Below are 48,585 nucleotides of genomic sequence, written 5' to 3'. Positions count from 1 at the left end.
TTGAAAAAAATTTATTGACCTTTTATTTTTATAAAAAATAAAAGGTCAATAAATTTTTTTCAAAAAACATTGATAAAGCACTAACTATTAATGAAAAAATATTTTCATTGTGATTTGTTTGGAGTATATTCGATTTGTCTGGCGGCAAGTCAATACTCATTAGGATTTAAAGCTTGTACGTTCAATTATATTTACTAATCACAATTAATCCGGAGATAAGTATGAGTAAAGTTCAATATGGTATTAGCCCGTTAACTTGGACCAATGATGACATGCCAGAGCTAGGCGGGGATATCCCACTAGAAACGTGTCTGAGTGAAATGGCTGAAGCAGGTTTTACAGGCACTGAATTGGGCACTAAATATCCACGTGATCCTGAAGTCTTAGTACCTTTACTTAAAAGTCACGGGTTAGTGTTAGCGTCTGGTTGGTTCAGTGGCAACTTAATGACCAACACCGCTGATCAAGAAATTGCAGCGATGCAAACACATATTACATTACTGAAAGCTGCTGGTTGCAAAGCCATGGTCTATGGCGAAGTCAGTAATTCTGTACATGGTGATATTGCGATCCCTGTTTCTAAGCGTGTCATTTTAAACGCTGAACAATGGGCTGAATACGGTAGAAAAATAACTATTGTTGCCGACCATTTATTAAATGAATACGGTATTAAATTGTCGTTCCATCATCATGTTGGCACTATTTGCGAAACTGAAGCTGATATCGATACATTAATGGAAGTCACGGGACCTTCAGTATTTTTAACCTTGGATACTGGCCACATTACTTATGGTGGCGGTAACCCTGTCAACATCATTAATCGTTGGGGTGATCGTATTGGTCATATGCATTTTAAAGATCTCCGTTTAGAAGTAATGGAAGCATCGCGTGCTGCTGATAAATCATTCTTAAATGCAGTATTAGACGGTGTGTTTACTGTCCCTGGCACGGGTGATGTTAATTATGATGATGTGTTTACTGCGTTAAAAGCACGTGATTATGAAGGTTGGTTATTAGTTGAAGCTGAGCAAGATCCTGCCAAAGCAAACCCGTTACAGTTCGCTAAAACGGCTTATAAAAATATCTCCGGTTATGCTGAGAAATTTGCCCTGTAATGCGCTGATTAATTAACTGTATAAACGGTGTTTTTAATAGGAAATCAATTGGTTATTCAACGAATTAACCATTGCATGTTGAGCTTTAATTGGCCGCTTGGTTTCCTACTATTTAATTGAATGTGAGAACAATATGTTTAATGAAGAAAGTCATTTAAAGCAGCCTATTCGTTGGGCTATGGTCGGCGGTGGTCGTGGTAGTCAAATTGGTTATTCTCACAGGAATGCCGCACAACGTGATGGTTTATTTAAATTAGTTGCTGGCGCTTTTGATCTTGATGCACAGCGTGGGTGTGATTTTGCAGTCAACTTAGGTATTGATGAAAATCGCTCCTATGCAACCTATCAAGACATGTTTACACAAGAAAAATTGCGAGAAGATGGTATTCAAGCCGTCTCAATCGCCACCCCTAACAGTACACATTTTGAAATTTGTAAAGCAGCCTTAGAAGCTGAGTTGCATGTTATTTGTGAGAAACCGTTAACTTTTACCACTGAAGAAGCGTATCAGCTCAAAGCCTTAGCGGCTAAAAACAACCGTTTAATTGGTGTGATGTACGGTTATTCAGGATTCCCTATGATCCATCAAGCGCGTGAAATGGTGCGCCGTGGTGACCTTGGTGAATTACGTGTTGTTAATGCACAGTTTGCCCATGGTTTTCATAATGAAGAATATGAAAAAAATGACCCGAGTTTAAAATGGCGAGTTACCCCCGCTGCATCGGGCCCAACTTATGTGATTGGCGACATTGGTACACACGCTTATTACCTTTGCGAAATGATCACTGAGATGGAGGTTGAAAGCTTGTGTTGTATGCGTCAAAGCTTCATTAAGTCGCGTGCACCATTGGAAGATAACGCCCATGTCATGTTGAAATTTAAAGGTGGCGCGGTGGGGACATTATGGGCGTCAGCTGTTAATGCAGGTTCGATGCACCAGCAAAAAATTCGTGTTGTTGGCTCTAAAGCGTCGATTGAATGGTGGGATGAATTTCCTAATCAGCTTCGTTATGAAGTACAAGGTGAAGCGCCACGCATTTTAGAACGTGGCATGGGTTATTTATATCAAGATGATCAAGGTGTTGCTTGTAATCGTGTTGGCGGTGGACATGCCGAAGGGTACTTTGAATCATGGGCTAATTTATATGCGCGTTTTGCACATGCATTTGATGCGGTAGATCGTGATGACCAAGCAGCATTAGATGACATGTGGTTCCCCGGGGTCGAAGCAGGTATTGAAGGAACTCGATTGTGCGAGAAGTGTGTTGAATCCGCAGACAATGGCTCGCAATGGGTTAACTATAAAGATTAAGGAACAAATAATGGCACATGTGAATTTTTTACAAGACAGAGAATTAGACGCAATTGTATTAGGCCGTGCCGGTGTCGATTTATATGCGCGTGAAGCGAACACCGATATTGCAGAGGTCACTGGCTTTGATAAATACGTAGGTGGTTCTGCCGCTAATATCGCGGTTGCAATTAATAAACTGGGTGCAAAGGTCGGTTTTATTAGCTGTGTTGCAGATGATTCATTTGGTCGTTATGTACAAGGTTACCTAGAAAAACAAGGTATTAACTTGGATGGCATGATGGTTGATGCGAGTGGTTCACGTACTTCAGTCGCTTTTACTGAGATGAAACCTAGCGATTGTGATGTTCTAATCTATCGCAATAACGCCTCTGATTTAATGTTGAAAACAGAGCAAATTGACCCTGAATATATTAAAAAAAGTAAAACGCTGATTGTGACGGGAACTGCGTTATCTGCCAGTCCAAGCAGAGAAGCAACATTGCTTGCGATGCAGTATGCACGCAGTGTCGGTACGGTCGTTGTGCTCGACGTTGATTACCGACCAAAGACTTGGCGCACTGATGTTGATGCCTCTATTTATTATGGTATTGCGGCTAATTTGTCAGATATTGTGATTGGTAACCGTGAAGAGTTCGACATGATGGAAACCGTGGTTGCGCCGGGTAATAGCGATGACGATCAAACGGCTGCCCGTTTCTTACAAGCCAATTCACAAATCGTGATCATTAAAGCAGGGGAGCTCGGTTCTCGCGTTTACTGTAAAGATGGTCATCAATTTGAACAAGGCATCTACAGAGTTGAAGCTAAAAAACCATTTGGTTCTGGCGATTCTTTTGCAGGCGCTCTTATTTGGACACTCACCGCTGGTGGCACTTTAGAGCAAGGTGTTAGCAATGGGTCTGCGGCTGCCGCTATCAATGTCAGTGGCACCAGTTGTACTGAAGCTATGCCGACTAAAGAAGAGTTGAACTCTTTTATTACGACCTTTGAGCAAGCTGCGCGTTAAAAAAACAAGACAATTTAGACTTACTAATTCACTAACTAACACTAATTAGGATATTAATATGGGAAAGCACATCGCACCTTTTGACAATAAGAACCAACCAATTATTGATGTAAATGATGATACGACACCTTTATGTTTCTTTAATCCAGTGCAGTTGAAAAAGGGTGAAACATTTACACATCAAGTCAGTGGTTATGAAAGCGTTATCGTTTTAGGTGGAGGAACTTGTTCTATCGTTGTTGGCGATCAAGCTTTCCCTAATATCGGTAAACGCGCCAGTATTTGGGATGGTGACCCAGAATCTGTTTATGTCCCTGTTGGGGTGACGGCTGAGATCACTTGTGACAGTGAAGAAGCAACAATTATGATTGCTGGTGGTTTATATGATGAAGTACTTGAGCCGTTTGCCGTGACCACGGTTGATAAGATTCAATATGGTTCAGATGACACCAAAACACACCGTAAAATAAAGCATGTTTTAGGTCAAGCAAACGCAGACAAACGTGGTCGTTTATTAGTGAGTGAGTTATTTACTGTTGGCGCGGGTGGTTGGTCTGGTTTTCCTGCTCACAAACATGATTGTGACCGTGGCGCATTAGAAACAAATTACCAAGAAGTTTATCAATTCCAATTTAATCCTGGCCAAGGTTTTGGTGCGCAGTTCCTGTATGAGCATGAAGATGATTGTGGGCCGGTTTATCACGTTAAATCAGGCAGTGTTATTGCTATTGATAAAGGCTACCACCCAAGTGTTGCTGCACCGGGTTATGAGATGTATTACTTCACTATTATTGTGGGTAAAACATCGAAGTCATTAGTTCAGTATTTTGACCCTCACCACGAATATCAAGTGCATACTATTCCTGGTATTAAAGACATGATTAATAAATTCAAATAAAAGGGAATTTTTATGCTTGTTAATTTAAATGATGTTCTACCCGAGGCGGCCGATAGCGATTATGCCGTGCCTTGTTTTAATATCTTTGGCTATGAAGATGCCCGTGCAATTGTTGATGCTGCCGAAGAAGTGAAAAAGCCTGTCATTTTGGCCTGTAACAAGGACGTGATCGACTTCTATGGTCCGGTGATCGCTGCAACAATGTTTAATGAATTAGCAAAAAATAGCTCTCAAAAAGTCGTACTACATCTGGATCATACTTATGAGGAGCGTATTGTTTATCAAGCGATTAAAGCGGGCTTTAGTTCGGTGATGTTTGATGGGTCACAACTGTCGCTTGCAGATAATATTGTGCGCACTAAAAAAGTGGCGGAAGTGGCACACGCTTGTGGGGTAAGTGTTGAAGGTGAGATAGGTTCAGTGCCTTATCAAGAAGGCCGTGACCATATTAAAACGATTGATACTAGCCCTTATGAAGCGCAACAGTATGCACAACAAAGTGATCTCGATTGTATCGCGCTGTCTATTGGTAATGTTCATCGCTTAACGGAGCCAACCAGTATTATTGATTTTGAATTATTAAAGCAGGTTGAGGCATTAGTGTCTAAACCTCTGGTTATCCATGGTACTAGTGGTATTCGTGATGAAGATATTTTAAAGCTAAAAAAAACCAGAGTCTCAAAATTTAATATTGGTACTTCTTTACGACAAGCATTAGGCCATAATTTACGTGATTATATGAATGCGGAAACTGCAAAATTTGATCGCCTTTATTTTATGAAGAAAGCCATGCCTCATGTCAGAGAAGAAGCTATCCGATGCTTTAAGTTATTGTCTTAGACTGTTTAATTGGTTAATCTTTACTAACACTTAAGTAGTGACTTAGGTGTTTTTTTGAGAGTACAAACAATGCCGAATAAAATTGAAGTTGCAACAACATTAGATACATTCAAAGATATCCTCGCCGAACGCTACGACAGCCTAAGTAATCGCCTTAAACAAGTTGCGGATTTTATTAGTGAAGAGCCGATGGTCGTTGCTTTTGAAACAATGTCTGTCATCTCAGTTAAAGCCGGTGTACCTATTTCTACCTTAAGTCGGTTTGCTAATACTTTTGGCTTTGATGGCTTTAGTAAAATGCAATTATTGTTCAGTGATCAATACTTCCACAAACCGCGTGACTATAAAGAACGTATTAAAAGAGCGAAGCAAGATGGCTCGATGCAAGTTGATTCAGTTCAGGGCATATTTGAAAGCTTAGGTGGGTCAAATATTAGAGCCATGGAAGATGTGTTGGTGGGTATTTCACCTTCTAAGTTAGAAGATGCGATCAAGCTACTCGCAAAAGCTAGAACCATCTATGTACAAGGCGCACGACGTGCTTACCCTGTCGCGAGTTATCTTTCATACATGCTGATCAAAGAAGATTTAAATGTTGTGTTGTTAGATGGAGCAGGCGGCATGAGCTCTCCTATGCTAAAACAGATGAAAGAGAGTGATGTACTGTTGATCACCACCTTTAAACCACATGCTCAAGAGTCTATTTCAGCCATTGAACGTGCTGATAAAGTCGGTGCTAAAATTGTCGCGATTACGGATCATCAAATGAGTGAATATGGCCGAAAAGCAGATATTTGCTTTGAAATCATTGAAAACGATGTATTAGGATTCCGTTCTTTAACCAGTGCGATGTTTATTGCTCAAACATTAGCTGTAGGTTTAATGTTATAAGCGAGTAGCATTATTTAGGTCATGTTACTTCTGCCATGCTATTCATGTAGTGGCATTGTTTAAGCAAGGTCGCTTAAACAATACCACTTAAACAATGTCACTTAAATAGACCCTGTAAATAATGCCACTGTAGTTGAATTATCAATAGACTAGCTTCCTTATCCTCAGGGAGTTAATGATAAAGTTTATTTAGCGCTTCCTTTTTTGATCGTCTAGGCGATACTTTTTTCTTACTGTCTTTTCTTCTATCGCTTGTTTCTATCATCCTCTTCTTTGTGTATTTTTTTTAATAATTGTTAGAGTCATCATCTACTCACTTACATACCTACTTACTAACTGCTTATTTGCCTAGCTATGTTGGGTTGTGTTTTACGTTAGTTTTTAGTTTTCCTTTGTGCGCTACTTTTTAAGTTGCTTCTTTCTGTTTATTTTTTTGGAAAAATTTTTCTATTTTGTGTTTGTTCTCAACGGGACAATAAAAGCTACCTCTTTATTTAATTTATTTAAATTTTGTTTTTAATGTTTTTTTTGTTATGCAGGGTTAAATGACTAACAGTCTGAGGTTTTTTATTAAGTTTAATTAAAACAGTGGCTTATTTGCATTCTTGGTTGTAATTATTAATATAGTATGATGCGTTTAACACTTTTATATCAAATCACTATTAATCGTCCCATTTCATTAATATTATGCATTACGTTTTGAAATTTATTTTCTATTTTGCATTTTTTCTGTTTTTGTATGGTTTGTAAAGAACCTATTAATACCCTGGAGCAAATATATGAACACCTTTCGATTAACTACCGGACAAGCCTTAGTAAAGTTTTTAAATCAGCAATATGTTGAGGTTGATGGCCAGCAAGAAAAATTTGTACATGGTGTGTTTACTATTTTTGGACATGGCAATGTGCTTGGACTAGGGCAAGCATTAGAGCAAGATCCAGGTGATTTAATTGTGCACCAAGGTTGTAATGAACAAGGTATGGCTCAAATTGCTGTCGGTTATGCTAAACAACAAAAAAGAAAAAAAATCTACGCGGTCAGTGCTTCTGTAGGGCCAGGCTGTGCAAACATGATCACAGCAGCGGCGACGGCAACGGCTAACCGTATTCCGGTTTTATTGTTACCTAGTGATGTGTACGCTTCTCGTCAACCAGATCCCGTTATTCAGCAAATTGAACAGTTTCATGATTATTCAATTTCTACGAATGATGCATTCCGCCCTGTCTCAAAATATTTCGACCGCATTATACGCCCAGAGCAATTAATGACGGCCATGATTAATGCCATGCGTGTCTTAACAGATCCTGCTGATACTGGGGCGGTGACTATTTCTCTACCTCAAGATGTGCAGGGGGAAGCATATGACTTCCCTGAGCATTTCTTTAAAAAACGTGTTCATCGTATTGAACGACGTCCTGCCTCTGAAGCGATGATCGCCGATGCGGTTGAAGCGATTAAAGGCAAGAAAAAACCGTTATTAATTTGTGGTGGTGGGGTCCGTTACTCTGAAGCACACGATGCTTTTAAAGCGTTTGCTGAGAAATTTAATATTCCATTTGGTGAAACACAAGCGGGTAAAAGTGCGGTTCCTTTTGATCATCCATTAAACTGTGGTGGTATTGGTGCTACAGGCACTTATTCTGCAAATATTCTAGCTAAAGATGCTGATGTGATCATTGGTGTTGGTACAAGAATGACTGATTTCACGACGGCCTCTAAATCTCAATATCAAGATCCTGATGTGACCTTTGTTAATATCAATGTAGCAAGTTTTGATGCTTATAAATTAGATGGTATTCGAGTGGTCGCTGATGCAAAAGCGGCATTAGATGCATTATCTGAAGCATTAGAAAAAGAAGGTTATCGTTCAGAATACACTGATGAAATTGCGACTGCACGTAAAGCATGGGCGGAAGAACTGCATCGCCTTGATAACGTGCGTTATGAGGATGATAAATTTGTGCCTGAAGTAGAAGGACATTTAGCTAATACCGTCCTAGATGAATACGCGGAAGTATTACAATCTACACTATTACAAACGCGTGTATTAGGTATTTTAAATCAACAATTATCTGACGATGCTATCGTAGTAGGGGCTGCGGGTTCACTGCCTGCTGACTTACAGCGAGTATGGCGTCCTAAGCAAAAAGATACTTACCATATGGAGTTTGGTTACTCATGTATGGGTTATGAAATTGCCGCGGCTATTGGCGCTAAGATAGCTTGCCCTGAGCAACCTGTATATGCGTTATTAGGTGACGGCTCTTACATGATGCTGCATTCTGAGCTGCAAACGGCTATCCAAGAAGGGATTAAAATCGATATCATCTTATTAGATAACATGAGTTTCGGTTGTATTAATAACTTACAAATGGATAACGGCATGGGTAGCTTTGGCACAGAGAATCGCTTCAGGGACTCTAAAACAGGTAAGTTAACGGGTAAATCTGTGCCTGTCGACTTTGCTAAAAATGCTGAAAGCTATGGTTGTGTCACTTACACGGTACGTAATGACGAAGAGTTAATTGCGGCGATTGCTGATGCTAAAAAACAAACCGTATCCACACTGATTGATGTGAAAGTACTGCCTAAAAGTATGACACATGGTTATGAATCTTGGTGGCGTTGTGGCATTGCCGCTGTTGCTGATAAACCGGAAATTAATAAAGCGGCCGATAAGATGAATGCGATGGTTAAAAAAATCCGTCAATACTAGCCTTATTATTGACGAGTAGTGTTTACCCATTACTCGTCATTTAGCTTGCCGGTTTAACTAATTTGTTTAACTTTATTCAATTTCTTTTTCTAACTTGCCCTTTGATGTTTAAAATCTCGTTTACACATTGATTTACTTACCTATTTTCTTATCTATTCAGTTATCTATTTACTTATTTATTCAGTTACCTATTCTGTTAATTATTCATTTGCTGAGCCAGTTAATTGATAGAGGTTAACAGTACTTAAATAACGAGAATTAACTAATACGATAACTCACATAAATTCTGTTCAAACCTAGATTTAAAGATATATAACCTGAATACTGTTAGCTATTGAAGTGTTTAACGAAAGGAGTTGTTGTGTTGTCATCTAAGCCTTTTTTATCTCATGAACAAACTAAACCATTTTTATTTCATGGACAAACTAAACCATTTTTATTTCATGGACAAACTAAACAATGGATCACCCAACAGGGCGAATCATTAATTATTCGCTTCTTATGCCATGATCCAGCACATTTAATCACGGCTCATTTTGTGCGCTGTGAGCCTGACAATGAAGGCCGTCTTGTTACTGCTAATCTTATTCCATTTGATGCGAAATCAGGCTATTTTCCTGCAACATGTAAGCTCTATCAAGCTGTTATTCCTATTAGTACACATATCGATAATACGTATTATGTCATTAAGTGTTTAACTGAAAAAAGTCAGCTCTGGTTGAGTGCCGCAGGGCAATTCAATCGTATTCCAGGTCGTGAAACTCACTTTAAATATAATACCCAACATCAACCTCCAACATGGATACAAGAACAGGTTTTTTATCAAATTTTTCCTGATCGTTTCTGCCAAGGGGATCCGAGTATTTCGGTACAAACAGATGAATATTTATATCAAGGTGGCGAACACACCATCATTGCTAAGAAGTGGGGAGAGCCAGTTGCGGTTGCTGGACATGAGTCTACCGGTGCCAGCGAGTTTTATGGGGGAGACTTAAAAGGTATTCAAAATAAATTAGATTATCTACAAGCATTAGGCATTAGTGCACTGTATTTAAACCCTATTTTTACCGCGCCCAGCAATCATAAATATGACACTACCGACTACCTTAATATTGATCCTCACTTTGGCAGTAATGCTGGTTTTGCAGAGTTAACCAGTTATATTCATCAGCGCGGTATGAAAATAATGCTTGATGCAGTGTTTAACCATACTTCCTGCGAACACCCTTGGTTTGGACGTTATCAACATTTCAAAGATAGTGCCTACCAACACTCCACGTCGCCCTATCGAGATTTTTATACTTTTTTAGGTGAAGGCACTAATGAACAAGATTATTATTTCGCTTGGAAGAGCATCGAAAACTTACCAAAACTTAATTTTCTAAATAAAAATGTACAAAATTATTTCTACAAAGCAGAATCATCGGTTTTAAAATATTGGTTAAAGCCACCTTATAATATTGACGGTTGGCGTTTTGATGTGATCCATATGCTAGGTGAAGGTACCAATGCTTATAATAATGCGCACTATGTGAAGGCATTTAGGGAGTCTGCCAAAGCAGTAAATTCCGACGCGTATATCGTGGGTGAGCATTTTTATGAGGCCACACAATGGTTGCAAGGCGATCAAGAAGATGGGGCGATGAATTATTATGGTTTTGCTCATCCCGTCCGCGCCTTTTTTGCAGGTTTAGATATCGCCTATCATAGCATCGAGATAGATGCTCAAACCTTTGATAACTGGTTAACAGAAAGTCGCGCTAAGATACCTTGGTTAAATCAATTAGCACAACTTAATCAATTGGATAGTCATGATACATCTCGGTTTATTAATCAACTAGGCGGGGATTTAAATAGGTTAAAAGCAGCCAGTATGATGTTATTTAGTTATCCTGGGACACCTTGCTTGTATTATGGCACTGAAGTCGCTTTGCAAGGCGGAAATGACCCCGATAATCGCCGCTGTTTCCCATGGCTAACGCTTGATAAAAATAGTGATGTTTTTATTTTTTACCAGCGTTTAATTAACCTGAGAAAAAATAGAGAAGAGCTTCAGCAGGGGAGTTACCATACACTTTATGCGCAGGAAAGAAGTTTTGTTTTTGCTCGTTGTGAACAAGGTAAAACCAGCATTTATGCAATCAACCTTGAACCACAACCCGTATCATTTACTTTTGAACGATTAGCATTAATGACGAGTGCAACACATTTTTCTGGTTTTGATAATCACAGCCAAGAGTGGCAGCTTGAAGCTCAACAACAACTGAGTTTTACCCTGCCTGCTGAATGTGCATTATTACTGGCTAGTGAAGAAGGATAAGCGGAATAATAAAGTTTAAAAAGCTGATAAAGTAAATCACAATCCGATGGTGATTTATTTTATCTTTGTCATTTTACAATTTTTCATCTAGCCTTTTTTGTTGTTACTAGCTAACTAACTAACTGAAAAATAAAATGATATCCGTTATTTTTGATTATGAATAAAGCTTTTCTAGTTGATGTGTAGGCAGGGGTTTATCAAAGTAATAACCTTGCATTTTATTAATTCCTAGTTTGATACACAGGTTAAGGTCGGCCTCTGTTTCAATGCCTTCGGCAATAATATTTAACTCTAAGGACTGAAGCATAACAACTAAGCCTGCTAAAAATGGCTTAGTATTTTCTTCTGGAGATGAGCTCGGCATTAGGCTTTTATCCACTTTAACGGTATTAATTGGAAAAGAGTGTAAATGTGAAATAGATGAAAAACCTGTGCCAAAATCATCTAATGAAATTTTACAGCCTAAGTCACTGATGTTTTGGATCATCTTCGTACTATTCTCTTGTTCAACCAATAAAGCCGTTTCGGTTAACTCAAATTCAATATTGTTAGCATCAACAGAATAAATACTTAAGGTAGACTTAATAAACTCAATTAATCCTTCATCGGTTAATTGTATTGAGGATAAATTAATTGACATAGTGAATGCGGGATTGAGTGTTTTTTGCCAAATACTCAATTGCATAATGGCTTCTACTATCACCCAACGGCCAATATCTATGATTAATCTAGATTTTTCAGCAATGGGAATGAATATGTCTGGACGTTGACTAACACCTTCAATATCAAATCGTATTAACGCCTCCACTCCCGTTATTTTTGCTGTTGATGAGTCAATAACAGGTTGATAAAGTAAATAAAATTCTTTATTTTCAAGCGTAGTGCGTAACTGTTTTTCGATTAAGAAATTTTCTAAAAATGCTTCCTGCATCTTCGCTTCAAAAAAACAGAATTGGCTACGGCCATCACCTTTCGAACGGTACATCGCAATATCTGCAAATCTAAATAGCTCTTTCACTTCACCGCTGTCGCTGGGGCAAAGTGCGATGCCAATACTTGCACCCGATGTGATGATATGGGAACCTATTTCGAATGGTTGCTGTAATGCTTCTATAATTCGTTTTGCTACTGTACTCGCACCATACGCTGACTCTAAATTAGTTAATGTAATTGCAAACTCATCGCCACCTAAACGCGCAAACAACTCACTACCGCGCAAGCAAGCAGAGATTCGTTTAGTTACCGCGATTAATAATTGGTCTCCTACATCATGCCCATAATTATCATTAACATATTTGAAATGATCTAAATCGATTAATAACAGAGCAAGTGTACTTTTATCTCTTTGCTGTTTTTTTATTTCATGGTTTAAGGACTCGTCAAAATAATAACGATTAGCTAGCCCTGTTAGATTATCTCGTTCTGCAAGCTCTTTTGTACGTTGGTGACTTTGTAATAATTCTTTTTCTAAGGAAGCCCGTATTTGTGCATTAGCAATGGCTCTTTGTAGTCTAAAGGCATCGATCTCTGTTTTAACTAAGAAGTCCTGTGCACCAGCATTAATGCTATTAGTGGCTAAGTCATCCTCTCTGGATGTGCTGGTCATTATCACGACTGCTTTTTGTTTCGCCGGCATATCTTTTAATTCAATTAATAGCTCGATACCCTTACGTTGTGGTAAGTTGTAATCTAGTAATACGACATCAAATTCAGTGTGAGCTAATATTTCAAGCGCTTGATCGACCATTTCAACTTGTGTGATATTACACAGTATATTGCTGCGCTTTAATGCTCTTATGATCATTTCTCTATCGATTATATCGTCATCAACAATGAGTATGTTCATTTTACTACCATATCCTTAAACCCTATCTTTGAAGTAATAACAATTTTAATTTAAGCTTTTACTCTTCGGTTAAATGAACAATTTCAAAATAATGTTCTAGCATACTTACTAAACCACAGAATTTATCTCCGGTTTGGCCTTTTACAAAGTATCCAGCAATATGCTCGCCATAACTGGATACGATATCTGACTTTGCTTTTGAGGTAGTCAAAACAAAAACCACTAATTTCGATAACTTTGGATCTGCACGTAATGCTTTTAAAAATTCGATTCCGCCCATTCTGGGCATTTGTAAGTCTAGAATAATCACCAATGGTGGGGGGACTTCTTCTTTTTTTAATAAAGATAAAGCTTCGAGGCCATCGTAAACCCTTACTATCGGATTAGTAATATTTTGTTTTTTGAAGCTACGTTGAATGGTCATTGCATCGATATCATCATCTTCAACTAGTAACAACGTTATTTCATTTGTATTTTGCAATATTAATTATCCTTTATTGGTGGATATTTTATTGATGGATATTTTTATTTTTTAAGCGCCTTTATTTTGTCACAAATATTGCCAATGCTGTCAATTTTTTGTCATTGTCCCTGCTTAGGGTGGTTCTATGTTCCTAATTCAACGGCCATAAAATATTTATTGTGGTGCCACGCTTTCCATCAGATACAATATTGATCCTGCCATGGTAATGTTCAACAATACGTTTAATCATAGCAAGTCCCATGCCACTTCCTTCTACTTTATCCCGTGACTGTAAAGTCTGAAACATCTCCATGGCTTTATTATGAAACTCTTCTGGAATGCCTGGGCCATCATCGTATAACGATATTTCATGGAAGTTATCTTTTGTAGTATAAGAAAGGGTGATCTTACCGGTTGCTTTGTCATGATGTTTTATCGAGTTAGAAATTAAATTTCTTAATACTATTTCAAATGGTGCCAGTGGAATCTTAATATCAATATTCGGAGCATTGCAGGAAAAATTATCGTTGGTTTCCAATAATGATAATATGTCTTGTGCTTTCTCGGCTAAATTGACGTTATCATTGGTCATGGTGGCTAGATTCAAACGCGAATAGGTTAATAGGTCATCTAACAGTTTAAGCATACGTTTACTACGCTGGCGTAATAAAACTAAATGTTTTTTAGAATCATCGGGCAGCAGCTCTTCACAGTCTTCTTCTATCCAACTTGCTAATTGCTCGATTGCATTGAGAGGAGATTTAAGGTCGTGTGAGGCAACATAGGAAAACTGCTCTAAGTCACTATTAGATTTTTCTAAATCCTTATTGGATTTTTCCAAGTCCGCAATCGATTGTGCTAAATAGCCATTGGATTTTGCTAAATGTTTAGTTTGATCTTTTAATTCTTCTGTCATTTGATCTGCATATTTTAGTGCTTGTCTATTGGCCTTGGTTAAAAATATAAATAACATCAGTAGTAATGCGTCAATGACTAAACCGCCCATTAGAATGATTGAAGACTGATTTAAGGTTGTGTCTTGTCTAAAGCTAATATTTGATTGGATCAAAAATGTCCAAGTACGGCCGTATAAAAAGGTATCAATTTTATTAGAGAAAAGTGGATTAGGATCTGCTTCTGTCGTACTACCATTAGAATGATCATCAAATAATAGGTTTTCTCCATCCCATATCTGAATACTCACATGTCGTTTTTTTTCTGCCAGTGTTCCCTTCATTAGTTTTTCCATAATAAAAGGGGCATAGGTGACACCTGCAATCAATTCTCGGCGTTGCTTTACATTGTCAGGTTTAAGTCCATTTTGATAAAACGGTGTGTAAAAAAGAAAGCCTGGTGTTTGCTTGTCATCTTGCACTAGAGTGATCGGTGCTGTCAGCAATGCCTTTCCAGAGTCTCTTGCCATTTTTATTGAAGAGTAACGATTGTCTTCGAAGGCAACATCAAGTCCAATCGCTTGTTTGTTCGATTCGGCTGGCTCAACATAGGTGATTGGCCAATATTCAGGGTTGTCATGAGTTGGGTGTACTTTGTAGTCAGGCCTGTGTATGCGTTGTGCTTGTAAGTACTCGTCGAAATGCTTAGGTTGCACATTGTAAATAATACCAAAACCATTGATTCCTGGATAATTAGTATCTATGTTCAAACTGTTTGAATAAGCAGACCATTGTTGATGAGTGATACTTGAATGCACCACATTACTTGGATCCACAATATTATCTGAATTCACTGCATCGATATAAGCCACACCGCCCCATAATACATTCTCATAAAGTGTCATACGTTCTTTAACAGCATTGACGACTTTTTCTGCTTCACGGGTAAACTGAATATCAAGTTTTTGTGCTTGTTGAAACTGCGAGTAATACCAAGCACTAAAAGTTAGGAGCACCGAAAGTAATACAATTAACCAATGTACTGCATGCATTTTACCTGCGCGAAGGAGTTTTGTTCTTTTTTCGCTGTTTTGTAATGCATGATCCATTAATCGTCTCCAAAGGGGGGTTGTTGATAGCGATAAATTAAGTTGTTTAGTAGGTAATACTTATTTATGTAATGAAATAAAAAGGTATCTATTCAGGACCCCATTATTTAAATCTATTTCTTCGTAGAAAAGTGAGCATTTAAGCGACTAAACGGCACTTTCTTGCCCGAACTAATTACCAAACGAATTGTAAAATTAATAACAAACTAGGACTAAATAGCTTAGTCATTAATCTTTACTGTTTATTTTGCAACCTTTTCTCGCTTTTATTAGAGGCTGAGTAGCTACATAAAAAGACAGTATTTTTAGTTATTGATTGCTTAAAAGTTTTTGTAATTATTGAAATTTATATCATTTATTATTTTATTTTAAGTGTGGCGCACTGTATTTTTTATATTTAATTTAATTGCTTTTATTTAACGGATAAAAAATTTTAAAGCTAAATAGCCTGTTATTACCTAGCCTTATCAACGAGGAATGTTAGTTTAATAGTAGGATTATAACCACCTAAAATTAGTTATTAAACACTGTTTTTTGATTAATAGTTGTTTAAATTTATTTTTTTGTGGTTTGGAAGCATTTTTAATTAAAACTTATTTGTTGATCCAAGTTTGTTAAATGATAGGTAAGTGGATAAATACAGTAATCTCAATGCAAAACCTAAGTGTATAAACGCAGGCATTGTTAATGGTAATGGCTAACTTGCCGAAGTGGGCGGAAGTGATGAGTGTTATTTGGCTATTTTTTAAAGCGTTTGCTAACAAAACTTAATACATCTTGTGGTATCTATACCTTAATAAGATAAGCTCGAACTTTATTAGTCAGGTATCAGTCAGTTTATGTTAGGAAGTCAGTTGTGAAAAAAGAAAATGTTCAAAGAAATGCTGTTTTTAATCATCTGATGACCCTTTGTGCATGGATAGCCTTTATTCTAATCTTGTTGGTGTTAGCGAAAGGTGATCAAATTTTACAATCAGTGGCGATTATTTACCCTGAATTTGCATTACCTGCCTTTTTCATACCTTGGTTTTTATTAGTCATTTCTAGCGTACAAAAGTTACGTGAAAGCCTATCCAAAGCGCCGCTGCAAAGTTGGATTTTAAAAACGACAGTGCCTATTTTTATATTTGTATTGCCTTTTTTTACTACCTGGCTAACAAGTTCGCTTACAGGTCATCATGAAACTATCGGCTTTGAAGGGTATTGTGTTTATTTGGCTATATTGGTTTTGTTTATGGTGCATTTTTTACCTGTTTTTAATACTAAGCAGGTGTTGGTTAAATAGATGATGGGATGTGCCAGATCACTAACGCTACAATTTTTGTCGCCATTGACGTCCCATTACCCCTCCATTATATAGTCACTTAAATCGCTACTTAAATAGCTACTTAGGTCGCCATTTAGTGCATTACTTTGGTGACTAATATTTATTAGCGACCTTATTCGCTTGTTAGATCCATCTTCACGCTTATTAACATCTCCTCTCAACACAATAAGTGTGACCCTCACTATAGAATCTTAAGCTAGATCTAATAATTGAAATTAACGCTTAGATGAGAAATTGTAATCGTTTACACTATTGTTTTGCAGTGTACAATTTAAGAATGATATTGCTGTTTAGCTGCTCTCTTTAATGCTTCATTTTGTATGGCTTGTGTCGATTATATTGAGCATCAGCTGTACATGTTACGCAGAAAAATAAGTAATTTTAATCAGCAGGATAGATCCAGTAATTATTATCATTGAGCAAATGAGCCTATTTGAGAGAGGAATAAAATGAGAGCATTTACGGAAATAATCAAAGCACGCGATTGGGAAAATCAGTATGTCTCTGCACAAAATGTAATGCCTGCCCATGCACCTCTTCATGCCTTTCACTCTTCTGAAGCGGCTCGTCACAAACAAGATTCTGAATTTCAGCATTTATTAAACGGACAATGGTCATTTCAATTATTTTCCAAACCTGAGTTAGTGCCGAATGAATGCATTGAAGTTGATTATGATGATAGTGACTGGCCTGAAATCACGGTGCCTAGTAATTGGCAACTCCAAGGTCACGATAAACCTATTTATACCAATATAAAATACCCTTTTCCCGATAACCCTCCCTTTGTACCAGCGGATAATCCAACGGGGGTTTATCGCGTTAGCTTTGATCTGCCTGCTGGGTGGGCTGGGCGTCAACAACGTATTAATTTTGATGGTGTTAATTCTGCTTTTCACTTGTGGTGTAATGGTGTTTGGGTTGGTTACTCACAAGATAGTCGATTAGCCAGCGAGTTTGATCTTAGCCAATATTTGGTTGCGGGTAAAAACCAAATAACAGTGATGGTATTACGTTGGTCAGACGGTAGTTATCTTGAAGATCAAGATATGTGGTGGTTAAGTGGTATTTTTCGTGATGTGTATTTATTGAGTAAACCGCTTGTTGCGATACAAGATGTTACCGTGACCACCGATTTAGATGCTTGTTTTAATAATGGAACATTAAAAGTTTCAACTCGATTATCTCAACAACAAAGTGAAGAGAAAAACGCAGAGCCTCAATCGTATCGTGCACAAGTGCAACTGTTTGATGCGGATTTAAATCCAGTGACAGAGCCAGTTATTGCTGGCTTTGGCGAACGAATGATTGATGAGAAGGGGGCATTTAACGATCTTGCTGAGCATCAAATTAGCTTGCTGTCTCCGCATAAGTGGAGTGCTGAATCCCCTTATTTGTATCGTGTTGTTGTTTGCCTGCTGAGTGAAACTGGCGAAGTGCTTGATACGGAAGCCTATCAAGTTGGTTTTAGAGTGATTGACATTAATAATGGGCAGCTTAAATTAAATGGTCAAGCGTTGCTAATACGCGGTGTAAATCGTCACGAGCACCATCCTGAAAAAGGCCATGCAGTTTCCTATGAGGATATGTTATTAGATATTAAGTTACTGAAAAAAAATAACTTTAATGCCGTTCGTACTGCTCATTATCCTAATCATCCTAAATGGTATGAGCTATGTGACCAATATGGTTTATATGTAGTCGACGAAGCTAATATCGAAACACATGGCCAATTCCCGATGTCACGGTTATCTAATGATTTGAGTTGGCTGAATGCTTATATGCGCCGTATGACACGCATGGTCGAGCGAGATAAAAATCATCCTTCTATTATTATTTGGTCATTAGGTAATGAGTCAGGCATTGGTAACCATCATCATGCTATGTATCAATGGACAAAACTCAAGGATCCTACTCGTCCGGTGCAATATGAAGGGGGTGGTGCAAATACTGCTGCGACCGATATTATTGTACCCATGTATGCGCGCGTCAATGAGGATGTATTAACCCCTAATGCGGCTGAAGTTGTGCCTAAACATGCCATTAAAAAGTGGTTGTCGCTACCGAATGAACAACGTCCGTTGATCCTGTGTGAATATGCGCATGCAATGGGTAATAGTCTAGGTAGTTTCGATAAGTATTGGCAGGCTTTTCGTGAGTATCCACGTTTACAAGGTGGTTTTATTTGGGATTGGGTTGATCAAGGATTAACAAAAATAGATCATACTGGCGAAAAGTTCTGGGCTTACGGTGGTGACTTTGGTGACCACATTAATGACCGTCAATTCTGTATTAATGGCTTGATGTTCCCGGATAGAACGCCGCATCCTGACCTATTTGAAGTTAAAAAAGCGCAACAGTTTTATCAATTTACACTGCTTGATGATGCAAATCTCAGCATTAAGGTGCGAAGTGAAAACCTATTTATTGATGCTAATAATGAAACCATTCGTTGGACGGTGACCGAGCAGGGGGAGGTTATTGCCAGTGGAGAGCTTGTGTTGCAAGTGCAGGCGCAAAGTGAACAAATATTGGTTTTGCTTGAATGTTATCCTCCTCAAAAAGCAGGTTGTGATTATTTCCTTAATCTTGAAGTGTTGTTAACAGACGCTACACCGTGGGCTGAAAAAGGTTTTGTGGTGGCGGCTGAACAAATGCCATTAAAATCGGCGCTAGGGTTAGCAACTATTTGTTTAGCAAAAGGTGATGCGCCTGAATTAATTGACACAGAAGATACAATTACTATTAATGGAGTCGGTTTCCAAGTTGACATCGATAAACAACAAGGCGAGATTACCGAATGGGTTGTTGATGGCGTGAGTAAGCTATTACAGGGACCTAAGGACAACTTTTTCCGTGCACCATTAGATAATGATATTGGAACTAGTGAAGCTGACTGTGTTGATCCTAATGCATGGACGACTCGCTGGCAGACCGCCGGTTTATCAAATCTGATGGTTAAGTGTTTAGCAATAGAAGCGGCCGTATTAACGCATGAAGTGATTGTTAAGGTACAGTTTGGTCACTATTATGATGATAATTTGCTGATCACAAGTCAGTGGCAATATGCCTTTAATAGTGAAGGGCGTGCATTAATTGATGTCAACGTTCAAGCTGCTAAATCATTGCCTCCTTTGCCAAGAGTTGGTATGCAACTAGTGGTAGAGGATGTGAGTGATGAAGTGAAATGGTTTGGTCGAGGACCACACGAGAACTATCCAGATCGTATTTTATCTGCACATATTGGTCGTTATACGAGTTCAATTGAAGCGATGCATACGGCGTATATTTTTCCTTCTGAAAATGGTTTGCGCTGTGATGTTAAAGAGGCTTCAGTAGGTGATTTATCGGTTACGGGGGTTTTCCATTTTGCTGTGAGCCGTTATAGCCAAGCTAATCTTACGATGGCGAAACATAGCAATGAGTTAGCGGCTGAGCAGAAATTATATGTCAGCTTAGATGGCTTTCATATGGGAGTGGGGGGCGATGATTCATGGAGTCCAAGTGTGCATAAAGAGTTCTTATTAGATAAAGCACATTACCACTATCAGTTATCTTTGAGTTTTAGCTAAGGGCGAGCAATATTATTTGATTAAATACTGAACGACCGTTTTAGTTAAATACTTAATTATTTACAGGGTCTGAAAAATAGATAATAAAAAACCACAGGTTAAATAACCTGTGGTTTTTTTAGTTTTAGCCAATTTAAACTTTTTAAGTTATTAACATAATTAACTTAACTCAATTTAAAATGCTCAACTACTTTCACTAATTGTGTTTTATTATTTTTAATTTCATTACTGTTGTTGAGTGTTTTCGTGTCATTTTTCTCAAGCTCTATAACCATATTTTGAATCATAGTCATATTGCGTGATATTTCATTGGTAGTGACACTTTGTTGTTCAGCTGCGGCAGCTATTTGCATATTAAGCGCGTTTATTTCTACAATTGAACTTGTCATTAAATCTAATGACGTCGTGCTCTCTTGCGTGGCCTTAGCCGAAGCCTGACAACCCGCTTTGGTACTTTCTACTGCATTCACTACGGAAGAGGTACCTGCTTGTAGTTGTGAAAGCATCGTATTAATCTCTTTTGTAGAAGCCTGTGTACGACTAGCCAGTGAGCGAACTTCATCAGCAACTACCGCAAAACCACGCCCTTGTTCACCTGCTCTCGCCGCTTCGATGGCTGCATTTAATGCCAGTAAGTTAGTTTGCTCAGCAATACCACCGATAATACCCAGCACGCTACCAATTTTAGCGATGTCATCGTTGAGGGTGAAAATTGACGCCGACATCTCTTCGACATCATTGATTAGCGCTTCAATACTGCTAACAGAGTGGCGTACCAAACCTTTACAGACTTTGGCTTGTTGCGATGAATCTTCAGTGAGCCGTGATGCGCTTAATGCACTTTGGGCAACAGAGTCTGCCGTTGCACTCATTTCAGTGATTGCACTTACAGCTTGTTCCGTTTCCTTCGCATGTGAATTTAACAAATCATGATTGAGTGATACTGTGTTTGAGATTTTTGCTACTCCGTTATCTAGTTGTTCTGTTGTGGCGGCAACATTCTGCATAAGTTGCTGTAAATGTTCTGTGAAACTATTGATACCGGTAGCTATTAAGCCAAGATCATCTTTACTGCTGACCTTTAAGCGTCGTGTTAAATCTGCTTCACCACTTGCTAAGTCGGTAACAACGTCGCGTAAATTTTCGATGGGACGATAAGCAAGTCGCACTAAAAAAATGCCCAAAGCAAGTAACACTAATCCTGCGATGAATAATGCCAAAGTGATCGCGCTATTGATGCTATTGGTTTGCTGGGCAATGTAGGATTTATCAATGTAACCCGTTAAGTGCCATTGTTTATCACCTACTTTGATTTGGTGTTCTACTTTGAGTAGATCGCCATCGACTTTATTATCAAATAAAGCGAAACCTGCATGATCATTTAATGTTAAATAACTGCCTGGCATTGAAGCGTTTTTGAGTAACGTTTGAATATATGTTAAATCGAGAAAGAAAATATTACCTCGCCCATTTTTACCTGGAATAGTCACTGTGATCACTGCTTTATCATTTTCTGTAAAAATATCACTAACACTCATTTTATCGCCTGCTTTTACAAGCATGTTTAAAATAGGATCTTTTTTAGCTGGGTCAGTCTCAGTACCTTTATCAGTAAACAATATTCCTTGAATTACTTTGTTAATACGAAAGAAACCAGACTCTTTTTGTAATTCATCTAGGCTGTTTGAGCCTGTATCAATATTATTAGCCAGTAAAATTTTACTGCCCATATCGCTGTTTAACTTATCTCTGACTAAATTAAGTTGACTGGTGGTGCTCTTAACACTGGTCTCAAAAATGTAATTATTGATATAGTAGTTTGCGCTGAGGTAAGAGGTGAAGATGGCAAGAACAAGAATAAAAATTAAAACTGAAAAAATTTTACCTTTAAAAGACATGTAATGATCCTTTTTAAATCATTAAGGGCAAAAGAATTCACCTTTGCCCTTAATTAATGTCACGCTAATGTTTATTTTTTGTTGGCATATTTCATTGAATCCAAGGCAACAGCGAAGATGATAATGCTACCTTTGATAATGTATTGCCAATATGGGCTAACACCGATATAGGTCATACCGTAGTTAATAATGGTAAAGATAAGTACACCGGTCACAACGCCAAGTACACGTCCTACACCTCCGGCAAAGGAAACGCCACCTACGACACAGGCTGCAATCGCATCAAGCTCATACATGAAACCTAAGTTGTTTGTTGCACTACCAATACGGCCTGCTTCTAACATACCGCCGAAGGCATAAAACACACCTGATAATGCATAGATTTTAAGTAACGTGATAGGTACATTCACGCCTGATACTTTAGCGGCTTCTGGGTTACCACCAATGGCAAAGATATTTTTACCAAATACCGTTTTATTCCAAATGATCCAGACAATAAAGATAGCAATGGCAGCATAAAAGGTTAAATATGAGAGTTTAAAGTCACCTAAGCGAATGAAGCCCTGCGCAAATTCAGAAAAGCGATCGTCAAAACCAGCAATCGGTGATGCGCCTACCGTATCAAAGTATAAAGAGTTAACACCATAAACGATGATCATAGTACCTAAGGTGGCGATAAACGGCGTTACCTTTAAATAGGCAACAATAATACCGTTAATAAGCCCAATTAACGCGCCCACAGCACAGACTGCAATGATAACGGCTACAATTGGAATATCGCCTAGGTCCGGAAATACTTTATTAACGTTGTCCGAAGCCTGTAATAAAGTGGCCGATAATACCGCCGCTAAACCCACTTGGCGACCCGCAGATAAATCGGTACCTTGTGTGACGATTAAACCCGCAACACCTAGTGCAATGATAATACGCACAGAGGATTGCGTTAAAATATTACTTAAGTTACGCAAACTTAGAAAAGACGGTTCTTGAATAACAATAATTGCTAACAAAATTAATAAAACCGCGTAGATACCACCTTCTTTGAGGTAGCGCATCCCGCCGAGTTTCTTCAGTGTGTCCATGGTCAAATCCTTTTATAAATAGAGTGCTGCAAGCGCTAAAATTTCACTTTGAGTGGTTTCTTTGGTATTCACAATTCCTGCAACGCGGCCATTACTCATTACCAAGATTCTGTCTGTGATGCCCAATAGTTCAGGCATTTCAGATGAAATGATCATGATACCTTTGTCTTTGTTAGCGAGGCTGAGTATCAATTGGTAAATTTCAAACTTTGCACCTACATCAATGCCGCGTGTAGGTTCATCCAACATTAAAATTTCAGGGTTTGTTAATAACCATCGACCAATGATCACTTTCTGCTGATTACCACCAGAAAGTGAGCCAATATTAGTTTCGTGGGTTGGTGTTTTGACACTCATGGAGTCAATTACCCACTGTGTATCACTTTTCATTTTTTTGTTGCTGAGCAAACCACTTTTAGTTTTGTATTGCTCTACATTCGCGACCAAAGCGTTAAATGTTATATCTAAATTACTATAAATTCCGGTTGCTCGGCGCTCTTCGGTTACCAGTGCAAAGCCATTATTGATTGCTGCGTGTGCATCTTTATTAGCAACGGATTTACCATGCAAAAGGATCTCGCCTGAGCTGCGTTCGCGAATACCAAATAATGTCTCTACTATATCGGTTCGTTTGGCGCCAACTAACCCAGCAACCCCTAAAATTTCGCCTTTATGCAGATTAAAACTGACATGATTAATGGAAGGTTGGTTGGTTGCGGTGAGATCTTTTACTTCTAAAATAACTTCTTTAACCACATTGGTTTTTTCTGGGAATCGATGTGTTAAGTCACGACCAACCATTTTATTAATGATTTGATCCATATCCAAGCCCGCTAAAGGACGAGTTTCAATCCAGACACCATCTCGTAAAATGGTTATTTCATCGCATATTTCAAAGATCTCTTCCATCTTGTGTGAAATATAAACAATGCCGCATCCTCTTTCTTTTAACTTATTAATTATTTTGAATAAATGTCTGACTTCTTTTTCGCTTAGCGAAGAAGTTGGCTCATCCATGATCACTATTTTAGCGTCATATGAAAAGGCTTTAGCAATTTCTAACATTTGCATTTGAGAAACAGATAAGGTCGCGACTTTAACTTTTGGGTCGATATCAATATCTAATTCTTCGAAGATTTTTTTAGTATCGGTGTACATTTTATTATGGTCAACGAAGAAACCTTTTAAAGGGTATCGGCCTAACCAAATATTATCCATTACCGAACGTTGTAATACTTGATTTAGCTCTTGATGTACCATAGATACGCCGGCTTCTAGTGCTTGTTTTGATGACTCAAAGTTAATCTCTTTACCAAGAAAAACAATTTTTCCTTCATTCTTTTCATAAATACCAAAGAGACATTTTAATAAAGTGGATTTACCCGCGCCATTTTCACCCATCAGTGCATGAATCGAGTAAGGACGCACCTTCAAATTCACTTTATCGAGTGCTTTTACACCGGGGAATTGTTTGCTGATTCCAGTCATTTCTAACAGGAATTCATTTTCTACATTTGTGGTCATAATAGTGTTTCCGGTAGGATTAATGGTGGAAAAGAGGGCTTTTCCACCAGAGTCAACGAACGTTATTTAAACGTTATTCCATAGTACTCTTATCAACACCTACATAAGGAACACGGACTACGTTATCCACTAAATTCCATTCAGTACCTTCTGCTGCTGCTTTTCCTTGCGCTAAATTACGTGTTAGTTCGTAAGTTGCTTTCGCTTGGTTAGGTGCATCATTTAGTACTGTTCCTGCCATTTGGCCAGATTTAACCATTGCTAAGGCCTCACTTAATGCATCAACACCAAATACAGGTAAATCTGCTTTACCGTTTGCTTTTAATGACTCAACTGCGCCCATTGCCATGCCATCGTTGTTGGCAATAACCACTTCAATATTATTTCCATTTGGACCAGAAACCCATGCATCCATTTTGTCTTTTGCCATTGCGGTATCCCACATAGCAGTATCAAGATGTAGTTGTTCTGTTTTGTGGCCTTTATCATTTAAAGTGCTAATCACATAGCTTGAACGTGCTTCTGCATCTGGATGACCTGGTTCGCCTTTTAACAGAACAAACTGAATAACACCATCGCCGTTACGATCCCATTTTGGATTTTCAGCCCATTGCTTAGCAATTAGCTCGCCTTGGATAATGCCGGCATCTTTAGACACTGTACCAACAAAGTAAGCTTTGTCGTAACTGGCTAAATCTTTAGCTGATGGTTCTTTGTTATAAAATACAATTGGGATGTTATCTTCTTTGGCTTTTTTGATAATGACTGGCGCTGCTGCTGGATCCACTAAATTAACGGCAAGTGCTTTAACACCACGCGAAAGTAAAATATCAATTTGGTCATTCTGCATAGATTGACTATTTTGAGAATCATTCATTAAGAGAACAATGTCATCATCTTTTTCTGCTTCTTTTTCAATTGCTTGACGTACTACCGCCATAAAGTTGTCGTCATATTTATAGACAGTAAAGCCTAGCTTGGTATCTGCAATAGCAGAATGACCAAAAGTCATTGAAGCACATAGAGTCGCTAACATAGTTAATTTCTTCATGATAAGTCCTTTCTCAATTATTAATATTAATTACCTAAGAATGGTGGGAGTATTTCGAGCACTCTTTAACCACTGGAGCGAGTGTAGATTAATAAATGTGAAGTAAATGTGACCATCTTTGCAAAATAAATGTAAGCGTTTACATATTTTTATTTTTGCGAGCTAATAGGGATTGTTACGCTTTATTACAAAGCATTTTTGCTAAGTATCGGTATTGGGATATTTTAAAAGCAGGAAAAAAATTGAATATAATTTGCCATGATAAGTGTGTTTTTTTCTTTTTATAATTTTAAATTATGATTTTAAGCTGTTCATTTTTAAAGATTAATTTTTATTTTTTAATGTTGTTAATTAAGTGTGGATTGGTTTTTTATTTACAGAGTAGCTTGTTAATCATGCTGGGGGAAGTGGAATTTTATTTATGAAACTCTATTTTTATGTATTTTACTAGTGTGCTGGATCACTTTTGACTAAAACAATAAAAAGCAAATTTAAACATATCATAATACTTATTTTTATCGATTGTTAGTCGTTTGTTAATGAGCTTTTAATTCTCGATGACGATAATAAAAACATATAAATAAAGTGCCAAGTAGTCCAGTAGGGAACAATTAAATTGGCTCCATTAAAAGGGGGGTCATAGCGAAGTGCTGTTAAGTATTGACCTTTGCTACCGAATTTCTGATCACGAGTGAGGGAATGAAATGAAGCTGTTCAGTCTCAATATAGAGATCATTGGTACGTTTTAATGCTAATAATGCCGCTTTTTCAGCCATTAGTGCGATAGGGTAATGCACAGTCGTTAACGCAGGATATAGGTAATGAGCAAGTAAGCCGTCATCAAATCCTATAATAGACAGTGCTTCGGGAATGGCGATACCTTTGTCATGAATTACCGCTAGGGCACCCGCTGCCATGTAATCGTTATAGGCAACAATGGCTGTTATATTAATGGATAAAGTTAATAAACTGTTCATTGCAGCCATACCACCATCTGCATCGGGGTCGTTACAAGCGATATATTCATTTGATAAGCTAATACCGTTATCTTTCAAGGCGGCTAAATAACCTTTTTTTCTGTCTTTAGCATCTTCAATCGTATGGTTTGATGCAATACACGCAATATCTTTATGACCCTGTTGAATCAAATAATCGGTGGCCAGGTAAGCACCGGTATAGTTATCAAGTGAGATACATCGGTCGGCGATTGCTTCGATATAGCGGTTGATCACAACCAAGCCCTTTATTTCTTGTGCGTAGCTAGTTAACTCTTCATCTGTCAGCCTTTTAGAGTGAATAATTAAAGCGTCGCAGCGATTTTTAATTAATAACTCTATGGCATCTCGCTCTTTTTGTGGGTGGTGATAACCATTCCCAATAAGTGTGTGTTTACCATGCTCATGGGCGATTTTATCGACTGTTTTGATCAGTAAACCAAAAAAGGGATCTGAAACATCACCCACCAATACACCTATTGTATTCGTCTTTTGGCTGACTAAGGCTCTGGCAGATTCATTCGGGCGATAGCCTAGCTTTTGCATCGCTTGAGTCACGGCTGCAATGGCTGATTTACTGGTCTTGGGAGAGTTGTTTACAACACGAGATACAGTGGCAATCGATACACCGGCTTCTTTAGCTACGTCCTTTATTGTAGACATTACTTACCTTATAAAAATAAATATTAAATGGTTTTAATCCATTCTTATGTAGTTTTAGCTATGTAATTTTAACTATATGACTTTAGCTATGTAGTTTTAAATTAAGCGTGATCGTATTCGTCAAAACAAAAACAATAAGTCATATATACACTTAAATAATATCTTTTGCTGAAAAGAATAACGTTTAATCGCTCCATTAACCCTATATTGGTGTGTGATAGTTTACTTTTATTAACCATATCTCAAACTTATCAATTAACTATTCGGTAAGGAGGGAGTGCTTGATAGGTTGAATATTGGAGGTGTTATTGTTCACTTCATCCAATCGTTTTTAACCGCAGCTTGAATGTAAGGAATAATATGAGCCTATCGATACCGTCTCAGGGGGAAGTCTAATGTCAGTCACGTTAAAACATAAAAATATTTTGGTAACCGGCGCAACGTCTGGCATTGGCCGTTTGCTTGTTGAGCGGTTAGCTTCATTGGGATGCAATCTCGCTTTTTGCGGTCGCTCTAGCCAAAAGATGCAAGATGTTGTGATGAGTGTGGTTAACCTAAGTTTAACGGAGGAAAAGCATTACCATCAGGCTTTTGAACTGAGTGATTATGATGCGATTGCCAGCTTTGTCAGTAATGCAACCACGCAATTAGGAAATATTGATATTTTGATTAATTGTGCCGGTGCAAACACATCAAGAGATTCAGTCGTCAATATGGATATTAATGACTTGCAGCAGATGTTAACAATTAACATGCTCGCTCCTTGTGTGTTTATGCAACAGGTCTATAAACAATCCATGAAAACACAACAAAAAGGCATGGTCATTAACGTGATGTCAACGGTTTGCTCCTTTGCAAATGAAGGGATAGCGGGTTATACCGCTGCTAAATCTGGTTTGGATGGGTTAACTAAAGTATTTAGAAAAGAGGTTAGAAATGAAGGCATTAAAGTCTGCGCAATTTATCCTGGTGGCGTAGATACGCCTTTCAGAGAAAGTGCACGACCTGAGTACCTTGATCCGATCAGCGTTGTTGAAGCGATCATCTATATGGCAAGCCAAACTGGCAATGTCTGTGTTGATGAGTTAGTGGTTAAGCCTATGGTTGAGAAAAATTATCCGTAAATAAAAATATAGGGGCACCATTCTTTTTTAAATCAGGCGTTGTTGCTCGCTTACGTTGTTGCTCGCTTAGTTACTTAGTTACTTAGTTACTTACTAACGACTTAGATGCCTAGCGACTTATTTTCACTTTCTGGCATTTCTATTGTGATATTTCTATAGTGGACTTTTTGCTGTCGTACTTTTACCGGTTTTTCCGTTATGGTTTATATTTTTATTTTCTATAAACAAATGAAAAACTAAAATATACTCAAAGCTTCTATAAAGTCAGGTAGGATTGTTCAATGCAAAACATAGAGAATGTAGAATTATCGATATTAAGTCTTGATGACTATCAGGAACTAAAAACGACCATGATTGAGGCTTACACCAATGTTTCTCTAGCGAGTGCTTATTGGGAAGAGCAACATATTCAATCGTTAATTAGTAAATTTCCCGAAGGTCAGATAGTTATTAAAGTAAATAATCAGTTGGCGGGTTGTGCACTTTCTATACGTATTAATGATGCTGACTTTAATGATGCTCATACTTATGATGATATAACAGGGACGGGAAAAGATACCTTTAACACCCATAATGACGAGGGTGATACCTTATATGGTATTGATGTCTTTATTAAAGCGGAGTTTAGAGGTTTGCGTCTTGGTCGTCGTTTGTACGATTACCGTAAAGAGTTATGTGAAAGATTAAATTTAAAAGGCATCACCTTTGGTGGTCGTATACCTAACTATCACAAATATTCAAATGAGCTATCTCCTAAGCAATACATTGATAAAGTAAAACGTAAAGAGATCCATGATCCGGTTTTAAATTTTCAAATCTCCAATGATTTTCACCCTGCGCGTATTTTAAAAGGTTACCTCGAGGGAGATAAAGGCTCTAATAATTATGCGGTATTGTTAAAATGGAACAATATTTATTATGAAGAGATAAACAAAAAAGAAGTGCCAACTAAAATGCTGGTACGTCTTGGTTTAATTCAATGGCAGATGCGACCTTATAAAAACCTTGATGAGTTAATGGAACAAGTAGAATATTTTGTTGATGCGGTCGCGGGTTACCGTTCAGATTTTGCATTGTTTCCTGAGTTTTTTAATGCTCCTTTGATGGCTGAAAATAATCACCTAAGTGAACCACAAGCAATACGCGAATTAGCTAAGCATACGGAAACAATAGTTCAAAAATTTACTGATTTAGCGATTAGCTACAATATCAATATTATTACTGGTAGCATGCCAGAAATAGTCGGAGATCGACTCTATAACGTCGGTTATTTGTGCCGTCGAGATGGTACTAAAGAGCGTTTTGAAAAGCTTCACGTGACTCCCGACGAAGTTAAGGTTTGGGGAATGGATGGTGGATCTCAACTACAAGCTTTTGATACGGACTGTGGAAAAATAGGTGTTCTAATTTGTTATGACTCGGAGTTTCCTGAATTAAGCCGAATTCTAGCCGATGAAGGAATGGATATTTTATTTGTACCTTTCTTAACTGATACTCAAAATGGTTATTCTCGAGTCAGAAATTGTTCCCATGCTCGTGCGATTGAAAACGAATGTTATGTGGCGATTGCTGGTGGAGTAGGTAATTTACCTAAAGTGCACAATATGGATATTCAATACGCGCAGTCAGCGGTATTTACTCCTTGTGATTTTGCTTTTCCTGCTAACGGGATCAAAGCAGAAGCAACGCCTAATACTGAAATGATCTTGATTGCGGATGTTGATATTTATTTATTACGCGAACTTAATCAGTTTGGAAGCGTGAAAAACTTAAAAGATAGACGTACAGACCTATTTGAATTAAGAAAGCGCTAATAACCCGCACATTAATAAATCTGTCTTTAATAGATAATATGATGGTGAGTAAAGTTAACTCTCCATCATACTGTTACTGAACAATATTGTTACTTAAAAATATTCAGCTTCTAATTATAGTCATTTCATTAAGTATGTGATCAGCTATTTAGCGGAATCATGATAAACCTCTGTTCTATTCCTGCCCTTTTTTTTAGCTAAATACAAAGCTTTATCTGCATCTTCGAACAGTGTCTCTTGGGTATCATCTGTGAGCATCGTTTTGACACCAATGCTAATCGTCACCGAAATTGATTTACCAGCAAATGTAATGATCAAATTCTCGATACTTTTTCGAACAATCTCTGCCGTTTTATAGGCTTCGTCTTTGCCACTTTCAGGTAAAAGAATTAAGAACTCCTCACCTCCCCATCGAAAAATAATATCAGATTCTCGAATATTGCTTTTTACGTCTTGTACTAAGGTTTTTAAAACTACATCCCCGGTCGGGTGTCCGTAGGTGTCGTTAATTTTTTTAAAGTAATCAATATCTAACATCAGTGCGGATAATGACGTTTGTGTTCTTTTGGACTGTGCGTGTGCTTGTTTAAATAGGGCGTCAAAAATTTGCCGGTTAGCACAGCCTGTTAATTTATCCGTGGTCGCCATTGTTTCTAACTTTCTTTGATAACCAGAGATAATTAAATGCACAAAGGCAACCAAAATAAGTGAAATCACAAAACTAACGCTTAAATTAAGGATTAACGTATTTTCAATTCGCTGTTCAGCCTCATTTTCTTTCTGCGCAACAATTAAGTACCAGTCAAATTCAGGTACAAAGCGACTATTAAGATAATGCTTTTGACCGTCTTCTTCGTACTCTATCGAATTTGTGGTTGTATCAAGTATCTGCGGCAAAAATTCGGACAAACCTGGATTCTGATGGATATTAATATGTGTATTATTAACAACGCCACTGAGTACTATCTCACCATTTTTATCAATAAAGTAGATTTCTCTGTTGTAACGATTTTTATAATTTTCTATTAATTTTTGTACTGCATTAACGGCCAGACCAACCCCAATGGCACCAATATAACTACCATCATAATCATAAACTCGATAATTAATAAAGATAGTAAACGACATGCGATTAGCTGTATCCACATCAACATTAATCTCATAATCTGACGTCATTTTTTGTACTCGAAAATACCAGTCGTCTTGTTTATCTAATACGCTGACAGGTTTTAATATCCCCGTTGAATGGTAATAGTGACGCGTTTTATCCGAGACAAAGAAGCTGGTCACTGTGCCGTAATGTAATTGCACTTCATTAAGGTATTTAACAATGGCTGTTCCATCTTCTTCTCCGTTTATTACCCAATCACGAACAAAGGTATCCTTGGCCATCATAGATGAAATAAAAATGGGTCTTAACAAATCGCGTTGAATTTCTGAATAAATATTATCACTGGTGAGTGGTAACGTGCTTTTGGCTATTTGTGTTCTGATCGATTCATTGGCTGTGTAGTAACTAACGAGGCTAATAAATAAAAAACCAGACATCAATAAAACAATTAATAAGATAAAGCGTAATTTTCTATTCCACATTAAAAGTCCTTTTCCTGTTACTTTATTCTTTGAGAGATAGGCTGAAAGGTTGTATCGATATAATCCATTGTCGACTTTATTCGATTGGCTATTGCGCTAACTTTACAAATACCTAAATGCTATAAAAATAAAGCATAACTTACGCCATTGAGTCATATTTTTAGCTTTTGTGAGCAGCTAATTTTTTTATACAAGTGTGATCTTATGTCTTATGGCTCTCGTAGGTATACCTGTTACCAATCAAAATGCATTATTCAGTCGCTAGATAGAATATCAGTGTTAGACGTGATGTGAACAATTTTCGAACAATTTTCGAACGATTATCTGTGTTAATCCTTTAACGGGGTGTTGGTGATAAATGACATTTTAAAGATGATATTAAAACTCGCAAAGAGACTTTAATTTGATATTTATACCTATAAGTAGATAGTTATTTGAAGTTGTAATAAGCTGAATATCATTTAAATATAAGGTGTGTTTATAGTAAACGTAATCTATTGAAGTATGGCGTTAACGTATTGTTTTTGCTTTTATTTCAATTTATTCAATGAGTTGGGAATTTGGCTTTGTTTTCTAGGAATTTTAGGCTAAAAAAATTAATAATATATCTAATTTTAACTTTGCAAATCAATAACGACTATGATATTTTTTCACCTTAGTTTGATGGTACTTTTACCAGCTAAATTAACTATATGGAACATGGATATGATTAAACGTAAATTACCCCTTCTTGTTAGCACATTGCTACTTGGCCAATTTCTTCCTGCTCATGCAGATCAACCTGATGCTGAAACGTTAGTTGGAAACGTTTACGGTGGTATCCACGGCGCCTATCTTAAAGCTGATAACGACCGTTTAGATGCTACTGGCGATCAATTCAATAACGCTGGCGGTGCTGGTGTTGAATTAGGTTATCGTGTTTCAGCTCCTTTAGAGCTGCGTTTATCTTACACAAACTTTACTGCTGATCTTAAGCAAGGTAGTGATCTTGATAATCTAAACAAATACACATTTGATGCTCTTTTCTTCCCAACTGGAAAGAACGTTTATTTACTAGGTGGTATTAGTGCATTAGATTTTGAAGCTGATGCAGAAGCAGCGGTTAACGTCGGTCTTGGTTACCGTCAATACTTCACTGACCAGTTTGCTGGTTATGTTGAAGGTAAAGGTAGCTACCAATTTGACGAAAAATTTACTGATGCAATCGCTCAAGTAGGTCTAGTGTATTTCTTTGATAAAAATGAAAAAGCACTACCACCTGTTAAAGCTGAGCCAGTAGCTTACGTTGCACCTGTTGCGATCGATACTGATAAAGATAGTGTTGTTGACGGTACTGACCAATGTCCAGCTACACCTATGTCTAATAAAGTAGACGAAGTAGGTTGTACTATTTTTGCTGAAGAAAATCTTTCATACCGCTTGGCTGTTAACTTTGATAATAACAAAGCTGTTGTTAAACCTGAGTACTTTTCTGAGCTTGATAAAGTAGCAACATTCCTTAAAACTTACCCACACGTAGACATTACGGTTGACGGTTACAGTTCAGTATTAGGTAAAGCAGATTACAACCTAGAGTTATCACAAAAACGTGCTAACGCAGTTGCTGCTATGTTGACGTCTAAATACGGTATTGATGCAAATCGCATGAAGGCTGTTGGTCACGGTGAAACAAATCTACTTGATACAAGTAATACTCGTGCTGCTCACAAAATGAATCGTCGAATCGAAATTAACATCGATGAAACTCGTAAAGTGCCAGTTACTCGTTAATATACTTGCATAATTTAACTCTCCTAACTCGTTAGGAGAGTTTTTTCTCATTTTTCTATAATCTATAGAACTAAGTCAGCTCTTATTAACCCTATAAAAACGACCTTCTCCTTTTACCAGAACATTATAATTCGCTGTTTTTTTATACTTATTGGCATGTGTTTATTGTTTTTTTCTGATCCCTCATCATTGATTTTATGAGTTTTTTTCGTGCACTATTCTCTGATGTACATATAATAGTTATCTATATTTATACCCGTTATAGCAGCGCTATTAAGTATGTGATCAAATATTGCGTAGGAAAATCCTGTCAATTTAAAGTGTAGATTTCGTCAATTAATTGTGCCATCTGCAGAGTTTCCAGCGCAGAAGTAATGCGTTTTACCTAGAAAGATTGATCTGCTATTTAGCGGAATTGGTATCGCGATTCAAAATACAAAAAGAAGTAAGCAGTAAGCTAAATAAACTTCGGTTTGAGACTGAGTTGTTAAGTTTCATCAAAGAAGTCATCATTTACATCAAATTATGTTTTAAGCTAAACGATTTTTCTGTGCAATATTTACAACGCTTATTTCATACAATTGGGTATAACAAGGATGTCTAAAAAGTGAATATATTTTCAATTAAGCCATTATTACTAGCGATTGTTATCAGTTTTATTGGTATTTTCTCTACTTATACTATTTCATTAAAAGTAACTGAACAATTAAAAGCTGAAAGTTATGAAAAAATAGAAAATATTGCAAAACAGGTCTCTAGTCATTTTCAAGATGCGATTGATAAATCGATCAATGATTTACAAGGGTTACAAGCCTTTTATAGTGCTAATAAACAGCACTTTTCACAACTTGAATTTAATCAATATATGGATGTACTTGATATTAATCAGAGAGGATATATTCAGGCAATGAGTTGGGTTCCTTTGGTTAAATCCAGTGAAAAAGAGCGGTTTGAAGCGCTCATTAGGGCTCAACAACCTGATTTTGATATCATGGAAAGAGATGCTCAAGGTAAGTTGGTTAAGAGCAAAGTTAGACCCCATTATACTCCTGTGGCTTACGTTAGTAACTACCAAGTTAATAAACAGGCATTAGGGTTTGATCTCAATAGTAATGATATACGTCGCCAATCGTTGGAATTGGCCAGAGACAGCGGCAGAATGACGACCACTGCAAAAATTAAACTAATACAAGAAACTGGCTCTTCTGCTGGTTTTTTAATTATTGCACCGGTATATCAACAAGATCTCCCGATTGATACAAAAGAGCAACGTATTACGGCATTGATTGGTTACGCAACGGGTGTGTTCAGAATTGACACGTTAATGGAAAATGCAAAAGCACGAGCGGATATTGAAGCCTTAGAGTTGAGTTTATTAGATATTAACCAAGAAAATGGTGGTTCGCTTTATGGCCAAATAGAAGATAAAGATTTTTTTAGTTTTGATATTAATATTCCGGATCGTCAGTGGCAGTTAAATATTGCGCTTAATGATATGTTGTTAAAAAATATTGAGTCTCCTACTGTCATTAAATGGATTTTATTCGGCGGCATTGTGATTAGCTTATTATTAGCTTTTGCCATCTACGCATTACAAGTTGCTGTTATTAGAGCTAAAAACATTAGTCATTTAAGTGAGGCTCTGCAGAATCAAAATAGTCAATTAGAGAAAAAGGTGGCCGACAGGACTCAGTCTTTAGCCGATAAAAATGCCCAATTAAAAACAAATATTGATGAGCTAACAACACAGAGAGCACTTTTATCTAGTTTAATGAAAGAAGCCGATGCAGCAAAAGTACTGGCTGAGTTGCGTTCTGTTGACCTTGCCCGTTCAAATAAAGACTTGGATGAATTTGCGTATGTCGCATCTCACGACTTAAAAGCGCCATTGCGTGGCATTGACCAGTTAGCGACTTGGGTTGTGGAAGATCTTGAGGAAGGGAATTTAGAGGAAATACCTGCTCATCTTAAAATGATGCGCAATCGAATAAAGCGTTTGGAAACGTTATTGAATGATTTATTAACGTATTCACGTGCAAACCGCCAACAAAATAGTATTTCTGATATTGATAGTAAGGTTGTCATTAATGATCTGTTCTCATTAGTTGCACCGCTGGAAGGTTTTACGTTAACGATTAAGGATAACCTTCCTCGTTTTTCAACTTACAGAGCACCTTTTGAACAGGTAGTGAGAAACTTACTCAGCAATGCGATTAAACATCATGATAAAGAGCAAGGTCATATTCAGATTGGATGTACAGAAACAGATGAATTTTATGTCTTCAGTATAGAAGATGATGGTCCTGGTATCTCGCCTAATTATCATGAAGATATATTTAAAATGTTTAAAACCTTAAGACCACGCGATGAAACTGAAGGCAGTGGTATGGGATTGGCATTAATCAAAAAAATTGTTGAGCATTACTCTGGTGAAGTGATTGTTAAATCTGTGCTAGGGCAGGGGTGTACTTTTTACTTTAGTTGGCCGAAAGGGGAAATAGAGTCCAGCATGATGGAGCAGAAATAGTTAAGGTATAATCGCAATATCAATAAAGTAGTGCTCTATTTAATGGAAATAATGCACTAGTGATTTTCAACGAACACTAAATGCAGCGGTTCTATCAGGATAATACAGTTAAAAGGATATAGTTATAATGAGTAGTAATTATGCAGAAGTCAGCATTTTATTAATAGAAGATGATGAAATAGATGCAAAAGCAGTAGAGAGAGGCTTTGCTAAATTAAAATTAGCTAATCCCATTATTAGAACTAAAAACGGCTTAGAGGCATTACAGCTGTTGCGACAACCAGATGCAATACAGCGACCATATTTGATTCTACTGGATCTTAATATGCCGATCATGGGGGGATTAGAGTTTCTAAAAATAATTCGTCAGGATGAAGAGTTAAAAAATACTATCATTTTTGTTTTGACTACCTCATCGGCTGACCAAGACTTAGTTGCTGCTTATAATGAAAATATCGCCGGTTATATCGTTAAATCCGATGTAAAAGGTGGCTTTGATAAGGTCATTAAGTTGCTAGATTGTTATTGGCGAGTAGTGATGCTACCTACATAGTTTATATTGCTTTTTAATATAGACTGCATAAGTGCTTAAATTGCATGGTTATTTTATTCGCTTACAATTTAATAGCCATCAGTAGCTTATCAAATGCGATAGGATGGCTAAAATAGTAACCTTGATAATGATAACAGCCTAGCTGGACTAGACAGTCTAACTCTTCTTTTTTCTCAACTCCTTCAGCGATCACTGTCATGTTCAAACTTTTAGCTAACTCGATAATCATACCTGCAATCGCAGTATTACTTTTATCCTTGTGAATATCGGTTACAAAATAACGGTCAATCTTAAGCAATGTAGCAGGTAAGCGTTTTAAATAAGCTAGCGAAGAATAACCTGTTCCAAAATCATCAATTGCGCACTCCACTCCAAAACGATGTAATTTTTCTAAGCTCTCTATTGATAACTCTATATCGCCCATCATTATGCTTTCAGTAATTTCTATTTTTAAACGAAAAGGCGAAATTTGACTTTCTTCTACCGCTGAAATAATGGTTTGCACAAAGTTGTGCTTTGCTAATTGTTTAGCACTTATGTTAATTGAAATTTGCTTAAAAGAATCAGGCAGGTCGAGCTGTTCTAACTTTTTGATGTCAGCACATGCTTGCTTTAATACATAGCTCCCTATTTGTATAATCAGGTCACTTTCTTCTGCAATAGGGATATAAATTGCCGGGGATTCGTAACCTCGTAATGGATTATTCCAGCGCAGTAATGCCTCCGCCCCAACTATGTTTTTAAGGTGGTCATATTGCGGTTGATAATGTAATTCAAAGTTATTATTTTTGAGGGCTTGCTTTATTTCCTGTGTATAAGTGATGTGTTCATTAAGTTGTACTGACATGTCGCTGTTGTAGGCAAGCGCTTTATTTTTACCTTTTTTAAAGGCTTCATACATGGCAATGCTCGCATTCTTCAGTACATCCTGAACGCTCTTACTCGTATCATTAAATGTTTCATATCCAATGAAACAAGAAACAGAAAATCGTCCTTCAGATAGCTCAAGTGGTATCTCAATGGCAAATACAATATCTGCAATAACACCATTAATAATAGATTTCATTTCAAGGGGGCTAACTGGTAAGTCTTTTAATAAAACGATAAATTCATGGCCATCAAATCTCGCAATGGTAGCAAGGTTTTTCACTGTATGACGTAGTCTATTTGCCACTTGTCGTAACACTTTATCACCCACATGATAGCCCATCACATCATTAATATTTTTAAACTTATCCAAATTAATTAATAATATGGCACCAGTGCTTGCCTGATCTGCACAATTATCAATGGCTTTAGCTAAGCGTTGCTGCATTTCCATTCTATTGAATAAGCCGGTGAGAAAATCATGAGAGGCTTGGTAACTGATTTTTTCTTCAATCTGTTTTCTGGTTTTAATTTCTAAGACTAGCGAGCGGTGATTAATAGAGCCGATACTGCTTGTTGCCAGTTTTTTTAATACTGGGGTTAAGGCATTTTGAATTGCTTCACCTAACGGCTGCTTACGCTCAATAGCTAATACACCAAAACCACCAATTTTAAATAAGTGGTAAAGACTCGATTCATATTCAATAACGTCAATCGCTAAGTTATTTGTAAAGAAAGTATTAACGATATTGGCGAGTGGTTGGTTATTACTTGCTAGCAACCCATATTTTTTCATTGGGAAACTTAAATAATGACCTAATTTCAAATTTGAATCTTTGCTCTTTTGATGGACTGGATTTTTATTTTTATCTTGTACTAGAAAAACATGGCAATTAGTTGAATTTAAACTGAGGCAGCAGAGGCGTAAAAATTGATGCAACATTTTTTTTAGATCAGAGTCTTTACCTATCGCCAGTACTAACTGGTGTTGGATAGACATAATGTGCATCGCTGTATTCATAAATTATCCAGAATAATTAAAAAGAACCGAGAACGGTTGATTTATTAAGTAAGCGTATTGAACCACAAGGGGTATTAGCTATTTCTCCTATTGCCATCGCACCGACTAAACAGATGTTGGGAAACGGGGACTGTATTGCTTCAAGTTCATCATCGATGCTATCGCCCATGAAAAAATCACGACTGATACAATCAAATAATAATAGCGTGTTGAGAGGGCCTTGCCGTAATAAATTTTGAGCAACTTCTTTACTTGCGTCGATCATTTTATCTTGGCTGCTTTGCAATAGATAGACCATTGAATTAACAGGTACATTTCCTACACACTCTAAATATGAACCATTGGTTTGAATAGGATCTCGAACTAATATTTCGCCATCTAAAGAGATAATGCCTAAAGGGTACTTTTTCGCAAATGTTGCAAAGAAATCTGCACACAGCGGCGTAAAATGCCTACTTTGTATTATTTCCTTATAAATATCAAAGGTAGGTTTATAATTTAAAGAATAAACAAAGTGACCCTCGGATGACGTAACTAAATAAGGGCCATCAAGTAGCTCCCAGCCGTGTCCAATACTATTGTTGATTGGGCAAGGTAAAGCAATGACTTGTGTGATGCCTCTAACCAACCCCTGGTTGGTAAAAATAACTGGATTATTTGCGTTATCTAAAGATCCTGCACCACCACCAATGGTTGTGACACCAGAGCCCATGAAATCATAAAAATGGTCAATAAAGTTTTCACTTTTACTACATAGTGCATCGGAGATGATGATGAAATCCTGATATTTTTCAATGATTTTACTTTTGCTGTGAATGTAATGCTTTAAGTCAGGGTCAGATTTGTTGAGCATGTCGTAGTTGACTATTTTCGGGTCAACCATTAATCCCAGTACAATGGCTCCTTGAGTATAATTTTTACCTTGGTAAATTATTTTAGGAAATATTCCGCCGCATAAAGGCAATGGGCATGCTTTTAATGTCTTGTTTACTTTTTCAGTATTATAAGCATTGTTAATACAAGTAAGTAGTAATATGCTGTTAGCACCTGCGTTTATTACACTCTTTATGGCCTTATTCAATTCATCTAAAGAAGGGCTATCTGTAAATTTTATGATAGATGCCGGGGACATAAAGTCTATTTCCTAAGTTTAGGGTATCAATTTTAGGGTATTAAAATGATGACCTAATATATTGATAAAATACATATATATAACTTTATCTAATTTGTAGAGAAAATCCTATAAAGTTTTGATTTGTATTTATTTGTTTGTGATTGATCGCACTTTTGATAATTATTCGCATTTATTAATTGTATGATTTAATTTGCTGTTATTTTGTTCGATATTGACTCATATTTAGATGTTTTAGTGCTATTTTTTAATTGTGAAGTCGTTATCTTTTACTGATTATTCAATGGAATATCGGCTTTTATTTGACTTGATGTATGATAATTATTTGACTCGATAAAGCCCTTTATAAATACAGTCCTACTAGGTATTATGTATAAAAAAGTTAGAACTTAATCACTGAAAATTTAACATATCATTAAATGACTTACTGCTTTCTTTATCAAAAGACCAAAAGGTCAAAGTGCTTAGAGTCTATTTTTCTTGAGCGACATTGATAAGTGCCATTACAGTTTTTATTTGTGATTAACTAAAACATCATCATCCAGGAGGAAAACAGTACACATAAAAGGTCGTTATCTTGATTTTAAACGACTTATTTTTATGAAACGCTCGCCTCTTTTCCTAATATTCATCATCACTATTCGTTAATAATTAAAAAGGAAGATAAAGAAAAAATGTCATATCAACTCATACTGATCTGTATTGCGGCTTTAATTGGAATTGGCATTCTTTTGCATCATCCATCACGGACTTTTGGCATTCCTTCTTTGCTCATTTTTATGGGAGTTGGGCTGTTATTTGGTAATGGTGAGTTTAATTTTATCTATGATAATTTTGCTTTAACTTCTCTAGTTGGCAGTATTGCACTTAACATTATTGTTTTTGTTGGCGGATTAAATACATCCAAGGAAAGCGTTCGCGTTGCTTATCGAGAAGGGGGAATACTCTCAACCTTAGGAGTTCTGTTAACGACCTTCTTTTTTGCCATTCTACTTTCTTATATTTTAGATTTTTCTTTTATTGTTTGTCTTTTATTTGCAGCCATTGTCTCATCAACCGATGCTGCCGCTGTTTTCTCAATTCTACATTCCAAAAAAATTAAATTAAAAGAGCAAACAGATACCGTATTAGAATTTGAATCCGCTACTAATGACCCCATCGCACTGATTCTTGTTGTTCTATTAACTGAGTTAGCACTTACTCCTGAGAGTGGCATTTCTGCAAGTCGTATTAGTATTGAGTTAATCACACAAATTTTTAGTGCGTTAATTATTGCCTTCATTGTAGGGCGTTTATGTGTGTGGTTACTTAACCATATTAAGCTTGAAGAATACGGTTTAATTCCTGTGTTTGTTCTGGTGAGTTTTGTCTTAGCGACCTACGGTAGTGAGCTTGTTGGCGGTAATATTTTATTAGCTTCATATGTGGCAGGGGTAGTGATTGGTAATGGCATTAAACGGGGGAAAGAGATCACTAAACACTTCTTCAATAGCTTATCTTGGTTAGCTCAGGCACTCATGTTTATCGCGCTTGGTTTGCAAATTTTTCCGCAGCATCTTTTTGATGTGCTTTATTCTTCTTTATTACCTGCCGCATTATTAATACTGGTTGCGAGGCCCTTAGCCGTACAAATTTGCTATCTTTTTTTCCCGAAAGCCAGTTGGAAAAAGCGTTTATTTATTTCATCTATAGGCCTCAAAGGTGCGACGCCAATCGTCTTTGCATTGATTCCCGCTGCTGCAGGAGTTACTTCGTCTTTAACCATTGTTAATATGGTCTTTTTTATCGTATTAATATCAGTGTTTCTGCAAGGGGCTGCGATTAAACCTTTGGCTAAAAAATTACAGCTTAATATTGAACAAGAATAGAAGTATTTTGAGCTTTTATATCCGCTTTTTATAGCCACTTATTCCTGGTTAATAAAAAGCGGTTAAGTGAAAATGGCTATAAAATAAATTTATATTTTATTAAGCCCAAGTGTGAATTGAATTGTTTCTTGGTCTGGTTGTGAGACTTCGATGGAGTAATTGTTCAGCAAACACAATTTATTTACAATGGCTAATCCCAAACCATAATGTTGAGTTTCAGTACGCGCAGAATCTATTTGATAGAGAGGTTTGAAGAGTTGTTGTAATTGCTCTGCTGAAATCGGCTGTGTTAACTTGTTTTGTATAATGATATATATTTTTCGGTCATCTTGTTTAGTAATAGTTAAATCAACCGTTGATTGAGCTGGGCTGTAAAATAGCGCATTGTTTATTAGGTTCGAGATAATAATATTAAAGCTTATGACATCTAAATTAAGCGATGTTTTGGCTAATAGATTAGTGACCTCTACTCTTTTTAGCGCATCAATATTAGTACTTTGAATCGTTGTCAGAATGTCATTGATCTGCTCCATGAGGTGAACATCCTCATTTTGCTGTTTTAATAAATACTCATCACTTTGATTAAGCATCATTAGGTTATTCACAATATGTTTCATGCGTTGTGCGATAGAAAGCATATCCTGAGAGTAGGTATCTGAAATACGATGATCATCTGGATATTGAATATGTAATTCACTCAGACTAATAATTTCTGCGATAGGGGTTTTAAGTTCATGTGCGATATCTGCTGACAAACGCTGCTCTTCGCGCAATGTTTGTTGTGAAAACTCAATAAAGCGTAATAATTCTGCCCGTATTGGTGCTATTTCAATATGTTCATTAGGTACTTTAGAGAGCGACGACGTTGCTTTATCTATTTTTAAGTGGGCTATTTCATCATTTAGTAAAATGAGGGGTTTTAATCCTTTATCTATCTGCGCAATGACCAAATAACGAATACCGATGATTAAGGTAAAGAACAATAACCAAAAGACAATATCAAGCACAAGCAAAGCCTGAGAAAAATCTTCATCAGAGACAGTGACAGTAAAAAAAGCTGTGTGTTGAAAAGGAGCCACAGTATTGCGTAAACGTTTGGGAACCTGTGGATGAAAGTAGCTCATTATGGCGCGGCCTGAACGACCATCGGGTAATTCAACATCAATCATTTTTGAGCTATTAATCGGTAGAGCTTGTTTGACTAATTGCTCTTCAGGAAAGGCGCGTAAAGAGCGCGATCTTTCAAAGGGTTTCTCATCAACCCATAATTGGAAATATTGAGATTTTTTGGGGTTTGAAAATTCCGGCATAAACTCATCGGAAAAGTCAAACTCGACGCCATTTTTATTTACTTCTACCAATGTTTTTAGATAGTTAGATTTAGTGGTTAAACTCTCATCAAATTTATCTTTTACCCAATCATCTAAGACAATATCGATAGCAATAAAAATGCTAAATAATATGATTGCTGGAATGATAGTGATCGCGCGAACAATATCTTTTTTTATCGATTTCATTCTGTTTGCTCTAATAAGTAACCAAAGCCACGTTTATTTTTGATCGGCAATACACCACCAAGTAACTTAGTTTTTCGCCTTACCGATGATAGGTGCGCCTCGATGCTATTTTTTGATAACTCATCAAAATGCCCAACGACCGCTTCACTTATTTTACTGGTACTGACTATATTGCCTTTGGCGCTAAAAATAGCTTCAATAATTTTGAATTCATTTTTAGTTAGGTCAATCAGGCTATTTTGGTAAGCAAAACTTTTTTGTTGTGTATCGAGGACAAAATCATCTTGTTTGATGACATTGTTAAAGTAAGAAATTTCCCCTCTTTTTTGAATGCTCATGATACGTGCATGTAGTTCATCAAAAGAGAAGGGTTTCACTAAGTAATCATCCGCACCTGCTAGCAAACCATTCACTCGGTCATCTACGGTCACTCGAGCCGAAAGAATAATCACCTTGCTATGAATATTCTCTTGGCGGATGGTTTTCAGTAAAGTCATACCATCAATACTAGGCAGCATTAGGTCTAAAATAATAAGGTCATAGTGATTATAAAGAGCAAGGTTTAAACCTTCACTGCCGTCGCCTGTTGCTTCTACAGTGAACCCTAAGTTACTCAACCCTACAATTAAACTTCTACGTAAATGTTGAGAGTCTTCAATCACTAAAATTTTCATTTTTATATCTCTTTTAGATGCCTATTAAGCATTCGTTTTGCAAGTTGTGGTGATATCTAGTGCACTTTGTTTTTGTTTCGTATTCACACCATAAAACCCTAATAAGGTATGGAATAGATTGTCATGTGATACTGCCTCGTTTTTTGCATGCTGCTCAAGACAGTTTTTATTGATGCCTTTATTCGCAAAATAATCATCTGCAGCCCACATAAACCAAGGCACATGAGTTTGTTCGTTTGGTGCAACAACATAAGGTGTACCATGCAAATATAAACCATTTTCACCTAATGATTCGCCATGATCTGAAAGATAGAAAAGTGCAACGTTATACGTGTCTTGATATTGCTTAAGCAGAGTAATTGTTTCTGCCAATATATAGTCGGTATAAGCGATCGTATTATCATAAACATTAAGGATCTCTTGGTCACTACAATTTTCGATATCACTACGTTCACAAGCGGGTTTAAATAATGCTTTATCCTTTGGATAACGTTGATAATAGGTGGGCCCGTGACTGCCGATTAAATGTAATGCAAAGAGCTTATCTTGCTGTGTGTCTTGTTCTATCAAATCAGGAAGACGACGTAATAGCACTTGATCGTAACAGCTATGTTTATTACACAAATCGCTATTTTCTGTTTTATTAACGTTTAATTTTACTATATTTTGTGCAACTTGTTTATCGCCACCATCATTTTCTAACCATTGCACTTTAACCCCTGCATAGCTCAATACATCTAATACATTATCCTGATTTATTGCTCGTTCTTTTTTATAATTCGAACGGCTCATATTTGAAAATAAACACGGCAATGAAACGGCTGTTGCAGTGCCACAGGTCGTGACATTCTGAAATGAAATGATGCCCATATTCTCTGTATAAGGATTGGTATTGCGAGCATAACCATTGTAAGCAATATTTTGAGCTCGTGCTGTTTCACCAACAACAAAAACCATTAAGGTAGGTTTGTTATTCGCAGCAGGAATAAGTTTCGCATCTTGTCCTAATTTTGAGTAGACAATCGGTTTATTTAAGTAATTTTTCTTCACATACTTGAATGTATTATAAACATGAGCGGGATTAATCATCTTATTCAAATATGAGTTATTACGGCCTATAGAGGCATAATCTTTATAATAAAAAACAGCGATTAAAGCGATGATACTGACCATGCTAATTAACAATACTGCTTTAAAAAACAAAATTTTAAGGATGCTTTGATTATAAGTTATTTTAACTTTTAACAATAATAAAGCCGGTAGTATGCCCAGTAAGAGAAAGAATAAAACAGAGCTTAAATTAAGGTATGAATAAGCTTCCCCTGTATTTGTTTCAAATATATTTTCCATCATGGTGTAATCAAACATGATGTTATATTTTGCACTTGCATAAAAAGCCAATGCAGAGGTCAATAGTAGCGGAATTAGTATTATTTTAAATACATAAGGCCAAGCTAATAACGTAAAAATAATAACAAAAGCACTCGTTAATAAAAGGTGGCTAATTAAATATAGCGTGAAATCATTGCCAGATAACTCATAAACCCGTTGAATAATAGGGTGGTTAAAGACCATTGCAAAATAACTTGCAAGCAGGATTACGAGGATATTTATATTCAAAGAAAATTCAGTTGGTAAGGTTAATTTTTTAAGCACACTATTGTTCATTTAGTTCAAGTCCACATTCTAGGAGAATGTAAACATGTTATGTTTTAAAGCTTAAGGTTGGCTGAAGACAAACTGAAAGTTTACTGAGTTTTGGCCGCGAACAATGCAGTTTTTGAAGAAAAGAGATAATGTTCTTTATTAAAGCGTACAGCGCTATCTACAGTAGCCTGTCTGTACGTTTCAGAGTTACTTGATAGTGAATTATTGTTTTATTTTATCTTTATAAACTTTGCTGACGTGGATCAAGCTGATTAATTTTAATATTGGTTTTATCAATAGTTGCGCACTGCCTACGATAAATAACCAAGTGCCACTTTCAACCAGTGAATTGGATAGAAAGAAAAAACTACCGATTAAAAACCACACCGCAATTAAAAAGTCATTAAAGGCGCCTAATGCTTCATAGCGACGCTGAATAATAATGTGCTCTTGTCCTAAATCTAACTCTAATTCATTGATATTTAAAGTCATATGTTCTCATTTTTTAGTTGTTGTACTAGGTTTAAGCAGATTATTTTTATGTACTCAGCCTAGCAAATACATCGACTTAAGCAACTATCATTCACTTTTTCTTATTAACCTCACTTACTGTTTCTGCATTTTTAGCTGAAGGTGATTCAGCAATCAGTTATTTCTCTCACTGCCCATTTTTATGTGTAATTAGTCACATCAAAAATAAATCACATTGAATATCGAGTAGGGGGCGAGTACATTGCACAAAGATTCGCTGAATCGATTCAGCAGGTTGCTGGATTTTAATCAATGATTAACATTAGGACGTGATATGAAACTTAAAACACTGTTTATTTCTACTCTGCTTGGCTTAGGTACACTGACTGTCAATGCTGCTGAATTCACTCTAACTAATTCGTTATCAGGGACGGATGTTGGCGACTGGAAAGTCACTAATCAAACATTAGGTTTTACTGATGGTGGAACATTCTCTGTCGAAAAGCGTCAATTACACGGTGGTAAACAAGCCGGAGTTGACATTCTTATCGTTAATAATGGAAAAGTGACCATTACCCTAATACCAACTCGTGGCATGGGGATTTTTGATGTGAAGATGGATGGTGAACGTCTACTAGGATGGGACTCTCCGATCAAAGAAATTGTTAACCCTGCATTTATTGAGTTAGAAAGCCGTAATGGTTTAGGCTGGTTAGATGGTTTTAACGAAATGATGGTACGTTGTGGTTATGAATGGACAGGTCACCCTGGAGTTGATGATAATGGGCAGCTACTTAGTTTACATGGACGAGTACAAAATACGCCTGCTTCAACCGTGAAAGTGATCATAGATGATAAACCGCCACATAAAATAACGATTCAAGGTGAAGTCAGTGAGCGTACCTTTAAAATGGCGGAGCTAGTGACCTTAACTCAATTAGAAGTGGTGCCCGGGTCAACCACTTTCTCACTGCATGATCAGTTAACTAATAAAGCGGATTACGATAACGAATATCAAATTATTTACCATTCTAATTTTGGTACGCCGATCCTAGAAAAAGGTGCTAAATTTATTGCTGCAGCGAGTGAAATATCACCATTTAATGATTATGCTAAAGCGGGCTTAAAAGATTGGCAAACTTATTTAGGGCCTACAAAAGGTTATGATGAAATGGTGTTTAACTTTAAACCTATTGGTAACGACAAAGGCGAAACGCTGGCTGTACTGCATAATGCGAAAGCGAATAAAGGGGTTGCAGTCGGTTACAATGTGCAACAATTACCCGTCTTAACATTATGGAAAAATACAGATACCAAACAGCAAGGTTATGTGACCGGCATTGAGCCTGGAACCAGTTATGCTTATAACACCAAATACCAACGCCCATTAGGTTTAGTGCCAACAATTAAAGCGGGTGAAACCAAGCACTTTGATCTGACTTATACTATTTTAGCTAACAATAATGATGTTAAATCAGCACTTAAACAGGTGGCTACCATTCAAAATGGTGCAGAGGTTAAACAAGTTACAACCCCTATTGTCGATTTAAATACGGTCGAATAAGACCGAATAGAATGAAATGAGGTAAGTTTTTTAATTAGGCTAAGAGAGAATGCTCATTCTGCAAAGAGTGTATTGTAGAACGAGCATTTTTATCATGCAGCTTTATGCCTCTTAAAAAGAAAAACCCACCATAAATTCTAACTTTGGGTCTTGATCAAAATATACGGGTCTATTGGATGTGTATCTCTCTTGTTTAATACCTGCACTTAAGATCATTGGCGATTTAATATAAGCAACACCAAGTCGGTATCCATAAGCATCAATATCAGATCTGTCTTCAACAAAATAATGACTATACAACACTCCGACATAAGGTTTTATTTGTGCGGTGAAAGGGATGTAATAAGTGGATTGCAAAGACGCTTTTGAAATAGTGGGATTACCTGAAAACCAATATTCATAGGCCGCTCCAACGGCGAGATTATCTAATGCAAAGTATTGCAGTGAGGCACCGGCGACCGTGTAGTGTTCACTTCCGCTCGAAGCTGAGCCTAACTTTATGCCTACTGATTTACTGCCCGCCGTTAAGGATGCGGAATACACACTGTTGTTGAAGAAAAAAGAAACAAACGATGCAAGCAGCAGCGTTTGAAGAAGAAAACTGATTTGTCGTAGGGGATTAGGCTGCCTTAGGAAATTGACCTGACCTAGAAAGTTGAATAGGGGTGGCGCTAAAAGTAATGATTTTATTTTTAACCCTTTATCAAAGGAGGTGGAACTGCAAGTTTATACCAATCCTAAGCGCTTGTTGAACATTTATTGAGCAGCTTATTTGTGGTATGGTTTATCTGTATTATTTTGTAACTACTCAGGCCGTCGCTATTTAAGCCTATTTCTTCGTTGAAAAATGCTCATTTAAACCACTAAACTGCGCTTTTTCGCCTTGAACTAAGCATAAATAGCTTAGCCCTGAGCATTTAC

33 protein-coding genes are annotated in these 48,585 nt (G+C 37.0%); 17 read left to right on the top strand and 16 right to left on the bottom strand.

Going from position 1 to position 48,585, the window contains the following annotated elements:
- The first annotated feature begins 221 nt into the window (after window positions 1-221).
- The 8 genes from iolE to malZ all read left to right on the top strand — a co-directional run bounded on the left by iolE (window position 222) and on the right by malZ (window position 11,102).
- On the top strand, window positions 222-1,115 hold the full coding sequence (gene iolE, locus H5084_RS14705) for a myo-inosose-2 dehydratase (RefSeq protein WP_182691111.1): 894 nt from the start codon (window positions 222-224) through the stop codon (window positions 1,113-1,115).
- A gap of 133 nt (window positions 1,116-1,248) precedes the next feature.
- A complete protein-coding gene (locus tag H5084_RS14700) occupies window positions 1,249-2,427 on the top strand; it encodes a Gfo/Idh/MocA family protein (RefSeq protein WP_182691109.1) in 1,179 nt (392 codons plus the stop codon).
- Between the two features lie 10 nt (window positions 2,428-2,437).
- Window positions 2,438-3,436 (top strand): 5-dehydro-2-deoxygluconokinase, encoded by a 999-nt coding sequence (gene iolC, locus H5084_RS14695; protein ID WP_182691108.1) that lies wholly within the window; start codon window positions 2,438-2,440, stop codon window positions 3,434-3,436.
- 58 nt (window positions 3,437-3,494) lie between these two features.
- Window positions 3,495-4,334: a 5-deoxy-glucuronate isomerase gene (locus H5084_RS14690; RefSeq protein ID WP_182691106.1), complete on the top strand. Its 840-nt coding sequence runs from the start codon at window positions 3,495-3,497 to the stop codon at window positions 4,332-4,334.
- Between the two features lie 12 nt (window positions 4,335-4,346).
- Entirely contained in the window at window positions 4,347-5,174 is an 828-nt protein-coding gene (locus H5084_RS14685; protein ID WP_182691104.1) for a class II fructose-bisphosphate aldolase, read from the top strand.
- Window positions 5,175-5,243: 69 nt separating this feature from the next.
- The gene (locus H5084_RS14680) at window positions 5,244-6,065 is read left to right on the top strand and encodes a MurR/RpiR family transcriptional regulator (RefSeq protein WP_182691103.1); all 822 of its coding nucleotides are present in this window, start codon (window positions 5,244-5,246) and stop codon (window positions 6,063-6,065) included.
- Window positions 6,066-6,844: 779 nt separating this feature from the next.
- Complete coding sequence (iolD, locus tag H5084_RS14675; protein ID WP_182691101.1) at window positions 6,845-8,782, top strand: 3D-(3,5/4)-trihydroxycyclohexane-1,2-dione acylhydrolase (decyclizing); 1,938 nt, start codon at window positions 6,845-6,847, stop codon at window positions 8,780-8,782.
- A 361-nt stretch (window positions 8,783-9,143) separates the two neighbouring features.
- Window positions 9,144-11,102 carry a maltodextrin glucosidase gene (gene malZ, locus H5084_RS14670; RefSeq protein ID WP_310735758.1) on the top strand — a complete coding sequence of 653 codons (1,959 nt, stop codon included), beginning with the start codon at window positions 9,144-9,146 and terminating at the stop codon, window positions 11,100-11,102.
- A gap of 154 nt (window positions 11,103-11,256) precedes the next feature.
- Here the strand turns inward: malZ and H5084_RS14665 are convergent, their stop codons facing one another.
- The 3 genes from H5084_RS14665 to H5084_RS14655 form a co-directional block, all read right to left on the bottom strand.
- Window positions 11,257-12,948 carry a GGDEF domain-containing response regulator gene (locus H5084_RS14665; RefSeq protein WP_182691099.1) on the bottom strand — a complete coding sequence of 564 codons (1,692 nt, stop codon included), beginning with the start codon at window positions 12,946-12,948 and terminating at the stop codon, window positions 11,257-11,259.
- 58 nt (window positions 12,949-13,006) lie between these two features.
- On the bottom strand, window positions 13,007-13,429 hold the full coding sequence (locus tag H5084_RS14660; protein ID WP_220485977.1) for a response regulator: 423 nt from the start codon (window positions 13,427-13,429) through the stop codon (window positions 13,007-13,009).
- Between the two features lie 133 nt (window positions 13,430-13,562).
- Window positions 13,563-15,413: a CHASE domain-containing protein gene (locus H5084_RS14655; RefSeq protein ID WP_182691098.1), complete on the bottom strand. Its 1,851-nt coding sequence runs from the start codon at window positions 15,411-15,413 to the stop codon at window positions 13,563-13,565.
- 856 nt (window positions 15,414-16,269) lie between these two features.
- Here H5084_RS14655 and H5084_RS14650 point away from each other — a divergent pair.
- Window positions 16,270-16,698 (top strand): hypothetical protein, encoded by a 429-nt coding sequence (locus H5084_RS14650; RefSeq protein ID WP_182691096.1) that lies wholly within the window; start codon window positions 16,270-16,272, stop codon window positions 16,696-16,698.
- A gap of 491 nt (window positions 16,699-17,189) precedes the next feature.
- Window positions 17,190-20,309: a beta-galactosidase gene (locus tag H5084_RS14645; protein ID WP_182691094.1), complete on the top strand. Its 3,120-nt coding sequence runs from the start codon at window positions 17,190-17,192 to the stop codon at window positions 20,307-20,309.
- Between the two features lie 164 nt (window positions 20,310-20,473).
- Here the strand turns inward: H5084_RS14645 and H5084_RS14640 are convergent, their stop codons facing one another.
- The 5 genes from H5084_RS14640 to H5084_RS14620 form a co-directional block, all read right to left on the bottom strand.
- Entirely contained in the window at window positions 20,474-22,207 is a 1,734-nt protein-coding gene (locus H5084_RS14640; protein WP_182691092.1) for a methyl-accepting chemotaxis protein, read from the bottom strand.
- A 71-nt stretch (window positions 22,208-22,278) separates the two neighbouring features.
- Entirely contained in the window at window positions 22,279-23,289 is a 1,011-nt protein-coding gene (mglC, locus tag H5084_RS14635) for a galactose/methyl galactoside ABC transporter permease MglC (RefSeq protein WP_182691090.1), read from the bottom strand.
- A gap of 12 nt (window positions 23,290-23,301) precedes the next feature.
- Window positions 23,302-24,813, bottom strand: a complete 1,512-nt coding sequence (mglA, locus tag H5084_RS14630; protein WP_028868804.1) for a galactose/methyl galactoside ABC transporter ATP-binding protein MglA — start codon at window positions 24,811-24,813, stop codon at window positions 23,302-23,304.
- A 73-nt stretch (window positions 24,814-24,886) separates the two neighbouring features.
- A complete protein-coding gene (gene mglB, locus H5084_RS14625; RefSeq protein WP_182691088.1) occupies window positions 24,887-25,864 on the bottom strand; it encodes a galactose/glucose ABC transporter substrate-binding protein MglB in 978 nt (325 codons plus the stop codon).
- A 653-nt stretch (window positions 25,865-26,517) separates the two neighbouring features.
- A complete protein-coding gene (locus tag H5084_RS14620; protein ID WP_182691086.1) occupies window positions 26,518-27,522 on the bottom strand; it encodes a substrate-binding domain-containing protein in 1,005 nt (334 codons plus the stop codon).
- A 395-nt stretch (window positions 27,523-27,917) separates the two neighbouring features.
- Here H5084_RS14620 and H5084_RS14615 point away from each other — a divergent pair, with 395 nt between their 5' ends.
- Window positions 27,918-28,646 (top strand): SDR family oxidoreductase, encoded by a 729-nt coding sequence (locus H5084_RS14615; RefSeq protein WP_182691084.1) that lies wholly within the window; start codon window positions 27,918-27,920, stop codon window positions 28,644-28,646.
- Between the two features lie 281 nt (window positions 28,647-28,927).
- Window positions 28,928-30,460, top strand: coding sequence for a carbon-nitrogen hydrolase family protein (locus tag H5084_RS14610; RefSeq protein ID WP_028868800.1), 1,533 nt, complete (start codon window positions 28,928-28,930; stop codon window positions 30,458-30,460).
- A 144-nt stretch (window positions 30,461-30,604) separates the two neighbouring features.
- Here the strand turns inward: H5084_RS14610 and H5084_RS14605 are convergent, their stop codons facing one another.
- Complete coding sequence (locus tag H5084_RS14605) at window positions 30,605-32,053, bottom strand: diguanylate cyclase (RefSeq protein WP_182691082.1); 1,449 nt, start codon at window positions 32,051-32,053, stop codon at window positions 30,605-30,607.
- Window positions 32,054-32,758: 705 nt separating this feature from the next.
- Between H5084_RS14605 and H5084_RS14600 the strand changes: the two genes are divergently transcribed.
- The 3 genes from H5084_RS14600 (at window position 32,759) to H5084_RS14590 (ending at window position 36,903) form a co-directional block, all read left to right on the top strand.
- Window positions 32,759-33,823 carry an OmpA family protein gene (locus H5084_RS14600; protein WP_051369062.1) on the top strand — a complete coding sequence of 355 codons (1,065 nt, stop codon included), beginning with the start codon at window positions 32,759-32,761 and terminating at the stop codon, window positions 33,821-33,823.
- Between the two features lie 607 nt (window positions 33,824-34,430).
- The gene (locus H5084_RS19965) at window positions 34,431-36,350 is read left to right on the top strand and encodes a CHASE domain-containing protein (RefSeq protein ID WP_182691079.1); all 1,920 of its coding nucleotides are present in this window, start codon (window positions 34,431-34,433) and stop codon (window positions 36,348-36,350) included.
- Between the two features lie 127 nt (window positions 36,351-36,477).
- Window positions 36,478-36,903 carry a response regulator gene (locus H5084_RS14590; protein WP_028868184.1) on the top strand — a complete coding sequence of 142 codons (426 nt, stop codon included), beginning with the start codon at window positions 36,478-36,480 and terminating at the stop codon, window positions 36,901-36,903.
- Between the two features lie 61 nt (window positions 36,904-36,964).
- Here the strand turns inward: H5084_RS14590 and H5084_RS14585 are convergent, their stop codons facing one another.
- Window positions 36,965-38,791, bottom strand: a complete 1,827-nt coding sequence (locus H5084_RS14585) for a bifunctional diguanylate cyclase/phosphodiesterase (RefSeq protein ID WP_182691078.1) — start codon at window positions 38,789-38,791, stop codon at window positions 36,965-36,967.
- Window positions 38,792-38,807: 16 nt separating this feature from the next.
- On the bottom strand, window positions 38,808-39,923 hold the full coding sequence (locus H5084_RS14580; RefSeq protein ID WP_028868185.1) for an FIST signal transduction protein: 1,116 nt from the start codon (window positions 39,921-39,923) through the stop codon (window positions 38,808-38,810).
- 674 nt (window positions 39,924-40,597) lie between these two features.
- Here H5084_RS14580 and H5084_RS14575 point away from each other — a divergent pair.
- Window positions 40,598-41,791 (top strand): potassium/proton antiporter, encoded by a 1,194-nt coding sequence (locus H5084_RS14575; protein ID WP_028868187.1) that lies wholly within the window; start codon window positions 40,598-40,600, stop codon window positions 41,789-41,791.
- Between the two features lie 89 nt (window positions 41,792-41,880).
- Here the strand turns inward: H5084_RS14575 and H5084_RS14570 are convergent, their stop codons facing one another.
- From H5084_RS14570 to H5084_RS14555, 4 genes are all read right to left on the bottom strand, one after another.
- On the bottom strand, window positions 41,881-43,308 hold the full coding sequence (locus H5084_RS14570; protein ID WP_182691076.1) for a HAMP domain-containing sensor histidine kinase: 1,428 nt from the start codon (window positions 43,306-43,308) through the stop codon (window positions 41,881-41,883).
- Window positions 43,305-43,982, bottom strand: coding sequence for a response regulator transcription factor (locus H5084_RS14565; RefSeq protein WP_182691074.1), 678 nt, complete (start codon window positions 43,980-43,982; stop codon window positions 43,305-43,307). The genes H5084_RS14570 and H5084_RS14565 overlap by 4 nt, the downstream gene beginning before the upstream one ends.
- A 24-nt stretch (window positions 43,983-44,006) precedes the next feature.
- Window positions 44,007-45,650 carry a phosphoethanolamine transferase gene (locus H5084_RS14560; RefSeq protein ID WP_182691072.1) on the bottom strand — a complete coding sequence of 548 codons (1,644 nt, stop codon included), beginning with the start codon at window positions 45,648-45,650 and terminating at the stop codon, window positions 44,007-44,009.
- Between the two features lie 201 nt (window positions 45,651-45,851).
- Complete coding sequence (locus H5084_RS14555) at window positions 45,852-46,121, bottom strand: YrhK family protein (RefSeq protein WP_182691070.1); 270 nt, start codon at window positions 46,119-46,121, stop codon at window positions 45,852-45,854.
- Between the two features lie 313 nt (window positions 46,122-46,434).
- On the opposite strand from H5084_RS14555, the gene H5084_RS14550 reads away from it, so the two are divergent.
- Window positions 46,435-47,664 (top strand): aldose 1-epimerase family protein, encoded by a 1,230-nt coding sequence (locus tag H5084_RS14550; protein ID WP_182691068.1) that lies wholly within the window; start codon window positions 46,435-46,437, stop codon window positions 47,662-47,664.
- 111 nt (window positions 47,665-47,775) lie between these two features.
- Here H5084_RS14550 and H5084_RS14545 read toward each other — a convergent pair whose 3' ends face one another.
- Window positions 47,776-48,207, bottom strand: a complete 432-nt coding sequence (locus tag H5084_RS14545; RefSeq protein ID WP_182691066.1) for a ferrodoxin oxidoreductase beta subunit — start codon at window positions 48,205-48,207, stop codon at window positions 47,776-47,778.
- Between the last annotated feature and the right edge of the window lie 378 nt (window positions 48,208-48,585).

Source organism: Psychromonas sp. SR45-3 (assembly GCF_014163575.1).
Taxonomy (GTDB): Bacteria; Pseudomonadota; Gammaproteobacteria; order Enterobacterales; family Psychromonadaceae; genus Psychromonas; species Psychromonas arctica.
The sequence above is the reverse complement of the archived record's forward strand: the minus strand, read 5'-3'. Positions and strand labels throughout refer to the sequence as shown.

Bases quoted from the DNA above. Each gene is read 5' to 3' on its own strand.
- H5084_RS14565 (WP_182691074.1), bottom strand. From the start codon at position 43,982: ATGAAAATTTTAGTGATTGAAGACTCTCAACATTTACGTAGAAGTTTA.
- H5084_RS14605 (WP_182691082.1), bottom strand. From the start codon at position 32,053: ATGTGGAATAGAAAATTACGCTTTATCTTATTAATTGTTTTATTGATG.
- H5084_RS14560 (WP_182691072.1), bottom strand. From the start codon at position 45,650: ATGAACAATAGTGTGCTTAAAAAATTAACCTTACCAACTGAATTTTCT.
- H5084_RS14645 (WP_182691094.1), top strand. From the start codon at position 17,190: ATGAGAGCATTTACGGAAATAATCAAAGCACGCGATTGGGAAAATCAG.
- H5084_RS14575 (WP_028868187.1), top strand. From the start codon at position 40,598: ATGTCATATCAACTCATACTGATCTGTATTGCGGCTTTAATTGGAATT.
- mglA (WP_028868804.1), bottom strand. From the start codon at position 24,813: ATGACCACAAATGTAGAAAATGAATTCCTGTTAGAAATGACTGGAATC.
- H5084_RS14655 (WP_182691098.1), bottom strand. From the start codon at position 15,413: ATGGATCATGCATTACAAAACAGCGAAAAAAGAACAAAACTCCTTCGC.
- H5084_RS14665 (WP_182691099.1), bottom strand. From the start codon at position 12,948: ATGAACATACTCATTGTTGATGACGATATAATCGATAGAGAAATGATC.
- mglB (WP_182691088.1), bottom strand. From the start codon at position 25,864: ATGAAGAAATTAACTATGTTAGCGACTCTATGTGCTTCAATGACTTTT.
- H5084_RS14610 (WP_028868800.1), top strand. From the start codon at position 28,928: ATGCAAAACATAGAGAATGTAGAATTATCGATATTAAGTCTTGATGAC.
- H5084_RS14570 (WP_182691076.1), bottom strand. From the start codon at position 43,308: ATGAAATCGATAAAAAAAGATATTGTTCGCGCGATCACTATCATTCCA.
- H5084_RS14685 (WP_182691104.1), top strand. From the start codon at position 4,347: ATGCTTGTTAATTTAAATGATGTTCTACCCGAGGCGGCCGATAGCGAT.
- H5084_RS14690 (WP_182691106.1), top strand. From the start codon at position 3,495: ATGGGAAAGCACATCGCACCTTTTGACAATAAGAACCAACCAATTATT.
- H5084_RS14600 (WP_051369062.1), top strand. From the start codon at position 32,759: ATGATTAAACGTAAATTACCCCTTCTTGTTAGCACATTGCTACTTGGC.
- H5084_RS14640 (WP_182691092.1), bottom strand. From the start codon at position 22,207: ATGTCTTTTAAAGGTAAAATTTTTTCAGTTTTAATTTTTATTCTTGTT.
- H5084_RS14580 (WP_028868185.1), bottom strand. From the start codon at position 39,923: ATGTCCCCGGCATCTATCATAAAATTTACAGATAGCCCTTCTTTAGAT.
- H5084_RS14550 (WP_182691068.1), top strand. From the start codon at position 46,435: ATGAAACTTAAAACACTGTTTATTTCTACTCTGCTTGGCTTAGGTACA.
- H5084_RS14555 (WP_182691070.1), bottom strand. From the start codon at position 46,121: ATGACTTTAAATATCAATGAATTAGAGTTAGATTTAGGACAAGAGCAC.
- iolE (WP_182691111.1), top strand. From the start codon at position 222: ATGAGTAAAGTTCAATATGGTATTAGCCCGTTAACTTGGACCAATGAT.
- iolD (WP_182691101.1), top strand. From the start codon at position 6,845: ATGAACACCTTTCGATTAACTACCGGACAAGCCTTAGTAAAGTTTTTA.
- H5084_RS14700 (WP_182691109.1), top strand. From the start codon at position 1,249: ATGTTTAATGAAGAAAGTCATTTAAAGCAGCCTATTCGTTGGGCTATG.
- H5084_RS14620 (WP_182691086.1), bottom strand. From the start codon at position 27,522: ATGTCTACAATAAAGGACGTAGCTAAAGAAGCCGGTGTATCGATTGCC.
- H5084_RS14590 (WP_028868184.1), top strand. From the start codon at position 36,478: ATGAGTAGTAATTATGCAGAAGTCAGCATTTTATTAATAGAAGATGAT.
- H5084_RS14615 (WP_182691084.1), top strand. From the start codon at position 27,918: ATGTCAGTCACGTTAAAACATAAAAATATTTTGGTAACCGGCGCAACG.
- H5084_RS14585 (WP_182691078.1), bottom strand. From the start codon at position 38,791: ATGAATACAGCGATGCACATTATGTCTATCCAACACCAGTTAGTACTG.
- H5084_RS14680 (WP_182691103.1), top strand. From the start codon at position 5,244: ATGCCGAATAAAATTGAAGTTGCAACAACATTAGATACATTCAAAGAT.
- iolC (WP_182691108.1), top strand. From the start codon at position 2,438: ATGGCACATGTGAATTTTTTACAAGACAGAGAATTAGACGCAATTGTA.
- mglC (WP_182691090.1), bottom strand. From the start codon at position 23,289: ATGGACACACTGAAGAAACTCGGCGGGATGCGCTACCTCAAAGAAGGT.